Origin of the sequence: Geopseudomonas sagittaria, assembly GCF_900115715.1 — a bacterium.
Lineage (GTDB): Bacteria > Pseudomonadota > Gammaproteobacteria > Pseudomonadales > Pseudomonadaceae > Geopseudomonas > Geopseudomonas sagittaria.
Genome location: NZ_FOXM01000014.1, coordinates 55,176 through 111,126, shown reverse-complemented (window position 1 = coordinate 111,126; position 55,951 = coordinate 55,176). Strand labels below are relative to the sequence as shown.

The window sequence follows — 55,951 nt, the reverse complement described above, 5'->3', positions numbered from 1 at the left end:
TGAGCTTGGGGCCGCTGCGGTCGATCAGCTCGAGAGCGACGCCGCACTTGCGGGCGAAGCCCAGCGCGGCCTGGGTCGGCTGGCCGTCCTTGTCGAAGGCGGCCTGTACCGGCGGGCCGTCCAGATTCACGCTGCGGTCCGGCTGCTGGGTGGCCAGCGCCTCGACCTGCACCGCCAGGCGGCGCGGCGCGGCGTAGTAGCGCGCGCTGGCGTAGCCCAGGCCGGCGGCCTTGAGGCCCTTCTCGACGCCGGCGAGGAACGCCTCGGCGAGGCTCTTCAGCGCCTTGGGTGGCAGCTCTTCGGTGCCCAGTTCGACCAGGAAATCTTGCGCGCTCATCATTCGGCCTCCTTCAGTTGGGTGCCCTGGACCGGGTCCGCAAGCAGGCCGGATTCGGCCAGCTTGGCGAGGACTTCCTCACGCAGTTCGGCGGTGGCCATCGGGAAGCCGAGCTTGGCGCGGGCGATCAGGTAGCTCTGCGCCACGGCGCGGGCCAGGGTGCGCACGCGCAGGATGTACTGCTGGCGCGCGGTCACCGAGATGGCGCGGCGGGCGTCGAGCAGGTTGAAGGTGTGCGAGGCCTTGACCACCATCTCGTAGGTCGGCAGCGGCAGCTCGAGGGCCATCAGGCGGTTGGCTTCGGCCTCGTAGAAGTCGAACAGCTCGAACAGCTTGTCGACGTTGGCGTGTTCGAAGTTGTAGGTCGACTGTTCCACCTCGTTCTGGTGGAACACGTCGCCGTAGGTGACCTTGCCGAACGGGCCGTCGGAGTAGACCAGGTCGTACACCGAGTCGACGCCCTGCAGGTACATGGCCAGGCGCTCGAGGCCGTAGGTGATCTCGCCGGTCACCGGGTAGCACTCGACCCCGCCGACCTGCTGGAAGTAGGTGAACTGGGTGACCTCCATACCGTTGAGCCAGACTTCCCAGCCCAGACCCCAGGCGCCGAGGGTCGGCGATTCCCAGTTGTCCTCGACGAAGCGGATGTCGTGGACCAGGGGGTCGATGCCGATGGCGCGCAGCGAGCCGAGGTACAGGTCCTGGATGTTGTCCGGGTTCGGCTTGAGCACCACCTGGAACTGGTAATAGTGCTGCAGGCGGTTGGGATTCTCGCCGTAGCGGCCGTCGGCCGGGCGGCGCGAGGGCTGCACGTAGGCGGCGTTCCAGGTCTCGGGACCGAGGGCGCGTAGGAAGGTGGCGGTGTGGAAGGTGCCGGCGCCCATTTCCATGTCGTAGGGCTGCAATACCACGCAGCCCTGCTCCGCCCAGTAGCTTTGCAGGGCGAGGATCAGGTCCTGGAAGGTGCGCACGGCAGGCGTAGTCTGGCTCACGAAATCACCTGTTCTGAGGCTTGCGTAAAGCCGGCGAGTATAACCGAAGGCGATAGTTGTGGAGGGGGTGCGTATTGCGCGGCGCGCGCGGCTAGGCGTTACCGGCCGGATGAGTGTTCCACGTGGAACATGCCGTGGTGAGCCACGTAATTGCGGGGCTGCTCCAGAAAGCGCTCAGCCTCGATGGAGAGTGCCGAAGTCATCACCCTCGGGCGTGGCCTGTATACCTTTGACTTCCTGGGACTGCACGCCTAGGGCAATAGTTAAACTGGTACCCGTGAGCATGAAGTAAAAGTTTTTGCGAGGGCGATCCTCTGTGAGAGTCCAGCCGCTTAAGCCAGTCATACATCCAGGCCGCGCTCACGCTCCAGATCGATAAGGCGTGCTGTCGGACCGTCTGGCTGTAGCCGCTCGACGACAATCTGCGGCCAGCGGTTGCGGGAACGACGCCTGGCGACGTTGTAGGTGAACTCCTGAATCCAGTTCGAGGGGTAGAAAAACAGGTCGCCGAGCAACAGGACGAAATCGGTGCCGCTGAGATAGTTCTTGCCGCCGGCGGCTGCTTTTTCCTCCGCAATCACCTGGCGTGAGTGAGCGAGGAATCCTGTTGGTTTGATGTGGGCCGCCAACTGGCTTTTGACGAAGGCGTCCGATTCGCTGTGATTGCCGTCCTTGTCGAACCAGGGGCCGTTGTTCATGTAGGCGCGGAGGTATTCCCAGAAGCCCTTCTGCATGGCCAGCGTCTTGCCCATGGGCGCACCGAGGCTGACCATCAGGGTGTTGTCCGGCTCGCCGAGGCGGCGCACGAGAACTTCCAGAGAAGCGTTGTTCATCCCCGCGGTGTAGGGGCCGACCAACTGGAACTCGCAGGCGATGGCCTGAATGCCGTCCCAGGGGGTGTGGTAGAGCTCGCCATTATGGTCGAAGTAGACCTCGCGGGTGCGGCGGTTGAAGAGAATTGGCAAGGGTAAGGGGCGACTGATTTCCCAGAGGCAAGGAATCACAAGTGCTGGGATACATATCCAAAGCATGGAGGGTACCAGCCCCCATTTCCCGGAAAATAACGCCATAACCAAGGCGCAGAATAAAAGCATGGCCCCTCCAATCCCACCGATCAAACCTGTGATCAACCCTCGATCGCTATCACCCCCAGCCTGTAAGGCCAAGTAGTGTTCGGTGTGCTCGTCGGTGATAAAGAGTTCCATGGGCTTTTCGCCCGTGGGCAGGCAGGCGCTCAGCAGAATGCAGGGCGTTTGGCCGTACTTTGCCCGCGCCTGCTGAATCAGGTCTTTCAGAGCCATGCGATGTCCTCGATATCGATTGCCGGCAGGGTCAGGCCTTCCAGAGGCGAATAGCTCAATTTGCCGCTGACTTTATTCAGCCTGCGTCCGTCCCGGTCCTCGTGATAGACGCGCCGGTAGGTGGCAACGCCGGATGCGGTGCTGACGTGGGTGCCGGCATGCAGATCGAAATCCTTGCCGGTCCATTCCACCGGTTTGCGCAGGCTGCCCAAACCGAACTGGCCGCCCCAGACTTCTTCGCCCTTGAAGTGGAGCATCTCGTCGGTCAGCGTGTTCTTGCCCGGCAGGCGCAACATCAGGTAGGTGATTGCCTGCATGCCGCGGTAAGGATTGAGCTCGTTCAGCCGGTAAGCGTCGAAGTAGATGGGGAACAGGACCTTGTACAGTTCGGTCATGGCCTGTTGGTAGTCGTTGGCCCAAGCCGCCGGGGCGATGCCGAACCGGGTGCCCTTGATCCATTTCTCGAGAGGACTGTCCTGGGTATGGAGACGGGCGATAACGCCGCCGACGATCAGGATGGTAACGCCGAGTGCTTTAAACGCCAGATGTGGCGCTTGTGCGACCCCCCGGCCGATGGTGGCGGCCTCTCCGGCAATAACAGCCGCACGAGCGGCGCGCACCACCCGGTAGGTTCTCACGTAAATCGCCAGATTGGTCGCTGAGGCAACGCTGAGGCCTGCATTGATAGCAGCCGTATCGAAGTCGCCGGATCGAAAGGACTCCAAGGTTTCCAGGCCATAGACAATCACATCCAGGCTGGACGTGACCGCTTGGAGCGCGGCCGATTTCGTTCCCATGCCGAGCGCTTTGGCTAAAACCGTCCGGGAGGATATGGATTCTGCCCCCGCAACCTTAACCGCGGACTCCCAGTTGACCTCGGCCACCTTCTGCAAGGCCGCGGAACCTGCTGACGCTAGTCCAAATAAGCCACTTGCGAAGTTGAGTTTGTTCTTGGCTGATTGGTAGTCGTCGAGAAGTTGCTTTCCACCCCACCCAAAATTCACCCCCGCTACCAGAGCTACCAAGCATTTGATGGGGGCACTATTCAGCGCATCCTTGCTCAGGTTGAGCATATCCTTGAGGTTCACCTCGGCAGCCAGTTGACCGGTTAGGGGAGCCAGCTTGCCCCCCGTTTTGGCGACTTCCGCGGCGGGAGCCAGATGGAAGAATGGCAAGGCGTCGCGCACAGTACGGGCCACAGGGTTGAGCTGGAACTTCGCAGGCAGGGCTTTTGGCCTCGTGGCCAACTGATCGCTCAGCCACTCCCCAACCTGCCGTGGGCTGGCTTCTGCTACCGCCAGGCGCTGCCGGCCGCGGGACAAGGCTGCCGCGAGGTAAAGCCTGCCGGCGCTTTCAACCGGTGCCTTGTAGGCATCCCGCAGATGCAGGCCGGCAACCGGGGCCAGGGCGGTAAGCAGCGCTTCCGACGCCGCCGCCGGGTTGTGCTTGCTGAGGTTGTCTGCCGCGTGGTTGATCATGCCGCTCAGGGCCATGGCGCGGCCGAGGTTGGCAGCTTCCTTGGCCAGTGCGGGCAGGTTGTCGTTGAGTCCGTCGGAAACATCCACCAGCGACTTGATCTCGCCGATGCCCATTCGCCTGCCCAGTCCGAGCAGTGCCCACAGCAACCACGGCTGGCCTACCTGCCTCTCGGGTGTAAGGGCAAGAGAAAGGGTCTTTGCGCCGATGCTTGTGCCCGATGGGCCCAGGCAGGCCGCGGCGAACTCATGCTCCAGAGCGGAACGCGCATCCTGCTGGGTGATATCGAAATGGCCGCAGGCCGTATCCAGGCTGGCAGGCCCCTTCGTGGCTTGCGTGTTGAACCAGTCGGCCCACAATTCGCTCACCCGGCGAACGTCGGCCGCGTAGTTCTCCTCCTGTTGGTGTTGCTCTTGCCAGGCGGTGGTCAGTTGGCCATGCCGCGTGATCGAGGAGAGTTGGCTCCTGATCTGTGCATCGCTTTCTGCCAGTGACTGAAGCACGCCTGCCATGGCCCAATCGTCGCCGCGCTGTTGCCGCAGGGTATCGAATGCCCGCTGCCGGGCGCGCAGCAGCGCCGCCAGATCAAGCAGTACCCCCCAGGCATCGTCGATGACGACATAGGCTTGCTGCTCGCAGCGCTGCATGCCATCCAGCAGGCCCGGCCAATTGGGGCGATGGCCGGTTGAAGGCTCGCAACTCCAGGCGTAGTGCTGCGCGTCCATGTAATCGCCGATTCGCTCGTGAATGGCGTCGGCTTTGCCGCTCAGGGGAGCTGCACCGGGGGTGAGTTCACGCATTACCCGCTGGCGGGTCTTGGCGGTTGTCTTTGCAGCCGCAAACTGCGCGTTGCTCCATTGGCTTGGTGACCAGGCGAGCATGGCTTTCTCGCCCGAGGGCAATAGCAGGTAGGGCAGGCAGCGGTTGTCTATCACCCTCCCGGCGCGGTTAGTCTGCTGCAGATGGGCTTTATCAACCTTGTACTCGACCAGCTTGCCAAGCCCGCTTTGCCACACATATAGCCAACCGTCGCGCAGCAGGCGTGCGGTGTAGTTGAGGGTGCGCCCTTCGAGCGTCTCATAGCCCTCGCCAAGACTCGGGAATTCGCCACGCAATGCCGGAAGCTGGAGCGCTGTCGTGTCGATGGCCAGCGTGGGGCCAATGGCATAGCGGAGGGGGAGAACGGCGGTCAGTAGTGGGCAGGACGCGGGTATGAAGGTGCTGCTTGGCGATGATGTCTGGCTCATGCTTCCACTTCCTGTGTTGCTTCATCCTGGTGTGCCAATGCTGCCAGCAGTGGCCAGTCGAGTGTCACTTGGGCGCTGAGCCCGGTATCGGCGGGGGCGCAGTCCAGATGAGGAGCCTGATTGCGCCAGGAGCAGATTGGCGCATGCTCGTGATGCAGCCAGACGCTGTCGATTCCATGCCAGAAGCCCTCTGGCCACCTGGCTCCGGCCGCCCAGGCGTTGCGCATCGGCCGTGCATCCGCGAAGCGCAGCCAGAATTCGCGCTTGTCCGGCGCGAGAATGCGCACTCTCCGTTGCAGTACCCGGAATAGCTCACCCAGCTCGAGTCGGCTTTCCAGCCATAACCCCGAGCACAAATCCGAACCGTGCCACCATGCATGGAAGGTGGAGCTGCCGGCTGCTGCGGGTAACAGTATCGGGCCAGCGTCGGCTATTTGTGAGTAGGGGGTCCCGACCAACAGCGGCCACGGTTGATCGCTCGGATAACGCTCGTAGAGCCATGCCAATGCATCGTCATACCGTGCCCCATCGAGCAGGATGGCACCCTTGCCTGTGCCGGGAGGATTCATGCCTGCACCTCTTTGGCAGCCGTTGCCGCCTCACACACTTCGCAGATGCCTGCGCGGGTTCGCCGAAAGACGGTGTTCTGCTTCACCAAGGCTTCCAGGGGGATGCCTGCCTTGTCCGCATCTGCAGGCCTGGCCTGCCCTGGCAGTATCGGTGCGACGCCCGAGCCACTGCCCGGCGCACCGCCCGAGTTGATCTTCACCGTCGGCCCGACCAGTGTGACGCCGCTGGCATCCAGCTTGACGAAGCTGCCTCCCGCCTTGAAGGTCAGTTCGCTGCCGGCCTCCAGCACTACCTTGAGGCCGCTGGCCAGGTGGATTTCCTGGCCGGCCTCGACGTACTGGCCGTTGCCGATCTTCACGTGCTGGCTGGCGCCGACGGTCAGGTGGTCGCTGGCGCGTACTTCGCTCTTGCGGTCGCCGCGGGTGGCGCGGTGTTCCTCGGCTCGGAACTCGCTGTAGCTGTTGGCCTCGACGCTGTCGTGACGCTCGTTACCGACGCGGATCTTCTGGTCGTGCTCGATGTTCTGGTCCCAGTCGCGCTGGGCGTGCACATAGATCTGCTCCTGGCCCTGGCGGTCCTCGATGCGCAGTTCGTTGTAGCCGCCACCGCCCGGGGTGCTGAGGGTCTTGAACACGCTGCGGGTCTTGTTCGCCGGCAGGTCGTAGGGGACGACGTGTTCCTTGTGGTACAGGCAGCCGGTGATCAGCGGCTGATCGGGGTCGCCCTCGAGGAAGCTGACCAGCACCTCCATGCCGACACGCGGGATGGCGATGCCGCCGTAGCGGTCGCCGGCCCAGCTGCTGGCGACGCGCAGCCAGCAGCTGGTGGTGTCGTCGGCCTGGCCCTCGCGGTCCCAGTGGAACTGCACCTTGATGCGGCCGTATTGGTCGCAGTGGATCTCCTCGCCGGCCGGCCCGGTGACCACGGCGCTCTGGCTGCCGAGCAGGCGCGGCTTGGCATGGGCCAACGCTGGGCGGAACGGCACGTCCCAGGGTGTGGCGGTGAAGCGGTTGCGGTAGCCCTGCTGGAAGCCGTCGCTCGCCGTCATCTCGCTGGTGACCGACTCCTCCAGCACCTGCGGCTGCTTGCCCTCGTGGTGGACTTCGCCGAGCAGCCACAGCTGGTTCCACTCGCGGCGCGGATGCTCGCCCAGTTCGAGGAAGTGCCCGCTGCGCAAGGTCGGTTGGTCGCTGCTGCCTTCGCCCAGCAGGTAGTCGGCGCGGTGGCGCTCCAGGGCGCGGCGGGCCAGCTGCTTGCCGCGCGTACGGTCGGTGAAGCGACCGGGGTAGGCGTAGTCCTCCAGATCCGGGGCGAACTCGCTGGCGAAGGCACTCTCCAGCTGCAGGCGCGGCTGTTCGGAGTCGTAGTCGCGGCGGGTCACCCGGTTGGTGCGGCTTTCCAGGCGCACGGTGAAGCGCTTGACCATCGGCTGGTCGGCGACCAGGCCGGAGTCCTGCTGGTAGCTCACCGGCGCCAGCCTGGGGAATGCCGTCTGGTCGTCACCGAACACCAGCTCATGAGCGGTCGGCGAGTGCTGGAAGTGGTAGTGGATACCCTCCTCCTCGCACAGGCGCTGCACGAAGTGCAGGTCGGACTCGGCGTACTGCACGCAGTAGTCGCGCTGGGGGTAGACGGTCGGGCCGAGCTGGAAGCGGTGGCCACTGCCTTCGAGGATGCCGTGTTCCTCCAGTACCCGGCCGACGATCTGCGGCACCGTGAGGTGCTGGAAGATGCGCTGATTGGTGCGGTGGGCCAGATAGGCCAGGCGCGGCACCAGGCTGAGGCGGTAGCGGGTCAGGCGCTGGCCGGAATCGCCTTGGGCAATCTGGTGGATCAGGCCGTGGATGCCGCTACCGTCCGGGGCGAAGGCGAGAAAGGCCGGCCGGTTGAGCAGGTCCTCGAGCACGAGGTCGGGGCGCGCGCTGACCAGTTCGAGGTCGAAGCGGTAGGGCTGGCCGATGGCCTCGCGGCCGTGGAATTCGAGGACCTGCAGGTCGTGGGCGATGCCATCGATGTGCAGGGTGAAGTGGGCGGCATTGGCCGGAGCGAACATCCGTTGTTCCTCGTCGGGTCTTCCATGGGCAGGCCGCCGTTTTTACGTCATCCGCCCGGGCGTGGGCGGGAAGCATTCGGCATTTCGGGCCGGTCGCTGCCCGGGAAACGGCATCGGCCAGAGAGTCTGGCCGATGCGTGGACTGCGCAGTGCGAGCGGATCAGGCGGAGATCGGCGTGCGCCAGTCGTCGGAGCCGGAGGTGCCGGAGACCTCGTGGGTCCAGACGATCTTGCGGTAGGTGAAGTAGATGTCTTCCAGATGGGTGAAGTGGGCCATGTTCGGATCCTGGCAGTTCGGCATGCGCGACTGCACGTCGACGATGATGGCGTCGTGCAGTTCGATGGTGAAGTAGTGCTCCTGGGTGCCGGTGGCGGAGGTGCGATACCACTCCAGGCGGCACTTGGTCAGGCGCTCGCCGGAGGTGAGGGCGTTGAACAGCAGCGGCGAGGATTTGTCGAACACCTTGGTGATCATCAGCGGCTTGTGCACGCGCTGGCCGGTGGGCTGGCCGGACTGCGGGTCGCGCGGAATGATGACCTGGTGGTGGAATGCCTCGACGAGGATCTGGTCCTCATGACCTTCCTGGAAAATGTTGCCGACCGAGCCCTCGGTGAAGGTGCCTGCGGTGATCAGACCTTGTTTAGTGCCTTCGATGGACAGGTACGCGGGGGTTGGCATGGGTGCTCTCCTTTGCCTGGATCATGGACCGGGTCGGTCCGGGAGCCACAGCTAGCGCAAGTGCCATGCCAGGGTTATTAATTCCTTTTTGAACAATGGCTTGCGTGTTTCCTTGCGAGCCTGACCGGCGGTAGTGTGAGCGAGGTCGGCAAAGCCTGTGCAGGATTCTGCGCAGGAACGTGCCAAGAGCTGCGCAGCTGCCTGCAGGCCTTGCCGGGCGGGGCTTGTAGCGGATTTCCGGGGGCCTCTGGGCGTTGTGCCTGCGCAAGGAGCTGCGCAGTGCCGACTCGGGTTGCGTCGGATGATGGCGCGTAGGCAGGGCAGTGAAATCGCTTGCGATCGCCGGCTGGCGGGTACAATGGCCACCCTGTGCAATCGCGGGAGAGTCCTGTGGAGAAGATCAAAGGCGCCCTGGTGGTGGGTGCACTGCGGCTGGTCGCCGCCCTGCCCTGGTCCGTCGTGCAGCGCCTCGGCGCCGCCATCGGCTGGCTGATGTGGAAGCTGCCCAACAGTTCGCGCGAGGTGGTGCGCATCAACCAGGCCAGGTGCTTCCCCGAGCTGGACGCGGCCGAGCGCGAGGCGTTGCTCGGGCGCACCCTCAAGGACCTCGGCAAGACCTTCACCGAGAGCGCCTGCGCGTGGATCTGGCCGGCGGAGAAGTCGCTGGCGCTGGTCAAGGAAGTGGAAGGCCTGGAGGTGCTCGAGGCGGCGCTGGCCAGCGGCAAGGGCGTGGTCGGCATCACCAGCCACCTGGGCAACTGGGAGGTGCTCAACCACTTCTACTGCAACCAGTGCAAGCCGATCATCTTCTACCGCCCGCCCAAGCAGAAGGCGGTGGACGAGCTGCTGCAGCAGCAGCGGGTGCAGATGGGCAACCGGGTGGCGCCGTCGACCAAGGAAGGCATCCTCAGCGTGATCAAGGAGGTGCGCCGCGGCGGCGCGGTGGGCATCCCCGCCGACCCGGAGCCGAGCGAGGGCAGCGGGATCTTCGTGCCGTTCCTCGGCGTGCAGGCGCTGACCAGCAAGTTCGTGCCCAGCATGCTCGCCGGGCACAAGGCGGTCGGCGTGTTCCTGCATGCCATCCGCCTCGACGACGGCAGCGGCTTCAAGGTGATCCTCGAGGCAGCGCCGGAAGAGATGTACAGCAAGGACCCGGAAGTCGGCGTGGCGGCGATGAGCCGGGTGCTGGAGAGCTACGTGCGGCGCTGGCCGAGCCAGTACATGTGGAGCATGAAGCGCTTCAAGAAGCGCCCGGCCGGCGAGCCACGCTGGTACTGAGGCGGCGCCTTGCGCCTGCCAGGCAGGCTGGGCTGACCGCACAGGGTCGAAATGCCAGGCCTGGCAGCCTGGTTGGTGGGTTACGTCCGGCGGCCTGGCCCGCCCTACGCCCCGGCTCGGCGATGTTCAGTGCGCCGGCTTGTCCAGTTTCTTCAGAAACACGCTCATTTCCTTCTCCGCCTGCTTGTCGCCATGCCGGCGGGCGGCCTCCAGGCCCTGCTGCCAGGCGGCGCGCGCCGCCGCCGTCTCGCCGAGGGCGGCACGGGCCTTGCCCAGCAGCTTCCAGGCCGCCGAATAGTTGGGGTCGAATTCCACGCAGCGCGAGAGGTGTAGTACCGCCTCGCTGGCGTTGCCGGCATCCAGATGGGCGTTGCCCAGGCCGAAGCGCAGCAGGGCGTTGTCGTGGCCGGCGGCCAGCAGTTTTTCCAGGGCGGCGACGGTGGTCATGCTGTTCTCCTCGAGACGACAGGCAAGCAGGCTACAGCGTAGCGTCTGTGCAGGAGCAGATTCATCCGCGACCTGCATTGCAGCGGGGCGCGAATGAAGCCGTCATGCGATTGACCCGGCCGCGCCTCAGTAGCGCCAGAAGCCCGGCGACAGCAGCACCACCAGCGAGAACACCTCGAGGCGGCCGAGGATCATCGCCACGCTGAGCAGACCCTTGGCGCTGTCCGGCAGGCTGGCGTAGTTGGCGGTGGCCTCGCCCAGCGCCGGACCGAGGTTGTTCATGCACGAGGCCAGGCTGGAGAAGGCGGTGATCGGGTCGAGGCCGGTGCCGAGCAGCAGCAGCATCAGGCCGAAGAAGGTCACCATGTACATGGCGCAGAAGCCCCACACCGATTCGACCACCCGGTCCGGCACCTTGCGCCGGCCCATCTTCACCCCGAACACGCCGTTGGGGTGCAGCAGGCGCTGGATCTCGCGCTGGCCCTGGCGCACCACCAGCATGGTGCGCATCACCTTCATGCCGCCGCCGGTGGAGCCGGCGCAGGCACCGATGAAGGCGGTGTACAGCAGCAGGAACGGCAGGAAGCTCGGCCACAGGCTGAAGTCGTCGACGCCAAAGCCGGTGGTGGTGAACACCGAGACCACCTGGAAGGCGGCGTAGCGCACCGAGTCGAGCGGGTGCTCGTGGTGGCTGTAGATCATCAGGATCAGCGTGGTGATGGTGAATACCGCGGCGAGCAGCTTGAGGTAGGCGGTGCACTCGGCATCGCGCAGATAGGCCTTCAGCGAACGGCTGCGCAGGGCAAGGAAGTGCAGGGCGAAGTTCATCCCCGAGGCGACCATGAAGAAGATGCAGATGGCCTCGATCAGTGCGCTGTCGAAGTAGCCGATGCTGGCGTCGTGGGTGGAGAAGCCGCCGATGGCGATGGTGGCGAAGCTGTGGCCGACCGCATCGAACAGGCTCATGCCGGCGATCCAGTAGGCCAGCGCGCAGAGCACGGTGAGGCCGCAGTAGATCAGCCACAGGGTCTTGGCGGTGTCGGCGATGCGCGCCGACAGCTTGTTCTCCTTCAGGGGGCCCGGCATCTCGGCGCGGTACAGCTGCATGCCGCCGATGCCGAGCATCGGCATCACCGCCACCGCCAGCACCACGATGCCCATGCCACCCAGCCACTGCAGTTGCTGGCGGTAGTAGAGGATCGAGTGCGGCAGGTCGTCGAGGCCGCTGAGCACGGTGGCGCCGGTGGTGCTGAGGCCGGAGAAGGCCTCGAACAGCGCATCGGTGGCGCTCATCGCCGGCTTGTCGCTGACCAGGAAGGGGATGGCGGAGAAGAAGCCGAGCACGGTCCAGAACAGCGCGGTGATCAGGTAGCCGTCGCGCACCCGCAGTTCGCCGCGGGCCGCGCGCACCGGGAACCAGATGACCGCGCCGGTGCACAGGGTGATGACAAAGGCCCAGATGAAGCTGCGCCAGGTGTCGTCGCCGAAATGCAGGTCGATCAGCAGGGGCGGCAGGTGGGTGATGCTGAACAGCATCAGCAGGATGCCGAGGATGCGGGCGATGACGGCGTAGTGCATGGGCGAAAGCTACCGGCGCAGGAGAGGTGCGGGAGTGGGGCGGAGCGGACGCCCTGGGGCGTCCGGCGTGCGGCTCAGAAGAAGGTCAGGCCGGCCTGGAACAGGCGCTCCACGTCGCGGATGTGCTTCTTGTCGATCAGGAACAGCAGGATGTGGTCGCCCGACTCGATCTGGGTGTTGCCGTGGGCGATCAGCACCTCCTCGTCGCGGATGATCGCGCCGATGGTGGTGCCCGGCGGCAGCGGCACGTCGGCGACCTTGCGGCCGACCACCTTGCTCGACTTGGCGTCGCCGTGGGCGATGGCCTCGATGGCCTCGGCGGCGCCGCGGCGCAGCGAGTGCACGGCGACGATGTCGCCGCGGCGCACGTGGGTCAGCAGGGTGCCGATGGTGGCCTGCTGCGGGCTGATGGCGATGTCGATCTCGCCGCCCTGGATCAGGTCGACGTAGGCCGGGTTGCTGATCAGGCTCATCACCTTGCGCGCGCCGAGGCGCTTGGCCAGCAGCGAGGACATGATGTTGGCCTCGTCGTCGTTGGTCAGGGCGAGGAAGATGTCGGCGTCGCTGATGTTCTCCTCGACCAGCAGGTCGCGGTCGGAGGCGCTGCCCTGCAGGACGATGGTGCTTTCCAGGGTGTCGGACAGGTAGCGGCAGCGCGCCGGGTTCATCTCGATGATCTTCACCTGGTAGCGGCTCTCGATGGCTTCGGCCAGGCGCTCGCCGATGTGCCCGCCACCGGCGATCACCACCCGCCGGTAGCTGTCGTCGAGGCGGCGCAGCTCGCTCATCACCGCGCGGATGTGGCTGCGCGCGGCGATGAAGAACACCTCGTCGTCGGCCTCGATCACCGTGTCGCCCTGCGGGATGATCGGCCGGTCGCGGCGGTAGATGGCCGCCACCCGGGTGTCGATGTTGGGCATGTGCTCGCGGATCTGCTTGAGCTGCTGGCCGACCAGCGGGCCGCCGTAGTAGGCGCGGATGCCGACCAGCTGGGCCTTGCCGTCGGCGAAGTCGAGCACCTGCAGGGCGCCGGGGTATTCGATCAGGCGCTTGATGTAGTTGGTCACCACCTGCTCGGGGCTGATCAGCACGTCGACCGGGATCGCCTCGTTGCAGAACAGGCCGGCGCGGGTCAGGTAGGCGGCCTCGCGCACCCGGGCGATCTTGGTCGGCGTGTTGAACAGGGTGTAGGCGACCTGGCAGGCGATCATGTTGGTTTCGTCGCTGTTGGTCACCGCCACCAGCATGTCGGCGTCGTCGGCGCCGGCCTGGCGCAGCACCGTCGGGTAGGAACCCTTGCCCTGGATGGTGCGGATGTCCAGGCGGTCGCCCAGATCGCGCAGGCGGTCGCCGTCGGTGTCGACCACGGTGATGTCGTTGGCCTCGCTGGCCAGGTGCTCGGCCAGGCTGCCGCCGACCTGTCCCGCGCCGAGAATGATGATTTTCATCCGACTACTCCTTGAGCGCGCGCGGCTGGGGCGCGGCGGCAATCTTGATCAGCTTGGCATAGTAGAAGCCGTCGTGGCCGTCGACCTGGGCCAGCAGCTGGCGGCCGTGGGGCTGCTTGAGGCCGAACGGGCCGGGGATGTCCAGCTCGCGCGCGCCGGGGGTGCGGGCGAGGAAGGCGTCGATCACCGCGGTGTTCTCGGTCGGTAGGGTCGAGCAGGTGGCGTACAGCAGCACGCCGCCGACCTCCAGGGTCGGCCACAGGGCGTCGAGCAGCTCGCCCTGCAGGGCGGCCAGGGCGACGATGTCGTCGGCCTGGCGGGTCAGCTTGATGTCCGGGTGGCGACGGATCACCCCGGTGGCCGAACAGGGCGCATCGAGGAGGATGCGCTGGAACGCCTGGCCGTCCCACCACTGGCCGACGGCGCGGGCGTCGGCGGCGATCAGTTTGGCATCCAGCTGCAGGCGGGCGAGGTTCTCGCGCACGCGCACCAGGCGGCTCTCTTCCAGGTCGACGCCGGTGACGGCCAGCGTCGGTTCGACTTCCAGCAGGTGGCAGGTCTTGCCGCCAGGCGCGCAGCAGGCGTCCAGCACGCGCTGGCCGGGCTTGAGTTCGAGCAGGTCGGCGGCCAGCTGGGCGGCCTCGTCCTGCACGCTGCCCCGCCCTTCGGCGAAACCCGGCAGGCCGGTGACGTCGCACGGCGTGGCCAGCTGCACGCCGTCGGGGCTGAAGGCGCAGGCGCGTGCGTCGATGCCGGCGGCGGCCAGCTCGGCGAGGTAGGCGTCGCGCGAGCCATGGCGGCGGTTGACCCGCAGGGTCAGCGGCGGATGGCTGTTGTTGGCCGCGCAGATGGCTTCCCAGTGCGCCGGCCAGTGCGCCTTGAGCGCCTTCTGCAGCCAGCGCGGATGGGCGGTGCGCGCCGCCGGATCCCGTTCCAGGTCGGCCAGCAGCGCTTCGCCCTCGCGCTGGGCGCGGCGCAGCACGGCGTTGATCAGGCCCTTGGCCGAGGACTTCTTCAGCCGGTCGACGCAGCCGACCGTCTCGCCGATCGCCGCGTGGGCGGGTATCCGCGTGTACAGCAGCTGGTACAGGCCGATCAGCAGCAGCGCCTCGAGGTCCCTGTCGCCGGCCTTGAACGGCTTCTGCAGCAGCTTGTCGGCGAGCAGCGCCAGGCGCGGTTGCCAGCGCGCGGTGCCGAAGGCCAGCTCCTGGGTCAGGCCGCGGTCGCGGGCGTCGACCTTGTCCAGCTGCGCCGGCAGGGCGCTGCCCAGCGAGGCCTTGCCGGCGAGCACGGCGCCGAGGGCGCGGGCGGCGGCCAGTCGCGGATCGAGGCTCATCAGACCAGCACCTGGCCGACGGCGAACTGCTCGCGGCGGCTGTTGTACAGATCACTGAAGGCCAGCGGCTTGCCGCCGGACAGCTGCAGACGGGTCAGGCACAGCGCGCCCTCGCCGCAGGCGACGCTGAGGCCGTCGCGGCTGGCGGCGAGGATTTCACCCGGCGCGCCCTGCCCCTCAGCCACTTCCGCGGCCAGCACCTTGAGCGGTGCCTCGGCGAGGGTGGTATGGCAGACCGGCCAGGGGTTGAAGGCGCGCACCAGGCGCTCCAGCTCGACGGCCGGGCGGCGCCAGTCGAGGCGCGCCTCGTCCTTGTTGAGCTTGTGGGCGTAGGTCGCCAGGGCATCGTCCTGCACCTCGCCGCGCAGGGTGCCGGCGGCCAGCTGCGGGATGGCCTCGACCACCGCCGCGGCGCCCAGCTCGGCCAGGCGGTCGTGCAGGCTGCCGCCGGTGTCGTCGGCACTGATCGGCGTGGCGACCTTGAGCAGCATCGGCCCGGTGTCCAGGCCCGCCTCCATGCGCATCACGGTGACCCCGGACTCGGCATCGCCGGCCTGCACCGCGCGCTGGATCGGCGCGGCGCCGCGCCAGCGCGGCAGCAGGGAGGCGTGGCTGTTGATGCAACCCAGGCGCGGGATGTCCAGCACCACCTGCGGCAGGATCAGGCCGTAGGCCACCACCACCAGCAGGTCGGGCGCCAGCGCGGCCAGCTCGGCCTGGGCCGCCGGGTCGCGCAGGGTCGCCGGCTGCAGTACCGGGATGTCGCGAGCGACGGCGAGCTGCTTGACCGGGCTGGCCATCAGTTTCTGGCCGCGGCCGGCCGGTCGGTCGGGCTGGGTGTACACCGCCGCTGGGGTCAGGCCTGCGTCGAGCAGGGCCTGCAGGTGGCGGGCGGCAAATTCCGGGGTACCGGCGAAGACGATGCGCAGGGGCTGGCTCATGGGGCTCGCTCAAGAAAAAAGGCTTGCCGCGGGCAAGCCTTCTGGTGAGTCAGGAGTGTTGCAGACGATGCTGTTTTTCCAGCTTCTTCTTGATCCGGTCGCGCTTGAGGCTGGACAGGTAGTCGACGAACAGCTTGCCGTTGAGGTGGTCGCACTCGTGCTGGATGCACACCGCCAGCAGGCCCTCGGCAATCAGCTCGAAGGGCTGGCCGTCGCGGTCCAGCGCCTTGATCCTGACCTTCTGCGGGCGGTCGACGTTCTCGTAGAAACCAGGCACCGACAGGCAGCCTTCCTGGTACTGGTCCATCTGCTCGGTGAGCGGTTCGAACTCGGGGTTGATGAACACCCGCGGCTCGCTCTTGTCCTCGGACAGGTCCATCACCACCAGACGCTTGTGCACGTTGACCTGGGTCGCCGCCAGGCCGATGCCGGGCGCCGCGTACATGGTTTCGAACATGTCGTCGATCAGCTGGCGCAGCGCGTCGTCCACCACGTCCACCGGCTTGGCGTGGGTGCGCAGGCGGGGATCGGGGAATTCGAGAATGTTCAGGATCGCCATATGCGTTTGTGATGCACTTGTGGAATAAATCGAAAACCGGCTGATAAGATGCCCGGCAGCTCGAAAAACGGCTTGAGGCCGCGTATTTCGCCGGCCAGCGCACGTTTTGTGTGTCGGCACATGATAAAGGGATTCACCTCATGAGGAAATCATTAGTCGCCCTGCTGCTGATGGCGGCTGGCAGCCTGGCCCAGGCCGAAGTCCTGCTCCGGGACGGTCATCCGCAGAGTTACACCGTGGTGCGCGGCGATACCCTGTGGGACATCTCCGGCAAGTTCCTGCGCCAGCCGTGGAAGTGGCCGAAAATCTGGAAGGCCAATCCGCAGGTGCAGAATCCGCACCTGATCTACCCGGGCGACGTGCTCAGCCTGGTCTACGTCGACGGCCAGCCGCGCCTCGTGCTCGGCCGCGGCGAGTCGCGTGGCACCATCAAGCTGTCGCCCAAGGTGCGCAGCACGCCGATGGCCGAGGCCATCCCGGCCATTCCGCTGGAGAAGATCAACAGCTTCCTGCTCAGCAACCGCATCGTCGACAGCGAAAGCGAGCTCTCCCAGGCGCCGTACATCGTCGCCGGCAACGCCGAGCGCGTGGTCAGTGGCGCCGGCGACCGCATCTACGCCCGCGGCAGCTTCGCCGACGGCCAGCCGGTCTATGGCCTGTTCCGTCAAGGCAAGACCTACACCGATCCGCAGACCGGCGAAGTCCTCGGCATCAACGCCGACGATATCGGCAGCGGCGAAGTGGTGGCCGAGGAAGGCGACATCACCACCCTGGTGCTCAGCCGCACTACCCAGGAAGTGCGCATAGGCGACCGCCTGCTGCCCACCGAGGAGCGCGCGATCAGCTCCACCTTCATGCCCAGCGAGCCGGCTCTCGACATCGACGGCGTGATCCTCGACGTCCCGCGCGGCGTGACCCAGGTCGGCCAACTCGACGTGGTCACCCTGAACAAGGGCCTGCGCGATGGCCTCAGCGAAGGCAACGTGCTGGCGGTGTACAAGACCGGCGAGACCGTGCGCGACCGCCTCACCGGCGAGAGCGTGAAGATCCCCGACGAGCGCTCCGGCCTGCTGATGGTGTTCCGTGTCTACGACAAGCTCAGCTACGGCCTGGTGCTCAATGCCAACCGCTCGCTGGCGGTGCTCGACAAGGTACGCAACCCGTAAGTGCTGTGAACGAAGCCCCCGCCCTGCGGGGGCTTCGAGTTTCTGGCCTGACGCAAGGATCCGCGTCGACCACCGGCGCTGCCGTGCCGCCCTCCTCTCCCGATCAAGGACGATCGCCATGCCCTATCCCGCCGCTCCGTCCCCCGCCGAACTGGAAGCCCGCCTGCGCCTGCATGGCCTGCCGGAGATCGGTCCGCGGCGCTTTCGCCGTCTGCTCGAGGTGTTCGGTTCGGCCAGTGCCGCCCTCAGCGCGCCGGCTTCCGCCTGGCAGTCCCTCGGCCTGCCGCAGGTTGCCGCCCTGGCGCGGCGCAGCACCGGGGTGCGCGACCAGGCGGCACACGCCCTGGCCTGGCTGGAGCAGCCCGGGCAGCACCTGCTGTGCTTTGATGACCCCGCCTATCCCGCGCTGCTCGCCGAGCTGAACGACGCCCCGCCGCTGCTGTTCGTCGCCGGCGAACCGGCGCTGCTCGAGCGTCCGCAACTGGCCATGGTCGGCAGCCGCCGGGCCAGCCGGCCGGGACTGGACAGTGCGACGGCGTTTGCCCGCAGCCTGGCCGGCGGCGGTTTCGTGGTCACCAGCGGGCTGGCGCTGGGCATCGATGGCGCCGCCCACCTTGGCGCCCTGGCGGTTGGCGGCGCCACCGTGGCGGTGCTCGGCACCGGCCTGCAATGCCTGTACCCGAAACGCCACGCCGGCCTGGCCGCGCGCATCGTCGCCGAGGGCGGCGCGCTGGTCTCCGAGCTGCCGCTGGCGGCGCCACCGCACGCCGGCAATTTTCCGCGGCGCAACCGCATCATCAGCGGCCTGTCCCTCGGAGTGCTGGTGGTCGAGGCCAGCCCCTCCAGCGGCTCGCTGATCACCGCGCGGCTGGCCGCCGAGCAGGGCCGCGAGGTGTTCGCCATTCCCGGTTCGATCCACCATCCCGGCGCGCGCGGCTGTCACCAGCTGATCCGCGAGGGCGCCCAGCTGGTGGAGAAAGTCGAGGACATTCTCGAGGCCCTGCGTGGCTGGCAGCGCCTGCCGGCCAAGGCTGCGCCGCAACAGCAGACCATCGCATTGCTGGATGACCCGCATCCGCTGCTCGCCCTGCTGCATGCCGCACCGCAGAGCAGTGAGGCGCTGGCCGTCAGCAGCGGCCTGCCCTTGCCCGAGCTGCTCGCCCAGCTCACCGAGCTGGAGCTGGACGGGCAGATCGGCTGCGACAACGGCTGCTGGGTGTGCTGCACCGCGCGCGGATAAATCTGCTTACAGGCTGCCCGTCGGTCCCGCTGCCGCCGGCAAGGCGAACGGATACACTGCGCGGCACATTTTCCCCAGGGTGCAGAGGTGGTCATGGTCGGGCAGTGGCAGGTGCAGCAGGTGGCGCGGGTGGTGCGCCAGGGCGGCGTGATCGCCTACCCAACCGAGGCGGTGTGGGGGCTGGGCTGCGACCCGTGGGATGCCGAGGCGGTGTTCCGCCTGCTGGCGCTCAAGGCGCGGCCGGTGGCGAAGGGCCTGATCCTGGTCGCCGCCGACATCGCCCAGTTCGACTTCCTGCTCCACGACCTGCCGCCGGCCTGGCGCGCGCAGCTGCAGCTCAGCTGGCCGGGGGCGAACACCTGGCTGGTGCCGCACCAGAACCGCCTGCCCGAGTGGATCAGCGGGATGCACGACAGCGTCGCCCTGCGGGTCAGCGACCATCCGCGGGTGCGCGCGCTGTGCGCCCACACCGGGCCGCTGGTGTCGACCTCGGCCAACCCGGCCGGCCGCCCGGCGGCGCGTTCGCGCCTGCGCGTCGAGCAGTACTTCGGCGGCCAGCTCGACGCCGTGCTTGGTGGCGCCCTGGGCGGACGCAGGAACCCCAGCCTGATCCGCGACCTACGCACCGGCCAGGTGATCCGCCCGTCCTGATACAGACGTGCCGGCAATGGAAACCCTGAATTCAGGGTTTCCATGCGCAGCTGTCAGGGCAGCAGGATGGTCGAGCCGGTGGTCTGCCGCCCTGCCAGCGCGGCCTGCGCCGCGCCGGCGTCGGCCAGGGCGTAGCGCTGACCGATGTCCACCTGCAGGGTGCCGTCGGCGATCAGCGCGTACAGCTCGGCGGCCATGGCGCGCAGGCGCTCGGCGGTGTCGGCGTAGCCGGCCAGGGTCGGCCGGGTGACGAACAGCGAGCCCTTCTGCGAGAGGATGCCGAGGTTGACCCCGGTGACCGGTCCGGAGGCGTTGCCGAAGCTGACCAGCAGGCCGCGTTTGGCCACGCAGTCCAGGGAGGTCTCCCAGGTGTCCTTGCCCACCGAGTCGTAGACCACCGGGCACTTGGCGCCGTCGGTCAGCTCCAGCACCCGCGCTCGCACGTCCTCGCGGCTGTAGTCGATGGTCGCCCAGGCGCCCAGCGCCTGCGCGCGTGCGGCCTTCTCCGGTGATCCCACGGTGCCGATCAGCTTCACCCCCAGCGCCCTGGCCCACTGGCAGGCCAGGCTGCCGACGCCGCCGGCGGCGGCGTGGAACAGGATGGTCTCGCCGCCCTGCAGCCTGCCGATCTGGCGCAGCAGGTACTGCACGGTCAGGCCCTTGAGGGTCGCCGCGGCGGCCTGCTCGCAGCTCACCCCGTCGGGCAGCGGCACCAGCACGTCGGCCGGCAGGCAGTGCAGCTCGGCGTAGGAGCCCTGCGGGCCGGTGCAGTAGGCCACCCGGTCGCCGATCTGGAACTCGCCGACCGCGCTGCCCACCGCCTCGACCACCCCGGCGCCCTCGCTGCCCAGCCCCGCGGGCAGGCTCAGCGGATACAGGCCGTTGCGGTAGTAGATGTCGATGAAGTTGAGGCCGATGGCCTGGTTGCGCACCAGCACCTCGCGCGGACCGGGGGCGGCGGGGCTGAAATCGGCGTACTCGAGCACTTCGGGACCGCCGTGGCGGCTGAGCTGGATGCGTTTGGCCATGGCCGGGCATTCTCCTTGGGAAACAACGACAGGGCGTCCATCCAAGCCTGCGCCATGGCCTGCGTCAAGCGCGGGGTGGAAAACGCGGTGGTATGCTTGCCGCCTGTTGCGCGCCGCCGGCCTGTCCGTGCGGCCAGACCCGCATTCGAGGTGACTTGTGACTGACCGTATCGCGGCCGTGAAGGCCTACCTGCTCGACCTGCAAGACCGTATCTGCACCGCCCTCGCGGCCGAGGATGGCGGCACGCACTTTCGCGAGGAAGCCTGGGAGCGTCCGGGCGGCGGCGGTGGCCGCACCCGCGTGCTGGAGAACGGCGCGCTGATCGAGAAGGGCGGGGTCAACTTCTCCCACGTGTTCGGCGACGGCCTGCCGCCCTCGGCCAGCGCCCACCGCCCCGAGCTGGCCGGACGCAGCTTCCAGGCCCTCGGCGTGTCGCTGGTGATCCACCCGGAAAACCCGCACGTGCCGACCTCGCACGCCAACGTGCGGCTGTTCTGCGCCGAGAAGGACGGCGAGGAGCCGGTGTGGTGGTTCGGCGGCGGCTTCGACCTGACCCCCTACTACGCCCACGAGGAAGACTGCATCGAGTGGCACCGCGTGGCGCGCGCCGCCTGCGCGCCGTTCGGCGCCGACGTCTACCCGCGCTACAAGAAATGGTGCGACAGCTACTTCCACCTCAAGCACCGCGGCGAGCCGCGCGGCATCGGTGGGCTGTTCTTCGACGACCTCAACGAGTGGGACTTCGACACCTGCTTCGCCTTCATCCGCGCGGTGGGCGACGCCTACATCGAGGCCTACCTGCCGATCGTGCGCAAGCGCAAGGCCACCCCGTTCACCGAGCAGCAGCGCGAGTTCCAGGCCTACCGCCGCGGCCGCTACGTCGAGTTCAACCTGGTGTTCGACCGCGGCACCCTGTTCGGCCTGCAGTCGGGCGGGCGCACCGAGTCGATCCTCATGTCGCTGCCGCCGATCGTGCGCTGGGGCTACGACTGGAAGCCCGAGCCGGGCAGCGAGGAGGCGCGGCTGACCGAGTACTTCCTGCAGGATCGCGACTGGCTCGCCGGTCAGCCCTGATTGCCGGTCGTAGGGCGGGTTAGCCGTGCAACGACGTAACCCGCCATCGATGTCGCCAGACATCGCGATGGCCGGCCCGCCCGCCGGCCACGGTTTTCGCCTTTCCCGAGGATTCCCATGGACCGCTATTGCGTGTTCGGCAACCCCATCGGCCACAGCAAGTCGCCGCTGATCCACCGCCTGTTCGCCGCGCAGACCGGCGAGCAGCTGACCTACGACGCCCTGCTGGCGCCGCTGGACGACTTCACCGCGTTCGCCCGCGCCTTCTTCGCCGAGGGCCTGGGCGCCAACGTCACCGTGCCGTTCAAGGAGGAGGCCTTCCGCCTCGCCGACGAACTGACCGCCCGAGCTGCCCGCGCCGGCGCGGTGAACACCCTGAAGAAGCTGGAAGGCGGCCGCCTGCTCGGTGACAACACCGACGGCGCCGGCCTGGTGCGCGACCTCACCGTCAACGCCGGCCTCGATCTGGCCGGCAAGCGCATCCTGCTGCTCGGCGCCGGTGGCGCGGTGCGCGGCGTGCTCGAGCCGCTGCTGGCCGAGCGGCCGGCCGAACTGGTGATCGCCAACCGCACGGTGGAGAAGGCCGAGGAGCTGGCGCGGCTGTTCGCCGATCTCGGCCCGGTGGTCGCCAGCGGCTTCGACTGGATCGACGCGCCGGTCGACCTGATCGTCAACGGCACCTCGGCCAGCCTGGCCGGCGAGCTGCCGCCGATCTCGCCGAGCCTGATCCAGCCGGGGCATACCGTCTGCTACGACATGATGTACGCCAAGGAGCCGACCGCCTTCAATCGCTGGGCGGCCGAGCACGGCGCGGCGCGCACCCTCGACGGTCTGGGCATGCTGGTCGAGCAGGCCGCCGAGGCCTTCTTCGTCTGGCGCGGCGTGCGCCCGGACTCGGCGCCGGTGCTCGCCGAGCTGCGCCGCCTGCTGGGCTGAGTGTCGCGGGGCGCCATGGCGCCCCGCCTGTCCCCGCTCCGCCGACCCCGGGCACAGAGCTGACTACTGAATTCAGCAGCGTGTCGCGGCGCCTTCCTAGTCCTTGAACTGCAGCGGGCAGGCCTCGGCGCCTTCCAGCTTGAGCAGCTCCTCGCGCACCCGCGGACGCACCCGGCGCAGCACCAGGCTGCGCTGCTGCAGGCCCAGACGGCGCGCCTCCTGGTGGAGCATCACCACCCCGGCGTAGTCGATGAAGTTGACGTAGTGGGCGTCGAGCACCACGGCCGGCGCCTGGCTGGCCTGGATGTGCCGCTGCAGGTAGGCGCAGGCGCCGAAGAAGATCGAGCCCTCGATGCCCAGCACCTCGTCGCGGCCCTCGTACCAGCGCTGCAGGCGCGGCTGCGAGGTGCGCTTGAGATAGAACAGCAGCGAGGCCAGCACCCCGGCGTAGATCGCCGTCTGCAGCTCCAGCAGCAGGGTGGCGGCGCAGGTCAGCGCCATCACCGCAAACTCCGGCCGGCTCACCCGCCACAGCGCGCGCAGGCCGGGCGCGTCCACCAGTCCCCGGCAGATCAGCAGGATCACCGCGGCCATCGCCGGCAGCGCAATGTGTGCCAGCAGCGCCGCGCCGTACAGGGCGAACAGCGCCACCCACAGCGCCGAGAACACCCCGGCCAGCGGCGACAGCGCACCGGACTGCTGGTTGAGCGCCGAGCGGGTGAACGAGCCGGCCGACAGGTAGGCGGAGAACCAGGGGCCGACCAGGTTGGCCAGGCCCTGGCCACGCACCTCGGTATCCACCTCGAGGATCTGCTGCGACTGCTGGGCCAGCGCACGGGCGATCGACAGGCTGGTGACCAGGCCGAGCAGGCCGAGGGCCACCGCCGCCGGCAGCAGGGTCAGCACGCTGTCGAGATCGAAGCGCAGCACGGCCAGCGGCGGCAGGCTGCCGGCGAAGGCCTCGACCTGCGGCACCGCGGCGAACCAACCGGGCAGCAGCCAGACCAGCAGGCTGCCGGCGAGGATGGCCAGCAGCAGCGCCGGCAGGCGCGGCCACAGCCGGTGCACCCCCAGCGCCACGCCGAGGGTCAGCGCGGCCACCGCCAGCGATGGCCAGTGCGCCTCGCGCAGGTGCTCGCCCAGCACCAGCGCGCCCTTGAGCGCGGTGGCCTGGCCGGGCAGGTCGAGGCCGAGCAGGTTGGGCACCTGGCCGAGGGCGATCACCAGGGCGGCGCCGAGGGTGAAGCCGAGCAGCACCGACTGCGAGATGAAATTGACCAGGCTGCCGAAGCGCAGCAGGCCGAGCAGCCACTGGAACAGCCCGGCGAGGAAGCTGAGCAGCAGCACCAGGGCGACGTAGTCGGGGCTGGCTGGCACGGCCAGCGGGCTGACGCTGGCGAACAGCACCACCGAGATCGCCGCGGTCGGCCCGCCGATCAGGTGCAGCGAGGAGCCCCACAGGCAGGCGACGATCACCGGCACCACCGCGGCGTACAGGCCGTACTCGGCCGGCAGGCCGGCGATCAGCGCATAGGCGATCGCTTGCGGCAGGGCGAGGATCGCCCCGGTCAGGCCGACCAGGGCATCGCGGCCGAGGCTGCGCGCAGTGACCTGCGGCAGCCAGCGGAGGAACGGCAGCAGGCTGTAGCGATGGGGCATGGGGATTCGCCGCGCGACTCATTGACCGCCACAGGGTAGCGGATCGGCGCCGCGCTGGCCCGTGCGGGCTATCATGGGCCTCGTCCTCCCGACTCCGCAGCAGGCATCGCCATGAACGAGCTGAACCCCGCCGTCATCCGCGGCTGGCACGCCCACGTCTACTTCGACGCACAGACCCTCGAGCAGGCGCGCAGCCTGTGCGAGGCCGCCGCCGCGCGCTTTCCCGGCCTGAAGATGGGCCGCGTGCACGAGCGGGCGGTCGGCCCGCACGCGGACTGGAGCTGCCAGCTGGCCTTGCGCGCCGAGCTGTTCGCCGCGGTGCTGCCGTGGCTGGCGCTCAACCGCCAGGGCCTGACCGTGTTCGTCCACCCGATCACCGGCGAGGACCTGGTCGACCACCGCGATCGCGCCATCTGGCTGGGCAGCGTGCGCCCGCTGGATCTGTCGGTGTTGCCGGAGACCTCGGTGGTCTACGACCTCTGAGGCTCCTGGCGCAATAAAAAAAACCGGGCGCCAGGCCCGGTCAAGATTCCCGAGGGTGGGAATGACGCTCAAATCACTTGCCGCTCGCGCAGGCCGGCGAGGGCGGCGGCATCCAGGCCGAGCAGCTCGCCGAGCACGGCGTCGGTGTGTTCGCCGAGCAGCGGCGGCGCGTTGCGGTACTGCACCGGGGTGGCCGACAGGCGTAGCGGGCTGGCCACTCCCGGCACTGTGCCGGCCAACGGGTGCGGCAGCTCCACCTTGAGGCCGCGGGCGATCACCTGCGGGTCGGCGAACACCTGGGCGAGGTCGTTGATCGGCCCGCACGGTACGCCGGCCGGCTCCAGCGCGGCGATCCACTCGGCGGTGCTGCGAAACACCGTGGCCTGGCGGATCAGCGGGATCAGCACGTCGCGATGGGCGACCCGCGCGCTGTTGCTGGCGAAGCGCGGGTCCTCGGCCCATTCGGCATGCCCGGCGATTTCGCAGAACTTGCGGAACTGGCCGTCGTTGCCGACGGTGAGGATGAAGTCGCCGTCGGCGGTGGGGAAATCCTGGTACGGCACGATGTTCGGGTGGGCGTTGCCCATGCGCCGCGGCGCCACGCCGGTGGTCAGGTAGTTCATCGCCTGGTTGGCCAGGCAGGCCACCTGCACGTCGAGCAGGGCCATGTCGATGTGCTGGCCGATGCCGGACTGCTCGCGGTGCGCCAGCGCGCCGAGCACCGCGGTACTGGCGTACAGGCCGGTGAGGATGTCGGTCAGCGCCACGCCGACCTTCACCGGCCCGGCACCCTCCTCGCCCTCGGCGCGGCCGGTCAGGCTCATCAGCCCGCCGAGGCCCTGGATCATGAAGTCGTAGCCGGCGCGCTGGGCGTAGGGGCCGTCCTGGCCGAAGCCGGTGATCGAGCAGTAGATCAGCCGCGGGTTGAGTTCCTTGAGGCTGGCGTAGTCGAGGCCGTAGGCGGCCAGGCCGCCGACCTTGAAGTTCTCGAGGAGGATGTCCGACTGCGCCACCAGCTCGCGGATGATGCGCTGGCCTTCCGCGCGGGTGAAGTCGACGGTCAGCGACTTCTTGTTGCGGTTGGCGCTCAGGTAGTAGGCCGCCTCCGTGGTGTTCTCGCCGCGGGCGTCGCGCAGGAACGGCGGCCCCCAGTGGCGGGTGTCGTCGCCGGCGCCGGGGCGCTCGACCTTGAGCACCTCGGCGCCGAGGTCGGCGAGGATCTGCCCGGCCCACGGGCCGGCCAGCACGCGGGACAGGTCGAGGACGCGGATATGCGACAGGGCGCCGGACATGGGAACCTCGTGAAGTGGCGATGTGCTCGATGGGTTAGCCGCATGGCGGCCTAACCCATCCAGCGAGGTGATGGGTAGCGCTGCGCTCAACCCATCCAGCGGATCCGGGGGGTCAGGCTCAGAAGAACGCCTGGATGCCGGTCTGCGCGCGGCCGAGGATCAGCGCGTGGATGTCGTGGGTGCCCTCGTAGGTGTTGACCACCTCGAGGTTGACCAGGTGACGGGCCACGCCGAACTCGTCGCTGATGCCGTTGCCGCCGAGCATGTCGCGCGCCAGGCGGGCGACGTCCAGCGCCTTGCCGCAGCTGTTGCGCTTCATGATCGAGGTGATCTCCACCGCCGCGGTGCCCTCGTCCTTCATGCGGCCCAGGCGCAGGCAGCCCTGCAGGGCCAGGGTGATCTCGGTCTGCATGTCGGCCAGCTTCTTCTGGATCAGCTGGTTGGCGGCCAGCGGGCGGCCGAACTGCTGGCGGTCGAGGGTGTACTGGCGCGCGGTGTGCCAGCAGGCCTCGGCGGCGCCCAGTGCGCCCCAGGCGATGCCGTAGCGCGCCGAGTTCAGGCAGGTGAACGGGCCCTTGAGGCCGCGCACCTCGGGGAAGGTGTTCTCCTCGGGGACGAACACGTTGTCCATGACGATCTCGCCGGTGATCGAGGCGCGCAGGCCGACCTTGCCGTGGATCGCCGGGGTGGTCAGGCCCTGCCAGCCCTTCTCCAGCACGAAGCCGCGGATGTGGCCGTCGTCGTCCTTGGCCCAGACCACGAACACGTCGGCGATCGGGCTGTTGGTGATCCACATCTTGCTGCCGGTCAGCCGGTAGCCGCCGTCGACCGTCCTGGCGCGGGTGATCATCGAGCCCGGGTCGGAGCCGTGGTTCGGCTCGGTCAGGCCGAAGCAGCCGATCCACTCGCCGCTGGCCAGCTTGGGCAGGTACTTCTGCCGGGTGGCCTCGTTGCCGAACTCGTAGATCGGCACCATCACCAGGGAGGACTGCACGCTCATCATCGAGCGGTAGCCGGAGTCGATGCGCTCCACCTCGCGGGCGATCAGCCCGTAGCACACGTAGTTGAGGCCGCTGCCGCCGTACTCGGCCGGGATGGTCGCGCCGAGCAGGCCGGTCTCGCCCATCTCGCGGAAGATCGCCGGGTCGGTGTGCTCGTGGCGGAAGGCTTCCAGCACCCGCGGCGCCAGCTTGTCGGCGGCGAACTTCTGCGCGCTGTCGCGCACCATGCGTTCCTCGTCGGCCAGTTGCTGGTCGAGCAGCAGCGGGTCTTCCCAGTTGAAGCGGGCGTTGGCGGCCATGGGCGGAATCCTCGGAGTGTTGTTGTTGGCAAAGGGTTCGATGTCCCGATCCTAGGCGGGCTGGCCGCCGGGCGGCAAGCGAGGATTTCGCACGCTGCTGTGCTATTTTCTCACTCCGAGATAGCCGCAGGCGGCTATTCAATCATCGGAGAGTGAGGCCGTCGCACATGCGTCGCAAGATTCCCAGCACCGCCGCGCTGGTCGCCTTCGAGTCGGCGGCGCGCCACCAGAGCTTCACCAAGGCCGCCGAGGAGCTGGCGCTGACCCAGAGCGCGGTGTGCCGGCAGATCGCCAGCCTCGAGACCTTCCTCGGCATCGAGCTGTTCCGCCGCACCCGCCGCGGCGTCATGCTCACCGAGGATGGCCTGTCCTACAGCCGGCGCATCGCCGCCCAGCTCGACGCGGTGGAGCGCGACACCCTGGCGGTGATGGGCCAGCAGGGCGGCACCAGCCTGGAGCTGGCGGTGGTGCCGACCTTCGCCACCCAGTGGCTGCTGCCGCGCCTCAAGGACTTCCAGCGCCTGCACCCCGAGGTCACCGTCAACCTGACCAACCGCACCCGCCCGTTCCTGTTCGCCGACACCGAGTTCGACGCCGCGCTGTACTTCGGCGATGCCGACTGGCCGGGCACCCGCGCCAGCTTTCTGATGCGCGAGAACCCGGTGCCGGTGTGCAGCCCCGAGCTGCTTGCCGCGCACGCGGAGTGGGATGCCCGACCGATCGCGGCCCGACAGATCGCCGCCCTGCCGCTGCTGCAGCAGAGCACCCGGCCCTATGCCTGGCGGCAGTGGTTCGGCTCGCTCGGCCTGCAGGTCGAGGGCGACCTGCGCGGGCCGCGCTACGAGCTGTTCTCCATGCTCGCCCAGGCGGCCATGCACGGCATGGGCGTGGCGCTGATCCCGCCGCTGATGATCCAGCGCGAGCTGGCCGAGGGCCGCCTGGTGGTGCCGCTGGAGCATGCCCTGCAGCTCAGCGACAAGGCCTATTACCTGGTCATCCCCGAGCGCAAGCTGGAGCTGGCGGCGCTGCGCGCCTTCCGCGACTGGCTGCTCGACGCGGCGCAGTGCTATCGCCGCGAGGCCGGACTGGAGTGAGTCATGCCCCTGTGGAGGTGTCCCTGATGCCGGTGTCATCCCGCCAGCGCTTCTTCATCGTCCTGCTGCTGATCCTCGCCGGCCTGCTGGCCAGCGTGTGGCTGGCCGGGCGCTACGCCGAGCGTCGCCAGTGGCTCGAGCGCAGCGTCGAGGCCCAGGGCCAGCTGGAGCTGTACGCGCAGTCGCTGCGCATCCTGGTCGAGCGCTTCCGCGCCGTGCCGGCGATCGTCGCCCACGACGGCGAGGTGCAGGCCACCCTGCGCGCCGGCGCCGATCCGCTGCTGCGCCAGCAGCTCAATCACCGCCTGCAGCGCCTCAACGCCGAGGCCGGCGCGGCGGTGCTCTACGTCCTCGACGCCCGCGGCGAGACCATCGCCGCCAGCAACTGGCAGGAGCCGGGCAGCTTCGTCGGCAACCACTACGATTTTCGACCCTACTTCCAGGACGCCATGCGCGAGGGCCGCGGCCGCTACTTCGCGGTCGGGGTGACCACCGGGGTGCCCGGCTACTTCCTGTCGCGGGTGGTGCGCGACCTCGACGGCCGCGCGCTGGGCGTGGTGGTGCTCAAGCTGGAGATGGAGGAGCTGCAGCGCGACTGGGCCGGGCAGAGCGGCGTGCTACTGGTCACCGACCGCCACGGCATCGCCATCCTCGCCAGCCGCCCGGCCTGGCGCTTCCGCCACCTGCCGGGACTCTCCGCCGCGCAGCGCGCCGAGCTGCTGGCGGCGCGCAAGTACGCCGAGCAGACCCTGCAGCCGCTCGGCCTGCAGGCGCTGCGCGCTCTCGACGGGGGCGGCGCGCTGCAGCGGGTCGACGGCCCGGACGGGCGCCGCGACTACCTGTGGCAGCGCCGCGTGCTGAGCGAGGAGGGCTGGACCCTGCACCTGCTGCACGAGGCCCATGCACCCGGCGGCGCGGTGCGCAGCTATCGCCTGGCCGCCGGTGGCGCCTGGCTGGCGCTGGCCTTCCTGCTGCTGTTCCTCGCCCAGCGCCAGAAGAACCGCCGCCTGCGCCAGCGTTCGCGCGCCGAGCTGGAGCGCCTGGTCGACGAACGTACCGCCGAACTGCGCCAGGCCCAGGATGAGCTGGTGCAGGCTGCCAAGATGGCCGCGCTGGGGCAGATGTCCGCCGCGCTGGCCCACGAGATCAACCAGCCGCTGACCGCCATGCGCATGCAGCTGGGCAGCCTCGGCCTGCTGCTGGCGCGCAACGACGCCGAGGCCACGCAGACCTGCCTGGCGCGCATCGACGGTCTGCTCACCCGCATGGCCGCGCTCACCGGCCACCTGAAGACCTTCGCCCGCAACAGCCCCGGCGGCCTGCGCGAGCGCCTGCAGCCGGACACCGTGGTCGACCACGCCCTGCTGCTGCTCGAGCCGCGCATCCGCCAGGACGACGTGCTGGTGCTGCGCCAGCGCAACGCCGAGGCCTGGGTCGAGGGCGACGCCATCCGCCTCGAGCAGGTGCTGGTCAACCTGCTGCACAACGCCCTCGACGCCATGCTCGGCAGGACGGTGCGCGAGCTGCGCATCGACCTGCAGCGCGACGGCGACGCCTGGCTGCTGACCGTCGGCGACAGCGGCGGCGGCATCGCGCCCGGCGACCTGGCGCGGGTGTTCGAGCCGTTCTTCACCACCAAGCCGGTCGGCGAGGGCCTGGGTCTCGGCCTCGCCGTGTCCTACGGCATCGTCCGCGAGCTGGGCGGCCAGCTCGAGGTGGACAACGACCGCGACGGCGCGCTGTTCCGCATCCGCCTGCCGGCGGTGGCGGCGCCGGTTACACTGGCTGCCGGCCAGCAGGAGTGAACATGCAGCAGCAGATCATCTTCATCGACGACGAGGCGCCGATCCGCGAGGCGGTGCAGCAGTGGCTGGAACTGTCCGGCCTCAGCGTGCGCACCTGCGCGCGCGCCGAGGAGGCGCTGGCACTGCTCGATGCCGAGTTCCCCGGCGTGGTGGTCAGCGACGTGCGCATGCCCGGCATCGACGGCCTGGCCCTGCTGGCGAAGCTGCAGGCGCTGGACGCCGAGCTGCCGGTGATCATGGTCACCGGCCACGGCGACGTGCCCATGGCGGTGGCGGCCCTGCAGCAGGGAGCCTACGACTTCATCGAGAAGCCCTTCACCCCCGAGCGCCTGCTTTCCAGCCTGCAGCGTGCGCTGGACAAGCGCCGCCTGGTCTGCGAGAACCGCGCGCTGCGCCGCCAGGTGAGCGAGCGCGGGCGCATCGAGGGCCAGCTGCTCGGCGTGTCGCCGGCGATGGTCGAGCTGCGCCGGCAGATCCTCGAGCTGGCGCCCACCGCGGTCAACGTGCTGATCCGCGGCGAGACCGGCAGCGGCAAGGAGCGCGTGGCGCGCTGCCTGCACGACTTCAGCCCGCGCGCCGCCAAGGCCTTCGTCGCCCTCAACTGCGCGGCGATTCCCGAGCAGCTGTTCGAGAGCGAGCTGTTCGGCCACGAGAGCGGCGCCTTCACCGGCGCCCAGGGCAAGCGCATCGGCCGCATCGAGCACGCCGACGGCGGCAGCCTGTTCCTCGACGAGGTGGAGAGCCTGCCACTGGCCCAGCAGGCCAAGCTGCTGCGCGTGCTGCAGGAGAAGAGCCTGGAGCGCCTCGGCTCCAACCGCAGCATCGCCGTCGACCTGCGGGTGATCAGCGCGGTCAAGCCCGACCTCGCCGCCGAGGTGCGCGCCGGGCGCTTTCGCGAGGACCTGTTGTACCGCCTCAACGTCGCCGAGCTGCACATCCCGCCGCTGCGCCAGCGCCGTGAGGACATCCCCCTCTTGTTCGACCACTTCGCCCGCGAGGCCGCCGCCCGCCACGGCCGTGAGCCGCGCCCGCTGACGCCGGTCGAACTGGCCCGCCTGCTCGCCCACGACTGGCCGGGCAACGTGCGCGAACTGGCCAACGCCGCCGAACGCCACGCCCTCGGCCTCGGTCGCGGCCCGGCGGTGGCCAGCCCCAGCCAGTCGCTGGCCGCCCAGCTCGACGCCTTCGAGGAACAGTGCCTGCGCCAGGCCCTGCAGCAGTGCCACGGCAACATCGCCGAGACCATGGCCCTGCTGCAGCTGCCGCGGCGCACGCTGAACGAGAAGATGCAGAGGCATGGGATCAGTCGCGGGGAGTTCGTCGAGGGCGGGGCGACGGAGCGCTGAGGCGGGCCGCCCTTGCGGCCACATTCCTCGCTCGAAAGGCGACACCGGACTGCGGCTAGTGCCAATCCGCTAGCGCGTACTGCGCCCGCCACCGGGCAGGCGCTCCAGGCAGCCCTTGTCCAGCAGGTCGGCGGATTCTTGCCGATACCCCTTCCCTCATCGGCAAGAATCCGCCGACTCCTGTCCGCTCGCCCGCCGCAGACCCGCATGCCACGGGCCTTCCCGCTTCTGGCACAGCTCCTGCAATCAGATTCTTCGCAATACGTTGCAGTCGCCGCCCGCTGCTGGCGACCCCGCTGCGACGGAGCGCAACTCTTACAACAAGACGGAGAAGTCCCCATGAAACTGAGCAAGCGCCTGAGCCTGTTCGCCGCTGCCGCGGCTCTGACTGCCAGCACCGCGGTTCTCGCCGCGCCGACCTTCATCAACATCCTCACCGGCGGCACCAGCGGGGTGTACTACCCGATCGGCGTCGGCCTGTCGCAGCTGTACAGCAACGGCATCGAAGGTTCGAAGACCTCTGTGCAGGCCACCAAGGCTTCGGTGGAGAACCTCAACCTGTTGCAGGCCGGTCGCGGCGAGCTGGCCTTCGCCCTCGGCGACTCGGTGGGCGACGCCTGGAACGGGGTCGAGGACGCCGGCTTCAAGGCGCCGCTGAAGAACCTGCGCGCCATCGCCGGCACCTACAACAACTACATCCAGGTGGTCGCCAGCGCCGACTCCGGGATCAAGACCCTGGCCGACCTCAAGGGCAAGCGCATTTCCGTCGGCGCGCCGAAGTCCGGCACCGAACTGAACGCCCGCGCCATCTTCAAGGCCGCCGGCATGTCCTACGAGGATCTCGGCAAGGTCGAGTTCCTGCCCTACGCCGAGTCGGTCGAGCTGATCAAGAACCGCCAGCTGGACGCCACCCTGCAGTCCTCGGGCCTGGGCATGGCGGCGATCCGCGACCTGGCCACCACCATGCCGGTGACCTTCGTGGCGATCCCCGCCGAGGTGGTGGAGAAGATCGGCAGCCCGGCCTACCAGGCCGGCGTCATCCCGGCCGGCACCTACGACGGCCAGAGCGCCGACGTGCCCACCGTGGCGATCACCAACATCCTGGTGACCCACAGCAAGGTCTCCGACGAGGTGGCCTACCAGATGACCAAGCTGATGTTCGACAACCTCGAGCGTCTGGGCACCGCCCACTCGGCGGCCAAGGACATCAAGCTGGAAACCGCCACCCAGAACCTGCCGATCCCGCTGCACCCGGGTGCCGAGCGCTTCTACAAGGAAGCCGGCGTACTCAAGTAAGCGGCTGCGGCCAGACCGCCGGTCGCCTTGCCCAGGGCGGCCGCGGTTGCCGGCCGGGCAGGTTGCCTACGCAAGGCGCTCGCGTCGGCAGGCCTGTCGCCCGTCCGCCGCGGCCGATCTTTCGCGCAGAACCTAAGCTGTAGTCAATTCCGATCCGTTCGTGCCGGCGCCTGCGCCGGTGCCCGCCCCCTTCCGTCCGGCCTGCCGGCGTGGAGGGCGTCGTCATGGGCAGCCGTTGCCGGCTGCCGAGAGGGTGTTTCCATGAGCGAAAGCCAAGGCATGTCCGCCAGCCCCAGCCAGTGGCCGAAGGCGCTGTTCTACGTGGCGCTGCTGTTCTCCACCTACCAGATCATCACCGCCGCCTTCCACCCGGTGACCAGCCAGGTGCTGCGCGCCGGCCACGTCGGTTTCCTGCTGCTGCTGGTGTTCCTCTGCTACCCGGCCCACGGCAGCAAGCGGCCGTTCCAGCCGCTGGCCTGGCTGCTCGGCCTGGCCGGCATGGCCACCTTCGCCTACCAGTGGGTGTTCGAGGCCGACCTGATCCAGCGCTCGGGCGATCTGACCACGGCCGACATGGCCATCGGCCTGCTGCTGATCGCCCTGGTGTTCGAGGCGGCGCGACGGGTGATGGGCATCGCCCTGCCGCTGATCTGCGGCCTGTTCCTCGCCTACGCACTGCTCGGCCAGTACCTGCCGGGCGACCTGGCGCACCGCGGCTACGGTCTCGACCAGGTGGTCAACCAGCTGTCCTTCGGCACCGAGGGCCTGTACGGCACGCCGACCTACGTGTCGGCGACCTACATCTTCCTGTTCATCCTGTTCGGCGCCTTCCTCGAGCAGGCCGGGATGATCAAGCTGTTCACCGACTTCGCCATGGGCCTGTTCGGCCACAAGCTCGGCGGCCCGGCCAAGGTCTCGGTGTTCTCCTCGGCGCTGATGGGCACCATCACCGGCTCGGGGGTGGCCAACGTGGTCACCACCGGCCAGTTCACCATCCCGCTGATGAAGCGCTTCGGCTACAAGCCCGCCTTCGCCGGCGGCGTCGAGGCCACCGCCAGCATGGGCAGCCAGCTGATGCCGCCGGTGATGGGCGCGGTGGCCTTCATCATGGCCGAGACCATCAACGTGCCCTTCGTCGAGGTGGCCAAGGCCGCGCTGATCCCGGCGCTGCTGTACTTCGGCTCGGTGTTCTGGATGGTCCACCTGGAAGCCAAGCGCGCCGGCCTCAAGGGCCTGCCCAAGGACCAGTGCCCGAACCCCTGGGCGGCGGTCAAGGAGCGCTGGTTCCTGCTGATCCCGCTGGGCGTGCTGATCGCCCTGCTGTTTTCCGGACGCACGCCGATGTTCTCCGGCACCGTCGGCCTGGCGCTGACCGCCATCGTCATCCTCGGCTCGGCGATCATCCTCAAGGTCTCCTCGTTCGGCCTGCGCATGGCCTTCTGGATCGCCCTCGGCGTGCTCTGCGCCGGCTTCTTCCGCCTCGGCATCGGCGTGGTGTTCGGCGTCATCGCCCTGCTGGTGGTGGCCTGCTGGTTCGTCAAGGGCGGCCGCGACACCCTGCGCGTGTGCGTCGACGCGCTGGTCGAGGGCGCCCGCCACGCGGTGCCGGTGGGCATCGCCTGCGCCCTGGTCGGGGTGATCATCGGCGTGGTGTCGCTGACCGGGGTGGCCTCCACCTTCGCCGGCTACATCCTCGCCATCGGCCAGGACAACCTGTTCCTCTCCCTGGTGCTGACCATGGTCACCTGCCTGGTGCTGGGCATGGGCATCCCGACCATCCCCAACTACATCATCACCAGCTCGATCGCCGCACCCGCGCTGCTCGACCTCGGCGTGCCGCTGATCGTCTCGCACATGTTCGTGTTCTACTTCGGCATCCTCGCCGACCTCACTCCGCCGGTGGCGCTGGCCGCCTTCGCCGCGGCGCCGATCGCCGGCGAGAAGGGCCTGAAGATCAGCCTGTGGGCGGTGCGCATCGCGGTGGCCGGCTTCGTGGTGCCGTTCATGGCGGTGTACAGCCCGGCGCTGATGCTGCAGGGCGACAGCCTGGCGGCCACCGCCTATGTGGCGGTCAAGGCGCTGTTCGCCATCGGCCTGTGGGGCGTGGCGTCGATCGGCTACCTGCGCGGGCCGCTGGCCTGGTGGGAGCGCCTGCCGGCCTTCGCCGCCGGTGCCTGCCTGATCCTCGCCCTGCCGATCACCGACGAGCTCGGCTTCGCCCTCGGCGCGCTGACCATCGCCGCGCACCTGTGGCGCACCCGCCAGAGCGCCCAGACGGTCGGTGCATGATCGGCCTGTGCCTGGGGCTGGCCGGTGTGGTGTGGGCCGAGTTGCCCGTGCCGGCCTTCACCCTGGCCTGGACCCACAGCATCGAGAAGGTGCGCTGGGAGGAGGACTACCGCGTCACCGCCGAGGGCCTGCTGCTCGGCGAGGCGCGGGTCAAGGGCAGCGGCGCCGGCATGGAGATCCCGGCCGACGCCGTCCTGCACGCGGGCAGCTGGCACTACCGCCGCCAGCTGCCGCCGCTGCAACCCCTGCGTGTCGGGCGTACGCCCGAGGCGGGGGACTACCAACTGTGCTTCGATGGCGCCTGTCACGAACTGAGTGAATGGCTCGGTCCGCCACGAGCGGACCGGCCGGCGCTGGAGCTGTGGAGTTGCGCGCCGGCTACGCCTGGAGCATGAACCAAACCCCGGGCGACACCAGTCTCCGGGAGTTTTTGCTGGCGAGTTCGGCGCAGCCATTCCATTACTGATATGGCATCTCAAATAAGATACTTTCTTATTTGTATTGACGAGGTGGGCACCTCGGTGGAATCATTTTTGAGAATTATTCGCATCGACGGGCGAGCAGCCTGCCGCACGCCTCTCAAAGACCTCCGGAGCCTTCCCCGTGACCTTCCGCAAGACCGCCCTGGCCCTCGCCTGCGCCCTGCACGCTGGCCTGTTGTCGACTGTCCATGCCGCCGAGACGGATGAGGCCCTGCAGCTCGACGCCTCGACCATCGTCGGCCAGGCCGACGGTGCCGCCGCCGAGCGCGACTCCTACCAGGCCAAGCCGAGCAGCGCGGCCACCAGGCTGGAGCTGAGCCCGCGCGAGACGCCGCAGTCGGTGTCGACCATAACCCGCGCCCAGCTCGACGACTTCAGGCTGACCAGCGTCAACGAGGCGCTCAAGTACAGCCCGGGCATCGCCGTGCAGGAGGTGGAGACCGACCGTACCTACTTCACCGCGCGCGGCTTCGACATCACCAACTTCCAGTACGACGGCATCGGCGCCCCGTTCGTCTACGGCAACCTCGACGGCAGCATCGACACCGCGCCCTTCGAGCGCATCGAGGTGGTGCGCGGCGCCAACGGCCTGATGTCCGGCACCGGCAACCCCTCGGCGACCATCAACTTCGTGCGCAAGCGGCCGACCGCCACGCCGCAGGCGCGCATCGACCTGACCGCCGGCTCCTGGGACCAGCGACGCATCGACACCGACGTCTCCGGGCCGCTGACCGACTCCGGCAACGTCCGCGGTCGGCTGGTCTACGCCCACGAGGACAAGAACTCCTATCTGGACCGCTACTCGCGGGAAAAGAACGTATTCCACGGCGTGCTCGAGGCAGATCTCTCCGAGCGCACCACCCTGAGCCTGGGCCACACCCTGCAGAAGACCGCCGCCGACAGCCCGATGTGGGGCGCCCTGCCGCTGTACTTCAGCGACGGCTCGGCCTCCGACTTCTCGCGCTCGACCAGCACCTCGGCCGACTGGGCGTTCTGGGACAACGAGGAGCAGCGCACCTTCGTCGAGCTGGAGCACGACCTGGGCAACGGCTGGCAGGCCAAGGGCGTGCTGACCCGCGTGGAGAAGGACGGCGACGGCCGCCTGTTCTACGTCTACGGCACCCCGGACGCCGCCACCGGCCTCGGCCTTTTCAGCTATCCGTCCGAGTACGAGGACGACAACCGCCAGTGGCTGGCCGACCTCTACGTCAGCGGCCCCTTCGCCCTGCTCGGCCGCGAGCACGAGCTGGTCGCCGGGGTGAGCGGTTCGAAGTCCGAACTCGACGACATCTCCCACTACGGCCAGGGCATCGGCACCGCCCTGCCGCCGCTGCAGGACTGGCGCGGCGACTACCCGCTGCCGGCGTTCGACTTCTTCGTCGATGGCAGCAGCTTCGAGGACAAGCAGAAGAGCGTCTACGCCGCCACCCGCCTGAGCCTGGCCGACCCGCTGACCCTGATCGCCGGCGCGCGGGCGACCTGGGTGGACAGCGAGGGCGAGAGCTACGGCCGCGCCCGTTCGCGCGAGGACGACGCGGTCACCCCCTATGCCGGCCTGGTCTACGACCTCAACGAGCAGTACTCGCTGTACGCCAGCTACACCGAGATCTTCGACCCGCAGACCCGCCTGGACGCCAGCGGCGACCGGCTCGACCCGGTCGAGGGGCGCAGCTTCGAGCTGGGCGTCAAGGGCGAACTGTTCGACGGCCGCCTCAACGTCGCCGCCGCCACCTTCAAGACCTACCAGGACAACATGGCCGAGTCGGCCGGCTTCGTCGGCGGCCGGCAGATCTACGCGGGCGTCGACTACCTGAGCGAGGGCTACGAGCTGGAGCTGTCCGGCGAGCTGCTGCCGGGGCTGCAGGTCAGCGCCGGCTACACCTTCGTCGACGTGCAGGACGCCGAGCACCGCCACGCCAAGACCTACGCGCCCAAGCACCTGTTGCGCGCCGCCACCACCTACCGCCTGGCGCAGCTGCCGCAGCTCAAGGTGGGCGCCAGCCTGAGCTGGCAGGACGCCATCCACCGCGACGTCACCCTGCCCGACGGCAGCGCCGGCAAGATCGAGCAGGACGCCTACGCCCTGGTCGGCCTGATGGCCAGCTACGACATCGACCCCAACTGGAGCGTTTCGGCCAACCTCGACAACCTCACCGACGAGAAGTACATCACCAGCCTGTACTGGGAACAGGGCTACTACGGCGCACCGCGCAACGCCAGCATGACCGTCAGCTGGAAGTACTGACCGCTTGCCCCTTGACCGCCCCGCGCGCCATCCGGCGGGCGGGGCCGGTCATTTTCCATCGTCGATTCGGAGTACCCCCATGCGGCCCCTGCTGGTCCTGCTGCACCGCTGGTGCGGCCTGTTCATCGCCCTGTTCCTGTTCGTCGCCGGCCTCACCGGCGCGCTGATCTCCTGGGATCACGAGCTGGACGAGTGGCTCAACCCCGACCTGTTCGAGGCGCGCAGCAGCGGCCCGGCGCAGGCGCCGCTGGCGCTCGCCGACGCCCTCGAGGCCAGCGACCCGCGCCTGCGCGTCTCCTGGCTGCCGCTGGCCGTCGAGCCCGGCCACGCGCTGGGGGTTAGCGTCGACCCGCGTATTGATCCGGCCACCGGCAAGGCCTTCGCGCTGGGCTTCAACCAGCTTGCCCTCGACCCGGTCAGCGGTGCGGTGCAGGGCAGCCGCCAGTGGGGCGAGATCTCGCTGAGCCGCGAGAACCTGCTGCCGTTCCTCTACAAGCTGCACTACAGCCTGCACATCCCCGACGGCTTCGGCCTGGAACTCGGCGTGCTGCTGTTCGGCGTGGTCGCCATCGTCTGGTGCCTCGACTGCCTGGTCGCCCTCTGGCTGTCCTTCCCCAGCCGCCGCGCCTGGCGCAAGTCGTTCGCCTTCCGCTGGCGGCGCGGCGGCTACCCGCTCAACTTCGATTTGCACCGTTCCGGCGGCGTCTGGGTATGGGCGTTGCTGCTGGTGCTGGCGGTCACCTCGGTGTCGATGAACCTCAACGTGCAGGTGATGCGCCCGCTGGTCGAGCTGTTCTCGCCGCTCTCGCCCAGCCCGTTCGCCAGCCGCACGCCGGTCACTCTCGACGAGCAGCGCGAGCCGGCGCTCGGCCGTGTCGAGATACTGCAGCGCGCCGCGGCCGAAGCCGCGCGCCTGGGTCTCGACCTGCCGGCGGGCGGCATCTTCCACTCCGCCGAGTACGACCTCTACGGGGTCGGCTTCTTCACCCTGGAGAACGAGCACGGCGACGGCGGCCTGGGCAATCCCTGGCTGTACCTCGACGCCCAGGACGGCCGCCTGCTCGGCACGCAGATCCCCGGCAGCGGCAGCGCCGGCGAGGTGTTCATGCAGGCGCAGTTCCCCCTGCACTCCGGGCGCATCCTCGGCCTGCCGGGGCGCATCCTGGTGTCGTTCATGGGCCTGATGGTGGCCATGCTGTCGCTGACCGGCATCGTCATCTGGCTGAGGAAGCGCGCGGCGCGTCGGCAGGCAGCGCTGGCGACCCGTATGCCGGAAGTCCGCGCGCGGGGGCTCGCTCAGGGCTAGGGCCGCGCTGCGGCGGCTCTACCTGCCGCCGTGGCCTGGCGCACAGGCGGGATCAGCGCCCCGCCCTGCAGGCGCCGCGGCCGGCAGGTGATTACCGTTGGTCGGATTTCTGCGCGCATGGCGGATATTCGCTGTCGCACTTCTTATATCAAAGCGACTTTATTTTGATATCAACGCGACGTATAAGGAGCGCCTTTTCATAAAGGCGACAAATAATTATATCGATGGTCTATGCCTTGGTTTTTCATTGGAAATGGCTATCGGCAAGTATCATTTTCTCGATTGATTCATGTCAGGCAATTGCGCAGAATTCGCGCGTTTCTGATCTTCCATGGTCAGGTTTATTGATAAAACAGTCCGACGCATCGAGGAATAAGCCATGCATCAGTGGCATCAGGTATTTTTGGCCGAATTTGCGGTGAGCCATGGCCGCTCCACCGCCTCGAGCCGGAGCAATGTGGTGGGGCAGAAGCGCAAGGCCCAGGCCAAGGCGCGCCGCGAGCCTTCCTGAGCGATGCGCAGAGGCTTCAGCGGAAATAACGGCTGAGCAGCGAGGACATGTAACCGCCCTTGCCAACGATCTTGCGTATATAGGGAACGTAGTCCATGTCGTCCTGCTTGACATGGCTGATCAGCCACAGGCCGATATAGATGCGTGCCCGCGCGACGATCTTCACGCAGTTGGTGCAGTCGTGCAGTTTCTGCAGTAATTCATTGGCCCGCTCCTTGAAAGTCTCGTGGACCTCGCGGTGGGCATCGAGCATCGGGTAGTCGGCCTTCTCCATCAGCGACTCCTCGAAGGTATTGTGGGCGATCGCTTAGCTCACCAGCCCGTGCCGCACGCCCTCCAAATTTCTGGCCTCCTTGCGGGCGATCACCCCCCTCGACCTCCTTCAGGTAGTCGAACAGCCTTCAGCCGCCCGCCGCCAGAAACTCTGCGCCACCGCGTCGTGGGCGTGCAGGCTCTCGGCGTGCTCCACCCGCACGCTGAACGCCTCCAGCCCCGGCTGGCGCAGCAGCGCGGCGTGCAGGCGCCGCGCTGCGTCCTCGCAGAACATCAGGTTCTGGCCGTTGGCCAGGGCGAAGGCCTGCTCGTCGGCACGCTTCACCGCGGTCTGCAGGGCGGTGCCCAGCGCCGCCTCGGCGCGCTCGATCAGCTCCAGCAGCGGCAGGTGTACGGCAGCTGTGGATAGTTGCACGCGCAGCGTGGCGGTCGAGCGCTGGCTGTGCGGGGTGGCCAGGCTGCCGGCGCTGCTGCCCAGCCACTCCAGTACCGCGCCCTGTTCCAGTTCCCGACCAGCGAAGTCGGCAGCGAAGCGCTGCTGGAGCAGCTGGCGGGCCAGCGCCGCCGAGCACGGGCAGGTCGACGAGTAGCCGATCGCCACTTCCAGCTCCACCCTCAGCCCGCCCGCATACAGCTGGGCATCGACTACCAGCGGATAACCCTTCCAGCCGGCCAGCGGACTGACCAGCGCCGGCCGCCGCAGCAGCGCCTCGCCGCGGATCTCCAGCTGGGCGCGCGCCGACAGCTCGCGGTGGCTGGCGAGGAACTCGCCGAGCACCCTGGCCAGCAGCGCCGGGGTCAGCTCTTCCGTTTCCAGCGCGGCCAGCGCCAGGTACAGGCGCGACATGTGGATGCCGCGCGCCGCCGCGTCGTCGAGGCTGACCCCGGCGCTGACCCGCGCGGCGAGGCGCTGGCCGAGGAGCACGACCGGCTGGGCGATGCCGGCCATGCCGACCCGCTCCAGCGGCAGGCGGGCGGTGGTGGTTTGCGCGGCGATATCCGGCAGGCTGAGGCTGTTCATCGGCAATCCCTTGGTGGTCAGGCGGGAGAAAATGTTATGTTATAACTCAAATTTAACCAAGCGCTGCCGTCTGCCATTCGAGGTCAACCGATGGATTCCCGTCTTCCCGTCACCGTGCTGTCCGGCTTCCTGGGCGCCGGCAAGAGCACCCTGCTCAACCACGTGCTGAAGAACCGCGCCGGCCTCAGGGTCGCGGTGATCGTCAACGACATGAGCGAGGTGAACATCGATGCCGTCGCCGTGCAGCAGGGCGTCAGCCTCAGCCGCGGCGAGGAACAGCTGGTGGAGATGAGCAACGGCTGCATCTGCTGCACCCTGCGCGAGGACCTGCTCGACGAGGTCGCCCGCCTGGCCGGCGAGGGGCGCTTCGACTACCTGCTGATCGAATCGACCGGCATCGCCGAACCGCTGCCGGTGGCCGAGACCTTCACCTTCCGCGACGAACAGGGGCAGAGCCTGGCCGACCTGGCGCGTCTCGACACCATGGTCACCGTGGTCGACGGGGTGAACTTCCTGCGCGACCTGCACGAAGCCGAGTCGCTGGAAAGCCGCGGCGAGAGCCTCGGCGCGGATGACGAGCGCTCGGTCACCGACCTGCTGATCGACCAGGTGGAGTTCGCCGACGTCATCCTGGTCAGCAAGATCGACCTGATCTCCAGCGCCGAGCGCGCCGAACTGCTGGCCATGCTCGGTCGCCTCAATCCGCAGGCCGAGGTGCTGCCGATGGTCATGGGCCAGGTGGAATTGGCGAAGATCCTCGATACTGGGCGCTTCGACTTCGAGCGCGCGGCCCAGGCGCCGGGCTGGCTGGCCGAGCTGCGTGGCGAACACGTGGCGGAGACCGAGGAATACGGCATCGCCTCCACCGCCTGGCGGGCGCGCCGGCCGCTGCATCCGCAACGCTTCCACGACTTCCTGCACCGCGAGTGGGACAGCGGCCGCCTGCTGCGCTCCAAGGGCTGGTTCTGGCTGGCCAGCCGGCCGGCGGAGGCCGGCAGCTGGTCGCAGGCCGGCGGGCTGATGCGCTACGGCTACGCCGGGCGCTGGTGGCACGCGACGCCGCGCGAGCAGTGGCCTGTGGATGCGGAGAGCCGCGCGGCGATCCTCGCCAACTGGGACGAGGCCAGCGGCGACCGCCGCCAGGAGCTGGTGTTTATCGGCCAGCACATCGACTTCGCCCGCCTGCACGCCGAGCTGGACGCCTGCCTGCTCGACGAGGTGGAACTGGCGCTGGGCGAGGACGCCTGGCGGACGCTGGAGGATCCGTTCGATCCGTGGCTGGAGGAGGTCGCCTAAGCCTCAGGGCCTGTTCATGATCTGCTGCGCGTCGGCCATGCTGCGTTGAAATCGGTTTCGGGATGCTCATTTGCACCCAGCAAACTCCGCTTTCTCAACCGATTTCGCTTTGTCTGGCTCTAGCTCGCGAGATCGTGAGCCGGCCCTCAGGGCGTGCGCCACGCCCCGCCGCTCTGTCCCTCGCAGAACGGCTTGAGGAAGCGGGCGTCGCTGGACACGCCGTAGTAGTGGATGTCCTGGCGGTAGGCCGGGCCGCCGGCCTGGGCGCCGCTGCAGATGCCGTAGGCGCCCTCGGGGCACTGCTCGACGAACTCGACCTTGATCTCCTGATCCTTGAGCTTCGGCTGGCAGAAGCCGTCGCGGAACAGCCCCTTGGGGATGCTGACGTTCTGCTGGCAGACCTGCACCGCCACGCCCTGGCCCTGGCTGTGCACCACACAGGCCTCGGCCAGCGCCGGCAGCGGCAGGACGGCGAGCAGGAAGGGCAGGATCTGGCGCATGGACGGGCTCCGGTTGGCTGGACGGGGCTCCGCAGCGGAGCTGGCGCGCAGTTTACCCGGCGACCGCCGCGCTGGCGCGGGCGGCCATCGCGGTTTGCCGGTAAGCTGGCGAGAATGACCCGCCGATGCAGTTGTCCACAGCAGGGCACAGCTTACCCCCAGGCTTATCCACAGGCAGTCCATGCTCAAGCACATCCCCACCCATCTGATCGCCGGCCCGCTGGGCGCCGGCAAGACCACCCTGATTCGCGAGCTGCTGGCGCAGAAGCCGGCCGGCGAGCGCTGGGCGATCCTGATCAACGAGTTCGGCCAGATCGGCCTGGATGCCGCGCTGCTGACCACCGACGAAGACGGCATCGCCCTCGGCGAGGTGGCCGGCGGCTGCCTGTGCTGCGTCAACGGCGCACCCTTCCAGGTCGGTCTCGGCCGTCTGCTGCGCCAGGCGCGCCCGGACCGCCTGCTGATCGAGCCTTCCGGCCTCGGCCACCCGGCCGAGCTGCTGCGCCAGCTGCAGGACGCGCCGTGGCGCGAGGTGCTCGCCGTGCAGCCCTGCGTGCTGGTGCTGGACGCCGCCGCCCTGGCCGCCGGCCGGCCGCTGCCGCCGGCGCAGCAGGCCGCGCTGGGCGCGGCCGGGCTGTTGCTGCTGAACAAGAGCGAGGCGCTGGACGCCACTGCCCGCGCCCTGCTCGCCGCCCAGCTGCCGGTGCGGCCGCTGCTGTGGACCGAGCAGGGGCGACTGCCGCTCGGCGAGCTGCCGGGCATCCACGCGCGGGCACAGGCGGGTAGTGTGGAGGAAAAGTTACCCACAGGTGCTGGCCAGCTGCCGGCGCTGTGGAGCGATTCGGGGCAGCCGATCTGCCAGATCCATGCCGAAGACGGCGGCTGGAGCATCGGCTGGCGCTGGCACCCCAGCCAGCGCTTCGAGCGCGACCAGGTCGCCGCCTGGCTGGCCACCCTGCCCTGGCGGCGCGCCAAGCTGCTGCTGCACGGCGCGGACGACGGCTGGCACAGCGCCAACGCGCTGGACGGCGCGCCACTGGAGTGGCGCAGCAGCGAGTGGCGTCGGGATTCGCGGCTGGAGCTGATCTTTGCCGAGGCGCGGGACGCGGAGGCGTTGCAGGCGGGGCTGGCGGCCTGTCGGCTGGACTGAAACAAAAAAGGCGCCCTGCTCGCGCAGGACGCCTTTTCGACCGTTGCCCCCGATTACTCCGGCTTCTTCAGCTTCGGATTGGGGAAGAACTGCACGGTCTGCACCTTGGGATCGGCCGCCTTCGGTTTCAGCGCGCTGACGTTGACCCGGGTCGGCAGCTCCCTGGGTACCGAATTGCCATTGACGTCGAGGGTGTCGGCGTAGCCGCAGGTCACGCAGTGGCGATTGGGCGTGCCGTCCTCGTCCCACATCTGGATGGTGTCCATTGCCTCGCAGGCCGGGCACACCGCGCCGGCGATGAAGCGTTTCACCGGCTGATTGAGGATTTCCTCGCTCATGCTGCCACCTCCTCGGTCAGGCCACTGTGGCGCAGCAGGGCGTCGATCGACGGCTCGCGGCCGCGGAAGTCGACGAACAGCTGCATCGGCTCCAGCGAGCCGCCGCGGGCGAGGATCGCCTCGCGGAAGGCGCGGCCGGTGGCCGGGTTGAGCACGCCCTCCTCCTCGAACTTCGAGAAGGCATCGGCGGAGAGCACCTCGGCCCACTTGTAGCTGTAGTAGCCGGCCGCGTAACCGCCGGCGAAGATGTGCGAGAAGCTGTTGGCGAAGCGGTTCCAGGCCGGCGGCTGCATCACCGACACCTCGTCGCGGATCGCCTGCAGCACCTCGAGCACGCTGCGGCCGTCGCCATGGCTGGCATGCAGCTCGAAGTCGAACAGCGAGAACTCCAGCTGGCGCAGCAGCATCAGCCCGGACTGGAAGTTCTTCGCCGCCAGCATCTTGTCCAGCAGCGCCTGCGGCAGCGGCTCGCCGCTCTCGAAGTGGCCGGAGATCAGCGCCAGGCCTTCCGACTCCCAGCACCAGTTCTCCATGAACTGGCTGGGCAGCTCGACCGCGTCCCAGGCCACGCCGTTGATGCCGGAGACGCCGGCATAGTCGACGCGGGTCAGCAGGTGGTGCAGGCCGTGGCCGAACTCGTGGAACAGCGTGGTGACCTCGTCGTGGGTCAGCAGCGCCGGCTTGCCGCCCACTGCGGGGGTGAAGTTGCACACCAGGTTGGCCACCGGGCTGATCCGCTCGCCGGCGCTGTTGCGCCAGTGGTCGCGGGCGCCGTCCATCCAGGCGCCGCCGCGCTTGTTGGCGCGGGCGTAGAGGTCGAAGAAGAAGCGCCCGACGTGCGCGCCGTTTTCCGTGATCTCGAACAGGCGCACGTCCGGGTGCCAGCTGTCGAAGCCGGACAGCTCCTCGATCTGGATGCCGTACAGGCGCTCGACGATGGCGAACAGCCCGGACAGCACCTTGTCGATCGGGAACCAGGCGCGCACCTGCTCCTGGGAAATCTCGTAGCGCTGGTGGCGCAGCTTCTCGCTGAAGTAGCCGACGTCCCAGCTCGAAAGATCGTTCACGCCGCGCTCTGCGGCGAAGGCGCGCAGCTCGGCCAGATCCTGCTCGGCGAACGGTTTGCCGCGCACCGCCAGATCCCTGAGGAAGCCGAGCACCTGCTCGGTGGACTCGGCCATCTTGGTGGCCAGGCTCAGCTCGGCATAGTGGGCGAAGCCCAGCAGCTTGGCCAGCTCCTGGCGCAGGTCGAGGATCTCGGCCATCAGCGGGCCGTTGTCGTGCTGGCCGGCGTTGGGGCCCTGGTCGGAGGCGCGGGTGGCGTAGGCGGTGTACAGCTCCTCGCGCAGGGCGCGGTCGTCGGCGTAGGTCATCACCGCGTAGTAGCTGGGGAACTCCAGGGTCACCAGCCAGCCATCCAGGCCCTTGGCCTGCGCGGCCTGCTGCATCTGCGCCTTGGCCGAATCCGGCAGGCCGGCCAGCGCGGCTTCGTCGGCGATCTGCTTGGTCCACGCCTGGGTGGCGTCGAGCACCTGGTTGGAGAAGGTGCTGCACAGCTCGGAGAGCTTCATCTGGATCGCGCCGTAACGCTGCTGCTCGGCTTCCGGCAGGTCGATGCCGGAGAGGTGGAAGTCGCGCAGGGTGTGCTTGACGATGGTCTGCTGGGCGGCGTCGAAGCCGGCCGCCGCCGGGCTATCGGCCAGCGCATGCCAGGCCTGGTACAGCGCGCGGTTCTGGCCCAGATCGGTGTAGTAGGCCGACAGCTTGGGCAGACAGGCCTCGTAGGCGGCACGCAGCTCGGCGCTGTTGCACACCGCGTTGAGGTGGCTGACCGGACTCCAGGCACGACCCAGGCGCGCGTTCAGCTCGTCCAGCGCCAGCACCAGGCCGTTCCAGTCGGGGTTCTGGCCCTGGCTTTCCAGGATCGCGGCGACGGCGGCGCGGTTGTCGGCGAGGATCTGGTCGACGGCCGGCTCGACATGCTCGGGGCGGATCTTGGAGTAGGGCGGCAGGTCGAAGGCTTGCAGCAGGGGATTGGTTGCAGTCACGGCATTGGACCTTGAGTCGGGAGATTCACTGGGTCATGTTAATGACAAATGACCGACAACGCAGCTCAGGAGATTTCTATCGTGTCCATCAGAACCTACCAGGGGCACCGCCCGCAGCTCGGCGAGCGCGCCTTCGTCGATCCCAGCGCCGTGGTGATCGGCGACGTCGAGCTGGGCGACGACTGCTCGGTGTGGCCGCTGGCGGTGATCCGCGGCGACATGCACAGCATCCGCATCGGCGCGCGCACCAGCATCCAGGACGGCAGCGTGCTGCACATCACCCACGCCGGGCCGTTCAACCCGGGCGGCTATCCGCTGGAGATCGGCGAGGACGTCACCGTCGGCCACAAGGTGACCCTGCACGGCTGCAGGATCGGCAGTCGCGTGCTGGTCGGCATGGGCGCGATCATCATGGACGGCGCGGTGGTCGAGGACGAGGTGGTGATCGGCGCCGGCAGCCTGGTGCCGCCGGGCAAGGTGCTGCAGAGCGGCTACCTGTACGTCGGCAGCCCGGCGAAGCAGGCGCGGCCGCTGAGCGACAAGGAGCGCGCGTTCTTCACCTACAGCGCGGCCAACTACGTGAAGCTCAAGGACCTGCACCTGGTCGAGGGTTATACCGCCGAGTGAGACGGTGGCGCAGGAAGTGCGGCGCTGATCGTAGCCACGCTCCTGCGTGGGCACGCATGCCTGGCTGCTGCTGCAGCGGGACGCGGAGCGTCCGTGGCTCGGGCTCCCACGCGGGAGCGTGGGAGCCATCAGCCCTACAGTTGCCTTAGCGGTTGACGTCGACCACTACTCTCCCGCGTACCTTCCCGGTGAGCAGCTCGCCGGCGGTGGCGATGGCCTCTTCCAGGCCGATGGTGCGGGTCATCGAGGCCAGCAGGCCCTTGTCCAGGTCGCGGGCCAGGCGCTGCCAGGCTTCCAGGCGGTCGGCGCGCGGGCGCATCACGCTGTCGATACCGGCGAGGGTCACGCCGCGCAGGATGAATGGTGCCACCGTGGCCGGGAAGTCCATGCCCTGGGCCAGGCCGCAGGCGGCCACGGTGCCGCCATAGCGGGTGGACGCGCAGACGTTGGCCAGGGTGTGGCTGCCCACCGAGTCGATCGCCCCAGCCCAGCGCTCGCGGCCCAGCGGGCGGCCCGGCTCGGACAGCGTGGCGCGATCGATGATCTCGGTGGCGCCGAGACTCTTCAGGTAGTCGGCTTCTTCGGGGCGGCCGGTCGAGGCCAACACCCGGTAGCCGAGTTTCGCCAGCAGGGCGATGGCGAAGCTGCCGACGCCGCCGTTGGCGCCGGTGACCAGCACCTCGCCCCGCTCGGGAGTCACGCCATTGCGCTCCAGGGCCAGTACCGAGAGCATCGCGGTATAGCCGGCGGTGCCGATGGCCATCGCCTCGGCGGCGGAAAAGCCCTGTGGCAGCGGGATCAGCCAGTCGCCGTTGAGGCGCGCCTGCTGGGCCAGGCCGCCCCAGTGACTCTCGCCCACGCCCCAGCCGTTGAGCAGTACCGCATCGCCCGGCTGGTAGTCCGGATGGCTGCTCTCTTCGACGATGCCGGCCAGGTCGATGCCGGGCACCATGGGGAACTGGCGCACCACCGGGCCCTTGCCGGTGATCGCCAGGGCGTCTTTGTAGTTCAGTGTGCTGTGGCTGACGCGCACCCGCACGTCGCCTTCGGGCAGGCGGGCCTCGTCGAGCTCCTGCACGCCGGCGCGGTAACCGTGGTCGTCTTTCTCTATCAGGATGGCGCGGAACATGGATCACCTCGGTTGTCTTGGGGCGGTTGTCAGGGGATCGGGCTTATTGGACCGATCGTCTAGAAAAGGGTCGAAAAAAATCAGCGCGGCAGCAGGGCGAGAAAACCGCGGATGAAGGTCTGCAGCGGCACATCGCTCTGCACCAGGCGGGCGCGCAGCACGGCGCCTTCCCAGCCGATCCAGAAGAACGCCGCCAGCTCGTCGCAGTCCACCGTCGCCGCCAGGCTGCCGTCTTGCTGGGCGGCGCGCAGGCAGGCAGCCAGGCGCGTCTGCCAGTCGCACAGCACTTCCTCCAGCTGCTCGCGAAAGCCTGCCGGCAGCTGGGTCACCTCCTGGCCGAGGTTGCCGACCAGGCAGCCGCGCCGGTAGCCGTGGCGGGCCATGCCGGCGCAGGCGTCGGCGACGAAGTCCTGCAGGCGCGCCAGCGGCGGGCGGCTCGGATCGAGCAGCCAGCGATCCAGTTTGGCGGCGAAGTAGTCGGCGTAGCGCTCCAGCACGGCGCGGCCGAAGGCCTCCTTGCTGGCGAAGTAGTGGTAGAAGGAGCCCTTGGGCACGCCGACCTGCTTGAGCACCGCGTCGATGCCGGTGACCAGGAAGCCCTGCTCGGTGAGCAGGCGCATGCCGCAATGCAGCAGCGCCTCGCGGGTCTCACGGTTGTCGCGGTCGACCTTGGGCGGGCGGCCGCGGCGCGGCTGGGGGCTGGGAGCTGTCATGGGGTGAATATTAGACCGATTGTCTTTAAAGTCAACCGGCCGGCTTGGCGACGAACTTCTCCGCGCGCAGCACTTCCACCTCGGCCAGGTAGCAGATCATCGCGAAGTTGGCGTAGTAGCGTTCCTGCAGGTGGCGGGCGATGCGTTCGGCCAGCTCGCGCGCGCAGAGGATCTCGGCGCGGATGTTGCCGGCGGTGTCCCAGTCGGCGCGGCGCAGGCCGTGGGAGCCGCGGCCGCGCACGTCGGAGAGGGTCCAGCCGGGCGCGCCGAGCTGTTCGAGGTCGGCGACCAGCTTGTGCTCCAGCGCCGCTTCGCAGATCACGGTGAGCAGGGTGGTGTGGGCCATGTCAGAGTCCCCAGGCGATCAGTTGCTCGGCCAGCATCAGGTACAGCGGGATGCCGATCAGGATGTTGAAGGGAAAGGTGATCCCCAGTGCGGCGGTCAGCGACAGCGAGGGATTGGCCTCGGGCAGCGCCAGGCGCATGGCCGCCGGCACGGCGATGTAGGAGGCGCTGGCGGCCAAGGTGGCGAGCATCGCCGTGCCGCCCAGCGACAGACCCATCAGCCGCGCCAGCAGGGCGCCGATCAGCGCGCCGAGCAGCGGCATGCACAGGGCGAAGGCGGCCAGGCGCATGCCGTACTGGCGCAGCGAGCCGAGCTGCCCTGAGGCGATCAGGCCCATCTCGAGGAGGAAGAACGCCAGCACCGGTTTGAACATGCCCGTGTACAGCGGCTCCAGCGGCTTGATCGCTTCCTTGCCGGCCAGCGCGCCGATCACCAGGCCGCCGAGCAGCAGCATGATGCTCTTGCCGAGGAAGATCTCGCGGCCCAGTTCCTTCCAGTGGGTGTCGCGGGAGACACCCTTGGCCAGCAGGATGCCGACCAGGATCGCCGGGATCTCGAGGATCGCCACGAACAGCGGCATGTAGCTCTCGAAGAAGATCTCCCGCGAGGCCAGGTAGGCGACCACCACGGCGAAGGTACCGGCGCTCACCGAGCCGTAGTGCGCCGCCACGCTGGCGGCGTTGATGCGGTCGAAGCGCAGGACGCGCAGCAGGGCGAAGGCCAGCAGCGGCAGGACGATGCCCAGGCCCAGCACCAGCGCCGACTGGCCGAGCAGCGCCGGGCTGGCCTGCTCAGCCAGCTCGACGCCGCCGTGCAGGCCGATGGCCAGCAGCAGGACGATGGACAGGGTTTCGTACAGCGCCGGCGGCAGCTTCAGCTCGCTCTTCAGCAGGCCGGCGGTCAGGCCGAAGACGAAGAACAGTACAACGGGGTCGAGACTCATCGGCCCTCCTCGGGCATGCAGGCAGTCGTTGTTCTTATAGTCGAGATGAAAAAAAGGGGAGCCATTCGGCTCCCCTTTCAAGGGACTTAATTTCCAATCTCGATGAGTACTTCACCGGGATTGACCCTGTCGCCCTTAACCACATGGACGGCCTTCACGGTGCCGGCGAGCGGCGCCTGCACCTCGGTCTCCATCTTCATTGCTTCGGTGATCAGCACCGGCTGGCCGGCCTTGACCACATCACCTTCCTTCACCAGCACGTCGACGATGTTGCCCGGCATGGTGGTGCTGACGTCGCCCGGCGCGGCGCTCTGCTTGCGCTTGCCGCTGGCGGCGCCGCCGACGAATGCGTTGAGCGGCTCGAACACCACCTCCTCCGGCATGCCGTCGATGGCCAGGTAGAAGTGGCGCTTGCCGTCGTTCTTCACGCTGACCCCGGTGATGTCGATGCGGTAGCTCTCGCCGTGCACGTCGACCACGAACTCGGTCGGCACGCCTTCCTGGGCGGCCGGGCGCGCGGCGGCGTCGGGCTGCGGCAGCAACGCTTCAGGAGTAAGGGTGCCGGCGGCGCGCTCCTCGAGGAACTTGCGACCGATGTCGGGGAACATGGCGAAGGTCAGCACGTCCTCTTCGGACTTGGCCAGCGGGCCTATCTCCTCGCGCAGGCGGGCCATTTCCGGCTGCAGCAGGTCGGCCGGGCGCACGTCGATGACGTCCTCGCTGCCGATCGCCTGGAAGCGCAGGTGCTCGTTGACCGGCGCCGGCGCCTTGCCGTAGCGGCCCTGCAGGTACAGCTTCACCTCGTTGGTGATGGTCTTGTAGCGCTCGCCGGCCAGCACGTTGAACACCGCCTGGGTGCCGACGATCTGCGAGGTCGGGGTGACCAGCGGCGGGAAGCCGAGGTCTTCGCGCACCCGCGGGATCTCCGCGAACACCTCGTTGATGCGGTGCAGGGCGCCCTGCTCCTTCAGCTGGTTGGCCAGGTTGGACATCATGCCGCCCGGCACCTGGTTGACCTGCACGCGGGTGTCCACGGAGGTGAACTCGCTCTCGAACTGGTGGTACTTCTTGCGCACGCCGTAGAAGTACAGGCCGATCTCCTGCAGCAGCTCGAGGTCCAGGCCGGTGTCGAACGGGGTGCCGCGCAGCGCGGCGACCATCGACTCGGTGCCCGGGTGGCTGGTGCCCCAGGCGAAGCTGGAGATGGCGGTGTCGATGTGGTCGGCACCGGCCTCGATGGCCTTGAGCTGGCACATGCTGCCCATGCCGGCGGTGTCGTGGGAGTGGATGAAGATCGGCAGGTCGATCTCGGCCTTCAGCGCCTGCACCAGTTCGGCGGTGGCGTAGGGGGTCAAGAGGCCGGCCATGTCCTTGATGGCGATAGAGTCGACGCCCTTCTCCTGCATGCGCTTGCCCAGCTCGACGAACGACGCGACGGTGTGCACCGGGCTGGTGGTGTAGGCGATGGTGCCCTGGGCGTGCTTGCCGGCGGCCTTGACCGCCTCGATGGCGGTGCGCAGGTTGCGCACGTCGTTCATCGCATCGAAGATGCGGAACACGTCGATGCCGTTGACCGCCGCCTTGGCGACGAAGGCCTTGACCACGTCGTCGCTGTAGTGGCGGTAGCCGAGCAGGTTCTGGCCGCGCAGGAGCATCTGCAGGCGGGTGTTGGGCAGCGCGGCGCGCAGCTGGCGCAGGCGCTCCCACGGATCTTCCTTGAGGAAGCGCACGCAGGCGTCGAAGGTGGCGCCGCCCCAGACTTCCAGCGACCAGTAGCCGACCTGGTCGAGCTTGGCGCAGATCGGCAGCATGTCCTCGAGGCGCATGCGGGTGGCCAGCAGCGACTGGTGCGCATCACGCAGGATGGTATCGGTGACGGTGATCTTCTTGTTCATCTCAATTCCTCACAGGCCGGCGTGGGCGGCGATGGCGGCGGCGATGGCCAGGGCCAGCTCTTCGGGCTTGCGCTTGACCGAGTAGTTGATCAGTTCCGGGTGGCTCTCGACGAAGCTGGTGTTGAACACGCCGCTGCGGAACTCCGGATTGCGGAGGATTTCCTGGTAGTAGGGCGCGGTGGTCTTCACCCCTTGCACGCGCATGTCGTCCAGCGCGCGCAGGCCGCGGTCCAGCGCCTCCTCCCAGGTCAGTGCCCAGACGATCAGCTTCAGGCACATCGAGTCGTAGTACGGCGGAATGGTGTAGCCGGTGTAGATCGCCGTGTCGGTGCGCACGCCGGGACCGCCGGGCGCGTAGTAGCGGGTGATCTTGCCGAAGCTGGGCAGGAAGTTGTTCTTCGGGTCCTCGGCGTTGATGCGGAACTGGATCGCGTAGCCGCGGTGGATGATGTCCGCCTGCTGCACCGACAGCGGCAGGCCGGCGGCGATGCGAATCTGCTCGCGGACGATGTCCAGGCCGGTGATTTCCTCGGTGATGGTGTGCTCCACCTGCACCCGGGTGTTCATCTCCATGAAGTACACCTCGCCCTCGGCGAGCAGGAACTCCACGGTGCCGGCGTTCTCGTAGCCGACCGCCTGCGCCGCCTTGACCGCCAGCTCGCCGATGTAGGCGCGCTGCTCGGGGGTCAGCTGCGGGCTGGGGGCGATCTCGATCAGCTTCTGGTTGCGGCGCTGGATCGAGCAGTCGCGCTCGAACAGGTGCACGGTGTTGCCGAGGCTGTCGGCGAGGATCTGCGCCTCGATGTGCTTGGGGTTGACGATGCACTTCTCGAGGAACACCTCGGCGCTGCCGAAGGCCTTGGTGGCCTCGGAGATCACCCGCGGCCAGGCCTGCTCCAGCTCGTCCTGCGAGTTGCAGCGGCGGATGCCGCGGCCGCCGCCGCCGGAGGTGGCCTTGAGCATCACCGGGTAGCCGATGCGCTCGCCTTCGCGCAGCGCCTCGTCGAGGTCGGCAAGGTTGCCTTCGGTGCCCGGGGTGACCGGCACGCCGGCCTTGATCATGCTGCGCCGCGCCTCGGTCTTGTCGCCCATGCGGCGGATCACTTCGGCGCTCGGGCCGATGAACTTGATCCCGCGTTCGACGCAGATCTCCGCCAGTTCGGCGTTCTCGGACAGGAAGCCGTAGCCCGGGTGCAGGGCGTCGCAGCCGGTCTCCACCGCCAGGTTGACCAGCTTGCGCGGGTTCAGGTAGCCGGCCAGCGGCTCGTCGCCGAGGTTGTAGGCCTCGTCGGCACGCTTGACGTGCAGCGCGTGGCGGTCGGCTTCGGAATACACGGCCACCGAGCGGATGCCCATCTCGGCGCAGGCCCGCACGATACGCACGGCAATCTCGCCACGGTTGGCGATGAGGATTTTTCTTATCACGGAGGTCTCCCTCGGTCTGGGCTGGCTGACCCGGCCGGTCAGGCGGCAGGTGCAAATACCCTAGCGCCGAGGGGTGGATTAAGAAAAATGAATATTTGTTAGGTTATGCATAAACTACAGCTTATACATTGGCGGAAGTCCCGGATTTCCTGGGCTGCAGCCAATCAGTCGGATGTGACGCGGCGAACGTCGCTACATGTTGCAACCCGGTTACAGGCCGGTTGCACACCGCTGCCGGCCTTCGTTCAGCCATTGCCGAGGTCCCCATGCGCAAGTCCCTGATGCGTCTCACCCTGCGCCAGCTGCAGGTGTTCCGTGCGGTGTGCGAGACCCGCTCCTACAGTCGCGCCGCCGAGGAGATGGCCCTCACCCAGCCGGCGGTCAGCCTGCAGGTCCGCCAGCTCGAGGAGCTGGTCGGCCAGCCGCTGTTCGAGTACGTCGGCAAGAAGCTCTACCTCACCGACGCCGCCGAGGCGCTGCGCCGTGCCGGCGCCGACATCTTCGGCCGCCTCGAGAGCCTCGACATGCAGCTCTCCGACCTGGAGGGCTCGCTGCAGGGCCAGCTCAGCCTGACCGTGGAGTCCAGTGCCGAGTACGTGGTGCCGCACCTGTTCGCCGCCTTCCGCGAGCAGCATCCGCAGGTCGGCCTGCAGCTCACCGTCGCCAGTCATGCCCACGCACTGCGGCGGATGAGCGTCAGCCGCGACGAGCTGATGATCCTCTCCCAGGTGCCCACCGGCATGAACCTGGAGTTCATGCCGTTTCTCACCAACCAGATCGTCGCCGTGGCGCCGGCCGGGCATCCGCTGTGCCAGCGCGAGCGGCTCAGCCTGCAGGAGCTGACCGCCTGGCCGCTGCTGGTCCGCGAGCCGGGTTCCGGCACCCGCCAGGCCTGCGAGGCGTTCTGCCACGACAAGCGGGCGCACTTCGCCGATACCCAGCAGCTCGGCTCCCAGGAAGCGCAGCGCGCCGGCGTGCTGGCCGGTCTCGGCCTGGCCCTGCTGCCGCGCCATGCGGTGAGCCTGGAGCTGGCCAGCGGCCGCCTGTGCGAGCTGCCGGTGGCCGAGCTGCCGCTGCAGCACAGCTGGTGCGTGGTGCATCCGCGCGACCGGCGGCTGAGCCCGGTGGCGCTGGCCTTCCTCGAGTTCATCCGCAGCAGCCGGGCGCAGATCAACGCGCTCAGCCTGGCGATCTGACCGCGCCCGGCGCTGTCGCCCGCGCTTATGCGCCGGGCTGGCGGCGCGTTTCGGCGCGCAGCGCGCGCACGTAGTTGATGGCGATCAGCTCGGGATAGTCGTCGATCGCCTGGTTGAGGCGGCGTTCTTCGTTGTGCTGCTCGATGGCCCGGCGGAAGGCCATGCGCCGCTGGTCTTCCAGCTTGCGGCGGGTCTTGGCGTCCAGGCGGGGGAAATCGGTGGCGACGTTGACAGCATGGTGGCGGGGCATGGCGTCTCTCCCATCTCGAGTGATTCCGGGAGTTGCAGCATGACGCGTGCCAGGTGACGGCTTGACGGCGAAGCGGTGACGCCGGCGTGACAGTGGCGTGGGGAGAGCCCCTCTCCCGCTGAGAGGAGAGGGTGGGCGGCGGGCAGCGGCGGCTCAGGCGCCGGCCGGGCCGTCCTCGCTGGGCTTGGCGGTCTTCGGCGACAGGCGCAGGCTGCGCAGGCTGCGCTTGACGCTCTTCAGGTGGTTGACCAGGTCCGGGCCGCGGGCCATGGCCACGCCCATCGCCAGCACGTCGATCACCACCAGGTGGGCGATCCGCGAGGTCAGCGGGGTGTAGATCTCGGTGTCCTCCTGCACGTCGATGGCCAGGTTGACGGTGGCCAGGTCGGCCAGCGGGGTCTGGCTGGGGCACAGGGTGATCAGCGTCGCACCGCTTTCGCGCACCAGGTTGGCGGTGGTCAGCAGGTCCTTGGAGCGCCCGGACTGCGAGATGCAGATCGCCACGTCGCCGGGCTTCAAGGTCACCGCGCTCATCGCCTGCATGTGCGGGTCGGAATAGGCAGCGGCGGTCAGCAGCAGGCGGAAGAACTTGTGCTGGGCGTCGGCGGCCACCGCGCCGGAGGCGCCGAAGCCGTAGAACTCGACGCGCTGGGCGTTGGCGATGGCGTTGATCGCCCGCTCCAGGGCCTGCATGTTGAGGTGCTCGCGCACCTCGATCAGGGTGTGCAGGGTGGTGTCGAAGATCTTCAGGCTGAAGTCGGCCAGCGAGTCTTCCTCGTGGATGGCGAACTGGCCGAAGCTGGCGCCGGCGGCCAGACTCTGCGCCAGCTTGAGCTTGAGGTCCTGGAACCCCGAGCAGCCGATGGCGCGGCAGAAGCGCACGATGGTCGGCTCGCTGATGCCGACCTGGTGGGCGAGGTCGGCCATCGAGCTATGCATGACGGCCGCCGGGTCCTGCAGCACGTAGTCGGCGACCTTGAGCTCCGACTTGCGCAGCAGGGCGCGGGATTGGGCAATGTGTTGCAACAGATTCACGGCGCGGACTCGGTTATGATCGGCAAAAGCCGGAGGTAGTAACTTTGTAGTTATACTACAAAAGCTGCGCCAGCGCCCAGGCAAACCGCGTCGGAGACACCCTGTGCCGTCCCTTTCACCCGTTCTTCCCTGCGACATGCTGGTGTTCGGCGGCACCGGCGATCTGGCCCTGCACAAGCTGCTGCCGGCACTCTACCACCTGCACCGCGAGCGACGGTTGCCCGCCGATCTGCGCATCCTCGCCCTGGCCCGCACGGCGCTGAGCCGCGAGGCCTACCAGGCGCTGGCCGAGCGCCACTGCCGGGCGCAGGTCGCCCGCG

At 68.4% G+C, this 55,951-nt stretch carries 51 protein-coding genes (2 of these 51 only partly in view); 21 read left to right on the top strand and 30 right to left on the bottom strand.

The annotated features are described in order from the left end of the window. The 7 genes from glyS to BM297_RS16485 all read right to left on the bottom strand — a co-directional run. Positions 1–337, bottom strand: the 5' end (the start) of a protein-coding gene (gene glyS, locus BM297_RS16515; protein WP_092433487.1) for a glycine--tRNA ligase subunit beta. 1,718 nt of this gene lie to the left of the window's left edge; only the first 337 of its 2,055 coding nucleotides appear in the window; its start codon is at positions 335–337; its stop codon lies beyond the left edge, outside the window. Next, positions 337–1,329, bottom strand: a complete 993-nt coding sequence (glyQ, locus tag BM297_RS16510; protein WP_092433484.1) for a glycine--tRNA ligase subunit alpha — start codon at positions 1,327–1,329, stop codon at positions 337–339. Before glyQ ends, glyS begins: the two co-directional genes overlap by 1 nt. 341 nt (positions 1,330–1,670) lie before the next feature. Then, positions 1,671–2,630, bottom strand: a complete 960-nt coding sequence (locus BM297_RS21890; protein ID WP_175526675.1) for a hypothetical protein — start codon at positions 2,628–2,630, stop codon at positions 1,671–1,673. Continuing rightward, entirely contained in the window at positions 2,621–5,353 is a 2,733-nt protein-coding gene (locus BM297_RS16500) for a toxin VasX (RefSeq protein ID WP_092433482.1), read from the bottom strand. Before BM297_RS16500 ends, BM297_RS21890 begins: the two co-directional genes overlap by 10 nt. Next, positions 5,350–5,922, bottom strand: coding sequence for a DUF4123 domain-containing protein (locus BM297_RS16495; RefSeq protein WP_092433479.1), 573 nt, complete (start codon positions 5,920–5,922; stop codon positions 5,350–5,352). Before BM297_RS16495 ends, BM297_RS16500 begins: the two co-directional genes overlap by 4 nt. After that, positions 5,919–7,976, bottom strand: a complete 2,058-nt coding sequence (locus BM297_RS16490) for a type VI secretion system Vgr family protein (RefSeq protein ID WP_092433477.1) — start codon at positions 7,974–7,976, stop codon at positions 5,919–5,921. Before BM297_RS16490 ends, BM297_RS16495 begins: the two co-directional genes overlap by 4 nt. A 160-nt stretch (positions 7,977–8,136) precedes the next feature. Continuing rightward, positions 8,137–8,655, bottom strand: coding sequence for an Hcp family type VI secretion system effector (locus BM297_RS16485; RefSeq protein ID WP_092433475.1), 519 nt, complete (start codon positions 8,653–8,655; stop codon positions 8,137–8,139). A gap of 390 nt (positions 8,656–9,045) precedes the next feature. On the opposite strand from BM297_RS16485, the gene BM297_RS16480 reads away from it, so the two are divergent. After that, positions 9,046–9,933: a lysophospholipid acyltransferase gene (locus BM297_RS16480; protein ID WP_092433474.1), complete on the top strand. Its 888-nt coding sequence runs from the start codon at positions 9,046–9,048 to the stop codon at positions 9,931–9,933. 126 nt (positions 9,934–10,059) lie between these two features. On the opposite strand, the gene BM297_RS16475 is transcribed toward BM297_RS16480, so the two are convergent. The 6 genes from BM297_RS16475 to def all read right to left on the bottom strand — a co-directional run bounded on the left by BM297_RS16475 (position 10,060) and on the right by def (position 16,242). Continuing rightward, entirely contained in the window at positions 10,060–10,380 is a 321-nt protein-coding gene (locus BM297_RS16475) for a tetratricopeptide repeat protein (RefSeq protein WP_092433472.1), read from the bottom strand. Between the two features lie 126 nt (positions 10,381–10,506). Beyond that, the gene (locus tag BM297_RS16470) at positions 10,507–11,958 is read right to left on the bottom strand and encodes a TrkH family potassium uptake protein (RefSeq protein WP_092433470.1); all 1,452 of its coding nucleotides are present in this window, start codon (positions 11,956–11,958) and stop codon (positions 10,507–10,509) included. 74 nt (positions 11,959–12,032) lie between these two features. Next, positions 12,033–13,406, bottom strand: coding sequence for a Trk system potassium transporter TrkA (gene trkA, locus BM297_RS16465; RefSeq protein WP_092433469.1), 1,374 nt, complete (start codon positions 13,404–13,406; stop codon positions 12,033–12,035). Between the two features lie 4 nt (positions 13,407–13,410). Continuing rightward, positions 13,411–14,742, bottom strand: a complete 1,332-nt coding sequence (gene rsmB / locus BM297_RS16460) for a 16S rRNA (cytosine(967)-C(5))-methyltransferase RsmB (RefSeq protein ID WP_092433468.1) — start codon at positions 14,740–14,742, stop codon at positions 13,411–13,413. Then, the gene (gene fmt, locus BM297_RS16455; protein WP_092433466.1) at positions 14,742–15,683 is read right to left on the bottom strand and encodes a methionyl-tRNA formyltransferase; all 942 of its coding nucleotides are present in this window, start codon (positions 15,681–15,683) and stop codon (positions 14,742–14,744) included. Before fmt ends, rsmB begins: the two co-directional genes overlap by 1 nt. 49 nt (positions 15,684–15,732) lie before the next feature. Continuing rightward, the gene (gene def, locus BM297_RS16450) at positions 15,733–16,242 is read right to left on the bottom strand and encodes a peptide deformylase (protein ID WP_092433464.1); all 510 of its coding nucleotides are present in this window, start codon (positions 16,240–16,242) and stop codon (positions 15,733–15,735) included. A 140-nt stretch (positions 16,243–16,382) separates the two neighbouring features. On the opposite strand from def, the gene BM297_RS16445 reads away from it, so the two are divergent. The 3 genes from BM297_RS16445 to BM297_RS16435 all read left to right on the top strand — a co-directional run bounded on the left by BM297_RS16445 (position 16,383) and on the right by BM297_RS16435 (position 19,299). Next, on the top strand, positions 16,383–17,408 hold the full coding sequence (locus tag BM297_RS16445; protein WP_092433461.1) for a LysM peptidoglycan-binding domain-containing protein: 1,026 nt from the start codon (positions 16,383–16,385) through the stop codon (positions 17,406–17,408). A gap of 118 nt (positions 17,409–17,526) precedes the next feature. Further along, positions 17,527–18,648, top strand: coding sequence for a DNA-processing protein DprA (dprA, locus tag BM297_RS16440; RefSeq protein ID WP_092433459.1), 1,122 nt, complete (start codon positions 17,527–17,529; stop codon positions 18,646–18,648). 93 nt (positions 18,649–18,741) lie between these two features. Next, positions 18,742–19,299 carry an L-threonylcarbamoyladenylate synthase type 1 TsaC gene (locus BM297_RS16435; RefSeq protein ID WP_092433457.1) on the top strand — a complete coding sequence of 186 codons (558 nt, stop codon included), beginning with the start codon at positions 18,742–18,744 and terminating at the stop codon, positions 19,297–19,299. Between the two features lie 53 nt (positions 19,300–19,352). On the opposite strand, the gene BM297_RS16430 is transcribed toward BM297_RS16435, so the two are convergent. After that, positions 19,353–20,327, bottom strand: a complete 975-nt coding sequence (locus BM297_RS16430; protein WP_092433455.1) for a quinone oxidoreductase family protein — start codon at positions 20,325–20,327, stop codon at positions 19,353–19,355. 157 nt (positions 20,328–20,484) lie between these two features. Here BM297_RS16430 and hemF point away from each other — a divergent pair, with 157 nt between their 5' ends. Both hemF and aroE read left to right on the top strand, forming a co-directional pair. Then, a complete protein-coding gene (gene hemF / locus BM297_RS16425; protein ID WP_092433453.1) occupies positions 20,485–21,402 on the top strand; it encodes an oxygen-dependent coproporphyrinogen oxidase in 918 nt (305 codons plus the stop codon). Positions 21,403–21,519: 117 nt separating this feature from the next. Further along, positions 21,520–22,338, top strand: a complete 819-nt coding sequence (gene aroE / locus BM297_RS16420) for a shikimate dehydrogenase (RefSeq protein ID WP_092433451.1) — start codon at positions 21,520–21,522, stop codon at positions 22,336–22,338. A 96-nt stretch (positions 22,339–22,434) separates the two neighbouring features. Here aroE and BM297_RS16415 read toward each other — a convergent pair whose 3' ends face one another. Continuing rightward, positions 22,435–24,003 (bottom strand): SulP family inorganic anion transporter, encoded by a 1,569-nt coding sequence (locus tag BM297_RS16415; protein WP_092433449.1) that lies wholly within the window; start codon positions 24,001–24,003, stop codon positions 22,435–22,437. Between the two features lie 105 nt (positions 24,004–24,108). On the opposite strand from BM297_RS16415, the gene BM297_RS16410 reads away from it, so the two are divergent. After that, the gene (locus tag BM297_RS16410; protein ID WP_092433447.1) at positions 24,109–24,480 is read left to right on the top strand and encodes a DOPA 4,5-dioxygenase family protein; all 372 of its coding nucleotides are present in this window, start codon (positions 24,109–24,111) and stop codon (positions 24,478–24,480) included. Positions 24,481–24,548: 68 nt separating this feature from the next. On the opposite strand, the gene BM297_RS16405 is transcribed toward BM297_RS16410, so the two are convergent. After that, complete coding sequence (locus tag BM297_RS16405; RefSeq protein ID WP_092433442.1) at positions 24,549–25,772, bottom strand: CaiB/BaiF CoA transferase family protein; 1,224 nt, start codon at positions 25,770–25,772, stop codon at positions 24,549–24,551. A gap of 118 nt (positions 25,773–25,890) precedes the next feature. Beyond that, positions 25,891–27,072, bottom strand: coding sequence for an acyl-CoA dehydrogenase (locus tag BM297_RS16400; RefSeq protein WP_092433440.1), 1,182 nt, complete (start codon positions 27,070–27,072; stop codon positions 25,891–25,893). Between the two features lie 167 nt (positions 27,073–27,239). Between BM297_RS16400 and BM297_RS16395 the strand changes: the two genes are divergently transcribed. The 9 genes from BM297_RS16395 (at position 27,240) to BM297_RS22330 (ending at position 39,446) form a co-directional block, all read left to right on the top strand. Continuing rightward, on the top strand, positions 27,240–28,166 hold the full coding sequence (locus BM297_RS16395) for a LysR substrate-binding domain-containing protein (RefSeq protein WP_092433438.1): 927 nt from the start codon (positions 27,240–27,242) through the stop codon (positions 28,164–28,166). 26 nt (positions 28,167–28,192) lie between these two features. Further along, complete coding sequence (locus BM297_RS16390; protein ID WP_092433523.1) at positions 28,193–29,971, top strand: sensor histidine kinase; 1,779 nt, start codon at positions 28,193–28,195, stop codon at positions 29,969–29,971. Positions 29,972–29,973: 2 nt separating this feature from the next. Continuing rightward, on the top strand, positions 29,974–31,317 hold the full coding sequence (locus BM297_RS16385) for a sigma-54-dependent transcriptional regulator (protein ID WP_092433436.1): 1,344 nt from the start codon (positions 29,974–29,976) through the stop codon (positions 31,315–31,317). 339 nt (positions 31,318–31,656) lie between these two features. Next, positions 31,657–32,613 (top strand): TAXI family TRAP transporter solute-binding subunit, encoded by a 957-nt coding sequence (locus BM297_RS16380; RefSeq protein WP_092433434.1) that lies wholly within the window; start codon positions 31,657–31,659, stop codon positions 32,611–32,613. A 261-nt stretch (positions 32,614–32,874) separates the two neighbouring features. Beyond that, positions 32,875–34,902 (top strand): TRAP transporter permease, encoded by a 2,028-nt coding sequence (locus tag BM297_RS16375; RefSeq protein WP_092433432.1) that lies wholly within the window; start codon positions 32,875–32,877, stop codon positions 34,900–34,902. After that, the gene (locus BM297_RS16370) at positions 34,899–35,297 is read left to right on the top strand and encodes a DUF1850 domain-containing protein (RefSeq protein WP_092433430.1); all 399 of its coding nucleotides are present in this window, start codon (positions 34,899–34,901) and stop codon (positions 35,295–35,297) included. The genes BM297_RS16375 and BM297_RS16370 overlap by 4 nt, the downstream gene beginning before the upstream one ends. A gap of 208 nt (positions 35,298–35,505) precedes the next feature. Then, positions 35,506–37,629 (top strand): TonB-dependent siderophore receptor, encoded by a 2,124-nt coding sequence (locus BM297_RS16365; RefSeq protein ID WP_245768276.1) that lies wholly within the window; start codon positions 35,506–35,508, stop codon positions 37,627–37,629. 79 nt (positions 37,630–37,708) lie between these two features. Further along, the gene (locus tag BM297_RS16360; protein WP_092433427.1) at positions 37,709–38,935 is read left to right on the top strand and encodes a PepSY-associated TM helix domain-containing protein; all 1,227 of its coding nucleotides are present in this window, start codon (positions 37,709–37,711) and stop codon (positions 38,933–38,935) included. Between the two features lie 379 nt (positions 38,936–39,314). Further along, a complete protein-coding gene (locus BM297_RS22330; RefSeq protein WP_281250255.1) occupies positions 39,315–39,446 on the top strand; it encodes a hypothetical protein in 132 nt (43 codons plus the stop codon). A 16-nt stretch (positions 39,447–39,462) separates the two neighbouring features. On the opposite strand, the gene BM297_RS16355 is transcribed toward BM297_RS22330, so the two are convergent. Beyond that, positions 39,463–39,750 (bottom strand): bacteriohemerythrin, encoded by a 288-nt coding sequence (locus tag BM297_RS16355; protein ID WP_281250257.1) that lies wholly within the window; start codon positions 39,748–39,750, stop codon positions 39,463–39,465. A 78-nt stretch (positions 39,751–39,828) separates the two neighbouring features. Next, the gene (gene folE2 / locus BM297_RS16350; RefSeq protein ID WP_092433421.1) at positions 39,829–40,740 is read right to left on the bottom strand and encodes a GTP cyclohydrolase FolE2; all 912 of its coding nucleotides are present in this window, start codon (positions 40,738–40,740) and stop codon (positions 39,829–39,831) included. A gap of 90 nt (positions 40,741–40,830) precedes the next feature. On the opposite strand from folE2, the gene zigA reads away from it, so the two are divergent. Further along, positions 40,831–42,036, top strand: coding sequence for a zinc metallochaperone GTPase ZigA (gene zigA, locus BM297_RS16345; protein WP_092433419.1), 1,206 nt, complete (start codon positions 40,831–40,833; stop codon positions 42,034–42,036). Positions 42,037–42,182: 146 nt separating this feature from the next. Here zigA and BM297_RS16340 read toward each other — a convergent pair whose 3' ends face one another. Next, positions 42,183–42,536 (bottom strand): NADH:ubiquinone oxidoreductase, encoded by a 354-nt coding sequence (locus BM297_RS16340; RefSeq protein WP_092433416.1) that lies wholly within the window; start codon positions 42,534–42,536, stop codon positions 42,183–42,185. A gap of 181 nt (positions 42,537–42,717) precedes the next feature. Between BM297_RS16340 and BM297_RS16335 the strand changes: the two genes are divergently transcribed. Further along, positions 42,718–43,686 (top strand): CobW family GTP-binding protein, encoded by a 969-nt coding sequence (locus BM297_RS16335; protein WP_092433414.1) that lies wholly within the window; start codon positions 42,718–42,720, stop codon positions 43,684–43,686. A gap of 53 nt (positions 43,687–43,739) precedes the next feature. Here BM297_RS16335 and BM297_RS16330 read toward each other — a convergent pair whose 3' ends face one another. Together BM297_RS16330 and prlC are read right to left on the bottom strand one after the other, a co-directional pair. Next, entirely contained in the window at positions 43,740–44,024 is a 285-nt protein-coding gene (locus BM297_RS16330; RefSeq protein WP_092433413.1) for a YheV family putative zinc ribbon protein, read from the bottom strand. Then, positions 44,021–46,072, bottom strand: a complete 2,052-nt coding sequence (prlC, locus tag BM297_RS16325) for an oligopeptidase A (RefSeq protein ID WP_092433411.1) — start codon at positions 46,070–46,072, stop codon at positions 44,021–44,023. Before prlC ends, BM297_RS16330 begins: the two co-directional genes overlap by 4 nt. 81 nt (positions 46,073–46,153) lie before the next feature. Between prlC and BM297_RS16320 the strand changes: the two genes are divergently transcribed. Next, a complete protein-coding gene (locus tag BM297_RS16320; protein WP_092433409.1) occupies positions 46,154–46,699 on the top strand; it encodes a gamma carbonic anhydrase family protein in 546 nt (181 codons plus the stop codon). A gap of 145 nt (positions 46,700–46,844) precedes the next feature. Here BM297_RS16320 and acuI read toward each other — a convergent pair whose 3' ends face one another. From acuI to BM297_RS16290, 6 genes are all read right to left on the bottom strand, one after another. Next, a complete protein-coding gene (acuI, locus tag BM297_RS16315) occupies positions 46,845–47,828 on the bottom strand; it encodes an acrylyl-CoA reductase (NADPH) (RefSeq protein ID WP_092433407.1) in 984 nt (327 codons plus the stop codon). A gap of 80 nt (positions 47,829–47,908) precedes the next feature. Beyond that, complete coding sequence (acuR, locus tag BM297_RS16310) at positions 47,909–48,541, bottom strand: acrylate utilization transcriptional regulator AcuR (protein ID WP_092433405.1); 633 nt, start codon at positions 48,539–48,541, stop codon at positions 47,909–47,911. A 31-nt stretch (positions 48,542–48,572) separates the two neighbouring features. Then, positions 48,573–48,887, bottom strand: a complete 315-nt coding sequence (locus tag BM297_RS16305) for a P-II family nitrogen regulator (protein ID WP_092433403.1) — start codon at positions 48,885–48,887, stop codon at positions 48,573–48,575. A 1-nt stretch (position 48,888) separates the two neighbouring features. Beyond that, complete coding sequence (locus tag BM297_RS16300; protein ID WP_092433402.1) at positions 48,889–49,830, bottom strand: sodium-dependent bicarbonate transport family permease; 942 nt, start codon at positions 49,828–49,830, stop codon at positions 48,889–48,891. A gap of 86 nt (positions 49,831–49,916) precedes the next feature. Next, positions 49,917–51,725: a sodium-extruding oxaloacetate decarboxylase subunit alpha gene (oadA, locus tag BM297_RS16295; protein ID WP_092433400.1), complete on the bottom strand. Its 1,809-nt coding sequence runs from the start codon at positions 51,723–51,725 to the stop codon at positions 49,917–49,919. Positions 51,726–51,734: 9 nt separating this feature from the next. Beyond that, positions 51,735–53,150: an acetyl-CoA carboxylase biotin carboxylase subunit gene (locus BM297_RS16290; RefSeq protein ID WP_092433396.1), complete on the bottom strand. Its 1,416-nt coding sequence runs from the start codon at positions 53,148–53,150 to the stop codon at positions 51,735–51,737. A gap of 266 nt (positions 53,151–53,416) precedes the next feature. Between BM297_RS16290 and BM297_RS16285 the strand changes: the two genes are divergently transcribed. After that, positions 53,417–54,346, top strand: a complete 930-nt coding sequence (locus BM297_RS16285) for a LysR family transcriptional regulator (protein WP_092433393.1) — start codon at positions 53,417–53,419, stop codon at positions 54,344–54,346. 25 nt (positions 54,347–54,371) lie between these two features. Here the strand turns inward: BM297_RS16285 and BM297_RS16280 are convergent, their stop codons facing one another. Further along, positions 54,372–54,596, bottom strand: a complete 225-nt coding sequence (locus BM297_RS16280) for a PA3496 family putative envelope integrity protein (protein ID WP_092433392.1) — start codon at positions 54,594–54,596, stop codon at positions 54,372–54,374. 153 nt (positions 54,597–54,749) lie between these two features. After that, the gene (gene hexR, locus BM297_RS16275) at positions 54,750–55,631 is read right to left on the bottom strand and encodes a transcriptional regulator HexR (protein WP_092433390.1); all 882 of its coding nucleotides are present in this window, start codon (positions 55,629–55,631) and stop codon (positions 54,750–54,752) included. Between the two features lie 136 nt (positions 55,632–55,767). Here hexR and zwf point away from each other — a divergent pair, with 136 nt between their 5' ends. Continuing rightward, on the top strand, positions 55,768–55,951 hold the beginning of the coding sequence (gene zwf / locus BM297_RS16270) for a glucose-6-phosphate dehydrogenase (RefSeq protein WP_092433387.1). It continues 1,247 nt past the right edge of the window; 184 of the gene's 1,431 nt are visible here — the first part of the coding sequence; its start codon is at positions 55,768–55,770; its stop codon lies off the right edge, out of view.

What these genes read in the sequence shown, in the direction of transcription:
- BM297_RS21890 (WP_175526675.1), bottom strand. Translation starts at nt 2,630, where the DNA reads ATGGCTCTGAAAGACCTGATTCAGCAGGCGCGGGCAAAGTACGGCCAA.
- BM297_RS16500 (WP_092433482.1), bottom strand. Translation starts at nt 5,353, where the DNA reads ATGAGCCAGACATCATCGCCAAGCAGCACCTTCATACCCGCGTCCTGC.
- BM297_RS16495 (WP_092433479.1), bottom strand. Translation starts at nt 5,922, where the DNA reads ATGAATCCTCCCGGCACAGGCAAGGGTGCCATCCTGCTCGATGGGGCA.
- BM297_RS16490 (WP_092433477.1), bottom strand. Translation starts at nt 7,976, where the DNA reads ATGTTCGCTCCGGCCAATGCCGCCCACTTCACCCTGCACATCGATGGC.
- BM297_RS16485 (WP_092433475.1), bottom strand. Translation starts at nt 8,655, where the DNA reads ATGCCAACCCCCGCGTACCTGTCCATCGAAGGCACTAAACAAGGTCTG.
- BM297_RS16475 (WP_092433472.1), bottom strand. Translation starts at nt 10,380, where the DNA reads ATGACCACCGTCGCCGCCCTGGAAAAACTGCTGGCCGCCGGCCACGAC.
- BM297_RS16470 (WP_092433470.1), bottom strand. Translation starts at nt 11,958, where the DNA reads ATGCACTACGCCGTCATCGCCCGCATCCTCGGCATCCTGCTGATGCTG.
- trkA (WP_092433469.1), bottom strand. Translation starts at nt 13,406, where the DNA reads ATGAAAATCATCATTCTCGGCGCGGGACAGGTCGGCGGCAGCCTGGCC.
- rsmB (WP_092433468.1), bottom strand. Translation starts at nt 14,742, where the DNA reads ATGAGCCTCGATCCGCGACTGGCCGCCGCCCGCGCCCTCGGCGCCGTG.
- fmt (WP_092433466.1), bottom strand. Translation starts at nt 15,683, where the DNA reads ATGAGCCAGCCCCTGCGCATCGTCTTCGCCGGTACCCCGGAATTTGCC.
- def (WP_092433464.1), bottom strand. Translation starts at nt 16,242, where the DNA reads ATGGCGATCCTGAACATTCTCGAATTCCCCGATCCCCGCCTGCGCACC.
- BM297_RS16445 (WP_092433461.1), top strand. Translation starts at nt 16,383, where the DNA reads ATGAGGAAATCATTAGTCGCCCTGCTGCTGATGGCGGCTGGCAGCCTG.
- dprA (WP_092433459.1), top strand. Translation starts at nt 17,527, where the DNA reads ATGCCCTATCCCGCCGCTCCGTCCCCCGCCGAACTGGAAGCCCGCCTG.
- BM297_RS16435 (WP_092433457.1), top strand. Translation starts at nt 18,742, where the DNA reads ATGGTCGGGCAGTGGCAGGTGCAGCAGGTGGCGCGGGTGGTGCGCCAG.
- BM297_RS16430 (WP_092433455.1), bottom strand. Translation starts at nt 20,327, where the DNA reads ATGGCCAAACGCATCCAGCTCAGCCGCCACGGCGGTCCCGAAGTGCTC.
- aroE (WP_092433451.1), top strand. Translation starts at nt 21,520, where the DNA reads ATGGACCGCTATTGCGTGTTCGGCAACCCCATCGGCCACAGCAAGTCG.
- BM297_RS16410 (WP_092433447.1), top strand. Translation starts at nt 24,109, where the DNA reads ATGAACGAGCTGAACCCCGCCGTCATCCGCGGCTGGCACGCCCACGTC.
- BM297_RS16405 (WP_092433442.1), bottom strand. Translation starts at nt 25,772, where the DNA reads ATGTCCGGCGCCCTGTCGCATATCCGCGTCCTCGACCTGTCCCGCGTG.
- BM297_RS16400 (WP_092433440.1), bottom strand. Translation starts at nt 27,072, where the DNA reads ATGGCCGCCAACGCCCGCTTCAACTGGGAAGACCCGCTGCTGCTCGAC.
- BM297_RS16395 (WP_092433438.1), top strand. Translation starts at nt 27,240, where the DNA reads ATGCGTCGCAAGATTCCCAGCACCGCCGCGCTGGTCGCCTTCGAGTCG.
- BM297_RS16390 (WP_092433523.1), top strand. Translation starts at nt 28,193, where the DNA reads ATGCCGGTGTCATCCCGCCAGCGCTTCTTCATCGTCCTGCTGCTGATC.
- BM297_RS16385 (WP_092433436.1), top strand. Translation starts at nt 29,974, where the DNA reads ATGCAGCAGCAGATCATCTTCATCGACGACGAGGCGCCGATCCGCGAG.
- BM297_RS16380 (WP_092433434.1), top strand. Translation starts at nt 31,657, where the DNA reads ATGAAACTGAGCAAGCGCCTGAGCCTGTTCGCCGCTGCCGCGGCTCTG.
- BM297_RS16375 (WP_092433432.1), top strand. Translation starts at nt 32,875, where the DNA reads ATGAGCGAAAGCCAAGGCATGTCCGCCAGCCCCAGCCAGTGGCCGAAG.
- BM297_RS16370 (WP_092433430.1), top strand. Translation starts at nt 34,899, where the DNA reads ATGATCGGCCTGTGCCTGGGGCTGGCCGGTGTGGTGTGGGCCGAGTTG.
- BM297_RS16360 (WP_092433427.1), top strand. Translation starts at nt 37,709, where the DNA reads ATGCGGCCCCTGCTGGTCCTGCTGCACCGCTGGTGCGGCCTGTTCATC.
- BM297_RS22330 (WP_281250255.1), top strand. Translation starts at nt 39,315, where the DNA reads ATGCATCAGTGGCATCAGGTATTTTTGGCCGAATTTGCGGTGAGCCAT.
- folE2 (WP_092433421.1), bottom strand. Translation starts at nt 40,740, where the DNA reads ATGAACAGCCTCAGCCTGCCGGATATCGCCGCGCAAACCACCACCGCC.
- zigA (WP_092433419.1), top strand. Translation starts at nt 40,831, where the DNA reads ATGGATTCCCGTCTTCCCGTCACCGTGCTGTCCGGCTTCCTGGGCGCC.
- BM297_RS16340 (WP_092433416.1), bottom strand. Translation starts at nt 42,536, where the DNA reads ATGCGCCAGATCCTGCCCTTCCTGCTCGCCGTCCTGCCGCTGCCGGCG.
- BM297_RS16335 (WP_092433414.1), top strand. Translation starts at nt 42,718, where the DNA reads ATGCTCAAGCACATCCCCACCCATCTGATCGCCGGCCCGCTGGGCGCC.
- BM297_RS16330 (WP_092433413.1), bottom strand. Translation starts at nt 44,024, where the DNA reads ATGAGCGAGGAAATCCTCAATCAGCCGGTGAAACGCTTCATCGCCGGC.
- acuI (WP_092433407.1), bottom strand. Translation starts at nt 47,828, where the DNA reads ATGTTCCGCGCCATCCTGATAGAGAAAGACGACCACGGTTACCGCGCC.
- acuR (WP_092433405.1), bottom strand. Translation starts at nt 48,541, where the DNA reads ATGACAGCTCCCAGCCCCCAGCCGCGCCGCGGCCGCCCGCCCAAGGTC.
- BM297_RS16305 (WP_092433403.1), bottom strand. Translation starts at nt 48,887, where the DNA reads ATGGCCCACACCACCCTGCTCACCGTGATCTGCGAAGCGGCGCTGGAG.
- BM297_RS16300 (WP_092433402.1), bottom strand. Translation starts at nt 49,830, where the DNA reads ATGAGTCTCGACCCCGTTGTACTGTTCTTCGTCTTCGGCCTGACCGCC.
- oadA (WP_092433400.1), bottom strand. Translation starts at nt 51,725, where the DNA reads ATGAACAAGAAGATCACCGTCACCGATACCATCCTGCGTGATGCGCAC.
- BM297_RS16285 (WP_092433393.1), top strand. Translation starts at nt 53,417, where the DNA reads ATGCGCAAGTCCCTGATGCGTCTCACCCTGCGCCAGCTGCAGGTGTTC.
- BM297_RS16280 (WP_092433392.1), bottom strand. Translation starts at nt 54,596, where the DNA reads ATGCCCCGCCACCATGCTGTCAACGTCGCCACCGATTTCCCCCGCCTG.